Source organism: Phenylobacterium sp. (genome assembly GCF_036501465.1).
GTDB lineage: Bacteria > Pseudomonadota > Alphaproteobacteria > Caulobacterales > Caulobacteraceae > Phenylobacterium.
The window spans coordinates 1-55,743 of sequence record NZ_DASYAF010000105.1; the positions used below are offsets into that span (position 1 = coordinate 1).

Below are 55,743 nucleotides of genomic sequence, written 5' to 3' on the forward strand. Positions count from 1 at the left end.
GACCTCGGCCGCGCGGACTTCGTCCTGGGCACTTCGGCGGGCTCGTTTGTCGGCGCCAGGCTTGCGATGGGCCAGCTGGCTGAAGACCTGGCCGAGCCGATCCTGGCGGAGGCCGAGCGCGCCCAGGCCCCGCGCGGCGGAGGGTCGGAGCGCCCGCCCGCCGACCTCGGCTTCCTGATGCAGAAGATGGCCGAAGCCCACGACGGGCTGCGCAATCCGGCCGAGGTGCGCGCCGAGATCGGGCAGTGGGCGCTCGAGGCCAAGACCATCGACGAGGCGACCTTCATCGCCAGCTTCGGCCGCAGCTTCGCGGGCCTGCCGGAGGGCTACTGGCCGGAGCGCGGCTACGCCTGCACGGCGGTGGACGCCGAGACCGGCGCCTTCCAGCTCTGGACCGCGAAGTCCGGCGTGGGCGTGGTGCGCGCGGTGGCCTCGAGCTGCAGCGTGCCGGGCGTCTATCCGCCGGTGACGCTGAACGGCCGCCGCTACATCGACGGCGGCATGCGCTCGTCCACCAACGCCGACATGGCGGCCGGCCATGATCTGGTGCTGGTGATCGCGGTGCGGCTCGGCGCGGCCGGCGGGGCGCTGGGCGAGCGGATCGCCGCCCGCTTCAACGAGGAGATCGAGACCCTGAAGGACGGCGGCGCCACGGTGGTCACCATCGCCCCGGACGAGGCCAGCATCGCCGCTTTCGGCCCCAACCTGATGGACTTCCGCCGCCGGCCGGACGCGGCCCGCGCCGGCGTGGCCCAGGGCCAGGCCTACGCCAAGGACCTCGCGCCCTACTGGGCCTGATCCGGCCCGCAACGAAGAAGGGCCGCCCCGTGGGACGGCCCTTACAGCGCTGTGAACCTCAGGGCGGTCAGGCGAGCGCGCGGCGGCGGCGCAGGGCCGCGCCCGCCAGGCCGAAGCCGCAGATCATCAGCGCCCAGGTCGCCGGCTCCGGCACGGTGACGCTGGTGACGCTCACATTGTCGAGCTCGTACCAGTCCTGCACTTCCCGACCGGCGAAGGACACCGTCGTCGCGTTGCTGGTCGCCGTCACGGCGAAGGAGAAGTGCGTGAAGTTGAAGTCGGCGTTGTCCACCTTGTTGAGCAGGGTGGCGCCGTCGAAGCTGGCCGAGAAATCGTTGGCGTCGAGGCCGATGTGCGCGAGGTCGAAGCTGAAGGTGTAGTCCTCCCCCGCCGTCGTCGCGATGACCTGGCTGAGCACATCGTCGCCATCGCCGAACGCCCCGAAGTTGGCGGTGTTGGGCGCGCTGAGAGCGCTGAAGAACGGAGGCGTGCCGACGAAGAAGTCCGAACCGCTAGCCGCCTGCGTGAGGGTCCAGCCGACCGGGGCGGCGGCCCCGGGGTTGTCGGCGTCGAAACCGCCGTTGACGATGAGTTCGCCCGCGTGGGCCGACGCGCCGGCGGCGAGCGCCACGGCGACCGTGGCCATGGCGATAAGCTTGCTGTTCATACTGCCCCCACTGAATGTACTGACACAACTGCGGGCTGCGACCTTACAAGGTTAATATTCGCCCGACAGGGGATTCAACCTGCGAGGGATTCCGTAGGGATTCCGGCCGCGGTCACGCCGGTCGGCAGCTCAGCCGTTGGCCTTCACGAAGGCGCGGATCGCCGCGGTGATCCGGTCCTGGTCGTCTTCCGTCAGGTACGGGTGCATCGGCAGGCTGATCACCCGGCCGGCCTTGGCCTCGGTCACCGGCAGGCCGCCCGGCGCGGTCGGATAGGCCGAATAGACGCCCTGCCTGTGGATCGGGATCGGATAGTAGACCGCGGTCGGAACGCCCTGCTCGCGCAGGTGGGGACCCAGCGCATCGCGGCCGCCCTTGGCGCCCTCCGGGACCTCGATGGTGTACTGCGCCCAGACGCTGACCCCGCCCTCGACGACCGTCGGCGTCTTCACCAGGTCCGAGAGGCCCGCGGCATAGCGGTCGGCGACGCGGTTGCGGGCCGCGATCTCGTCCTCGAAGATCTTCAGCTTCTCGATCAGGACGGCGGCCTGGATGGTGTCCATCCGCGAGTTCATCCCGATACGGACGTTCAGGTACTTCGGGTCGTGCTCGAAGCTCTTACCCTCGATGTCCGACTTCACCGCCTGGCCGTGGACGCGCAGGCTGACCAGCAGGTCGTGGAACCTGGCGTCCTTGGAAAGCACCGCGCCGCCGTCGCCGTAGCAGCCCAGCGGCTTGGCCGGGAAGAAGCTGGTGGTGGTGACGTCGGCCCAGTGGATCGGATGGTGGCCGCCGAGCGCGCAGCCGAAGCCCTGGGCGGAATCGCTGATCAGTTTCAGCCCGTGCTTGCGGGACACCCGCTGGATCGCCGGATAGTCGGCCGGCCCGCCGAACAGGTCGACGGCGATCACCGCGCGGGGATTGAGCTTGCCCTCGCGCTTCACCGCCTCGATCGCCGCCTGCAGGCTTTCCGGATCGAGGTTGTAGGTGTCCGGGTCGATGTCCACGAACACCGGCGAGGCGCCCACCAGCGGCATCACCTCGGCGGTCGCCGCGAAGGTGAAGGAGGGGCAGAACACCGCGTCGCCCGGTCCGATCCCCCAGGCCATCAACGGCAGCACCAGGGCCTCGGTGCCCGAACCGCAGGAAAGCGCATGCGGCGCCTGGCCGAACGCGGCGAGCTGGCGCTCGAACTCGGCGATCTCGGGCCCCATGATGTAGGCCCCCGAGCGCACGACCTTGAGGATCGCATCCTCCAGCGGCTGGCCCAGGCGCTTGCGCTGCGCCTGCAGGTCGATGAACGGGATCATGGGAGCACTCCGGCCGAACCTTGGCGAATTGGGCGCGGCCTATGCCATGCGTCGGGCGGCCAAGCCAAAACACGCTTGGTGTCGCGGTGTTTCGCAGCCCCGTCGCAGAGGGCATGCTAGGGTCGCGGCGGCCAAGGAGGAGACGGTATGGCGAAGTTCATCGCGCTCTACATGGGATCGGTGGAAGCCAACAGGCGCGGCGAGGCGAACCCGCCGACGCCGGAGCAGATCGGCCGCGGCATGGCGGCCTGGGGCCAGTGGATGGCCGACCACGCCGACATCGTCGTCGACGCCGGCGGGCCGCTCGGCAAGACCAAGCGGGTCTCCCCAAAGGGCATCGAAGACGCCAGCAACTTCGTGGCCGGCTACACCGTCATCGAGGCGGAGTCCGCCGAGGCGGCGGCCAGGCTGTTCGAGGGCCACCCGCATTTCTCGATCTTCCCGGGCGATAGCGTGGAGGTCATGCCGGTGATGCCGGTCCCGACCGGCCCTTAGCGCCCCTCGCGGCGTCCGTGGGGCCGTAGAGCCCCTTCATCTCCTCGACGATGTGGGCCATGTGCGCCCGCAGGTCCGGCGGGCCGAGCAGCTCGGCGTGCGGCCCCAGCTTCAGGATCTCGTCGGCGGCGTGGTCGAGGGAGTCGATCTCGATGGGGATGGTGACCGTGACCCAGCCCTGCGCGTCGGGCGGACCGGCGGTCTCCTCGGCCATGGCCTTGGCGGCGGCGCTGAGCCGCGGCAGGCGGCGCAGGCCCTCCGGCGACAGGCGCAGGACCGCCTGGCCGCGCTGGATGCGCGCCTCGAAATCGGCGGCCCAGGCGTTCCAGTAGGCCGGCAGGTCGAACCCAACGGGCCGTTCGAAGGCCTGCTCCGTCAGCGCCAGCGCCTCGATGGCGGAGACCCGATAGGTGCGCGGCTTGCCCCCGATCCCGTTCTCGCTGGCGGCGGCGACCAGGTACCAGACCCCAGCCTTGAGCGTCAGGCCGAGCGGCTGCAGCTCGCGGTCCACCGTGTCCGTCCAGCTCTCATAGCGGATGCGGATGATCCGGCTTCCCCAGACCGCCTCGGCGAGTTGCGGCAGGATGGCGATGGGCTCGGCGCCGCGGAACCAGCCGATGGGATCGAGGTGGAACCGCGCGCCCAGCCGCGGCTGCTCGCCCCTGGCCGGCAGCGCCGCCAGCAGCTTCAGCTGCGCCTGGGCCATGGCCTCGCCCAGCCCCAGGTCGGCCGCCGGGCCCGGCAGGCCGGAGAGAAACAGCGCCTCGGCCTCGGCCGCGGTCAGGCCGGTCAGCTTGGTGCGGTAGCCGTCCAGCAGCTGGAAGCCGCCGGTCCGGCCGCGGTCGGCGTAGACCGGCACCCCGGCCGCCGAAAGCTGGTCCACGTCGCGGTAGATGGTGCGGATCGAGACCTCGAACTCCTCGGCCAGCGCCTGGGCGGTCATCCGCCCACGGGTCTGCAGCAGCAAGAGGATCGACAGGAGGCGGCTGGCCTGCATGCGGTCAGCCTAGCGCGGAATAGTGACTCTGGGTGTCAGCTTTTCCCAGGCCTGCGCCAGCAGGCGATCGATCCGTCTTTTCCGCGTCCGGTCCTATCTTGCGTGGGGCGCGAACAGGGACAGCCCCAGCAGGGCGGCGCCGACCACGATCAGCAAAGCCCCGGCCTGAACGCTCTTTTCAGAGCCCTCCGTGCGGACCCATGTGCGGATGCCCACCAGGGCGAGCCCGGCGACAATCAGCACCGTTCCCATGATCGCGGACAGGTTTTGGACCGTCATCGCGTCCTCCTCGCTAGCGCCATCGATCGGCGGGCTTCGTCACATAGGTCGCGACCACGTATGGCCAGGGGATGAGAAGCGGAACGATCACCATCGCGGCCAGGCAGACGATGGTCTGCCGCTGCGTATAGGCGTCCACGTCGTGGGCGAGCCACCGCGGCAGTCCGATGGCGACGAGCCAGATCGCCTTCCAGACAAGTTCGAAGAAGAGCAACGGCGCCATCTGCAGCGGATGGCGAAGTCCCAGGACCGCCAGCACCGACATGGCCGCCAGCAGGCTGGAGGCCACGCCGTGCGATGAGGTCCAGCCCTCAGGGTGGATCAGGCCGGGCCATTCCGAGGAGGCCAGCCCTCCAAACAACACAAGGTAGCCGGCCCGCATCACGTTGAGCCGCAACGCCGAAACTTCGACCAGCTTTGGCATGCCCCCGCAGCTCCCCTCGATCGTCAGCTTTTCGGCGCGGCCAGCAGCTTGTCGATCCGCGCGGCCAGCGCCGGGACCAGGTGCTCCGAGGCGTCATAGCCGACGTGGGTGGCCGTCACCTGCCCGTCGGGGTCCAGGACGTAGAGGGTCGGCACCACCTTCAGGCCCAGGTTGACGCCGGCCTGCCCTTTCGAACGGCCGGGCGAGGGCACGTCGTCGATGGCGCTTTGCGGATCGAAGCCGTGGCGCTGGAGGAAGACGCGGGCCTTGTCGGCGTTGTCGCCGCTGTCGTTGGCGTTGATCGGGATGATCCGCACGCGCGGGTCGGTGGCGTACCGGCGCCGAAGGGCGGCGATCTGCGGCATCTCCGCCAGGCACGGCGTGCACCAGGTGGCCCAATAGGACAACACCACCACCTTGCCCTTCAGGTCGGCGGCGGTGACCGCCGTCCCGTCGTCGAGGTTGTGGAAGCTGAAGGGCGCGACGGTTCGCGTCTGGTCCACGAAGGCCCGCTGGTCGAGCACCCAGGGTGCGAGGAAGTTCGCGGCGACGCCGGCGATCGCCAGCCCACAGGCCGCCAGGCCAAGGGCCGGAACCCAGCGGTCCTGGCTGCGGACGGCCGCCGCCATGAGGAGTCCCATGGCCATCGCGCCCAGGATCAGGGCGAACTGCAGGTGATCGGTGAACGCGATCCGCTTCAGGCTCATCAGCGCCATCAGCGCGGCCGGCAGGACGAACAGCACCGCCATCCCCATCGGATCCGCCCGGCGTCCGCCGAAGGGCGCGACCAGGGACGCCAGGAAGAAGGCGACGTCGCCGACCAGCAGGATCGGCCGCAGGTCCTGCCGCCCCTGGGTGACGATGAAGCCCGCCAGGATCGCGGCCAGGCCGACCAGGCCCAGCAGGCCGCAGATCAGCCAGCGCAGGCCGGGCTTTCGCGCAAGGAACGCCGGGCGCGGCTCAGCCATGGTTATCCCCTTCCCCCGAAACGAGGCCAGGGAAGGGCGCATGACCTATTTGTGCAAATGAATAATAGGCAATCTGATGGCCGAGGCCGCGTAACGTCCCGGCCTAGACGTCCCCGACGGGCCTGGCGCGCGAGCGTCAAATCTGCCGCGCCCGGCCTTCCCAATAGGGGGCCCGGACCTTGTTGCGCTGGATCTTGCCGGCCTCGGAACGCGGCAGCTCGGTCACGAAGTCGACGCCGCGCGGGACCTTGAAACCCGGCAGGCTGGCGCGGGCGAAGTCGAGGATCTCCTGCGCCAGCGTGTCGGACGGCGCGTAGCCGTCCTTCAGCAGGATCACCGCGCGCACCTGCTCGCCCCATTCGTCGTGCGGGATGCCGACGGTGGATGAGTCCTCCACCGCCTCGTGCTTGATCAGTTCGTTGTCGATCTCCTGCGGGTAGATGTTCACCCCGCCGGAGATGATGGTCTCGGCGTCGCGGCCGGTGAGGAACAGGTAGTCGTCCTCGTCGTAGTAGCCGACGTCGCCCAGGGTGAAGTAGTCGCCCACCCGGCTCTTCTGGGTCTTGGCCTCGTCCTTGTAGTAGGTGAAGCCGCCGCCGGGCGGCAGCTGGTGATAGATCTTCCCCGGCATGCCGGGCGGCAGCTCATTGCCCTCGTCGTCGAGGATCTTGGAGCCGAGCAGCACCGGGCGCTTGCCGACGCTGCCGGGTTTCTTCAGCCACTCCTCGGCGGAGATCACGAAGCCCGCGCCGCCCTCGGAGCCGGCGTAGTACTCGTTCAGCACCGGGCCGAACCAGTCGATCATCGCCATCTTGACCTCGGGCGGGCAGGGCGCCGCGCCGTGGACGATGTACTTCACATGGCTGAGGTCGTGGGCCGCCTTGACCTCTTCCGGCAGCGCCAGCAGTCGCTGGAACATGATCGGGACGAGGTGCATGTGCGTCACGCGCTTGCCCTCGATGGTCTTCAGGATCCACTCCGAATCCCACTTGTCGGCGAACACCAGCTCGCAGCCCGCGCCCATCGATCCGCGCACGTCGAAGGCCAGCGGGGCGGCGTGGTAGGCGGGGCCCGCGCAGAGCTGCACCGAGGTCTCGTGGTCGTAGCCGCGCATGGCGTAGAGCGCCTGGATCGGCACGATCGGATTGGCGCGATAGACGCCCTTGGGCCGCCCCGTGGTGCCGGAGGTGTACATCATGGCGTTGCCGAGCGTCGGGTCTTCGATGTCCGAGCCGTCCAGCCCGGCCAGCGCCGCCTCGTAGCCCAGGAAGCCCGGCAGGCTGCCGCCGATCGCCACCTTGACCTTCAGCCCCGGGCACTGGGCCGCCGCGGCGGCCGATGCGCCGACCCGCGTGTCGAAGAAGCCGGCCTTGGCCTCGCAGTCACCCACGATGTAGGCGATCTCGTCGGCGGTCAGGTGCCAGTTGACCGGGGTGATCCGCCAGCCGGCGCGCTGGGTCGCGGCCAGCACCTCGACGAACTCGGCGCGGTTCGAGCAGACCAGGGCCACCGCGTCGCCGGGCTTCAGCCCCTGGGCGCGTAGCAGGCGCACGATGCGGTTGGCCTGGGCGTTGACCTTGCCCCAGCTGTGGGTCTTGCCGTCGGGATCGTGGATGAAGGTCGCGTCGGGCTTGAGGTCGGCCCAGACAGCGATGGTCATGCCCCGGGTCGCGGCCTCGTTCAGCCGGTCGTCCAGGCTCACGCGCTCCTTCACCTCGTCCATTCAATTCCTCCCGGCGCCGCAATGGGTGGCGCGCTGATGCTGTTGGAGGCGGCCGGAGGCGGGACGAAATAATCCGCGCCTGGCTCGGCGTTCCGGCGCCCTCGCGGCCACCATCACACGCCCCGAAGCAGGCGACAATTGGGAGGCGGTGCGGCCGTCCTAGCGGGGCTTGGCGCGCACCAGGTCGCAGATCCAGTTGACCTCCCAGGTCTTGCCGCCGTCGAGGGAAAAGGCCTGTTCCATGTGGGCGTCGTCCGGGCCCTTGTGGCCCCACTGGTAGCGCACCAGCACCATGCGGCCTTTCCAGTCCTGCTGGTTGTAGAACTCGCCGAGCCCGTCGTGGAACGCGCCCACGACCGCCGGCAGGTCCATGGTCCCGGCGGCGAGGTCGAAGCCATAGATGCTCCACTGGCGCGAGGTCGGGTTGTAGAGCCGCAGGGTCTGGGCGTGGATGTGCTTGATCGCGCCGGGCGGCGCGTTCGGGCTGTCGACCTCGAACTCCTCGAAATTCGCCGCCGAGCCCAGCACGGAGTGGTGGCTGTCCGTGCCGTCGTACTCGACCCAGGCGCTCGACCCCACCAGCCGGTCGGGCAGGCGCTTCACATGCGCCTTCCAGTCGCCCAGCAGGAAGTCGAAGTCGTGGGCGCCGTCGTGGGTCGCCGGCGCGGCGACCCGGGGCGGGAAGACGTGCGGCGGCAGGGGTTGGGCGGCGGCGGGCGCCGCGGCGATCAGCAGGGCGGCGGCGGTGATGGTCCGGATGAGCATGGGAAGCCTCGCATTGATGTCCGCGGGGCTTATGGCCGCCTAAAGCTGACAGCGAGCGTCAGGATTTATCCAGGGCCCGAAAAATCAGGGAAATCGCTTCTCCGCCCAACGCCAGACCAGCCCGCCGACGCTGGCGCCGACGCAGGTCAGGAAGGTCCCCCAGCAGAGGTCGATCGCGGTGATCTTCGTCGCCCACACCTTCAGCGTCGCCTGGTTGGTGAGGTCGTAGGTGGCGTAGGCGAAGGCGCCCAGGATCGCCCCGGTCAGGGCGGTCCTGCCAAGGCTCGCCGCCCGGTTCGGCAGGATGGCCAGCAGCAGGATCCCCAGGACGTAGGCCAGGTAGAAGACCGCCGCGGCCGACAGGTTCGGCTGGTCGGCCAGCGCATAGTCCAGCAGCGGCCGGTAGACCCTCTGCCCGGCCACGGTCAGGTAGATCGCATCCAGGATGGCGACGGCGACGCCGGTCCCCAGGTAGGTGATCGCGTACTTGAGCATCTCACTCTCAATCCACCGTCATGGCCGGGCTTGTCCCGGCCACCCATGAACACCGAATATCCGGAGAGAACCTCGAACGCTCGCGTTTATGGATCCCCGGGACAAGCCCGGGGATGACGGATCGAAGGGGCTAGGAGGGCCGCAATCTGTAGTGGCTCACGCCCCACTCGTCCCCGCCGCGATGGCCGAACAGGCCGGCGGTGGCCAGGAAGAACAGCCGCCAGCGCCGGCGCCACAGCACCGCCTTGTCGCCGTAGACCGCCCGCAGCACCGGATCGATCTCGGCGCGGTTCCGGTCGAAGTTCTCCAGCCAGTGCAGCGCGGTCTTCTCGTAGTGGGTCCCGCTCCAGCGCCAGTCCTCTTCCACCTCGAAGAGGTCGGGGAACTGCCGCATCAGCTTGTGGCTAGGCATCACGCCGCCGGCGAAGAAGTGCTGGGCGATCCAGTCCGCCTCGTTTTCGACGTCGAAGCGGTAGGGGCCGGTCTTGTGGGTGAAGATGTGGACGAACAGCCGCCCGTCCGGCTTCAGCCAGGTCTTCACGCGGCCCAGCAGGGCGCGCCAGTTGGCCATGTGCTCGAACATCTCGACGCTGACGACCCGGTCGTAGGCGCCGCGTTCCGATGGCGCGAAGTCGTTCATGTCGGCGGTGACCACCGTCAGGTTCGCCAGCCCCTCGGCGGCGGCCTTGGCCCGGATGAACGCGCCCTGGCTCGCCGAATTGGAGACCGACGTGATTTTCGAATTGGGGTAGTGGCGCGCCATCCACAGCGACAGCGAGCCCCAGCCGCAGCCCAGTTCCAGGATCGCGTGGCCGTCCGCAAGGCCGGCGTGGGCGCAGGTCTCGGCCAGCGCGCGGGCCTCCGCCTGGCCTAGGTCGTCGCCCGGCTCGTAGAGGCAGGAGGAGTATTTCAGGTTCGGGCCCAGGCAGTTCAGGAAGAACTCGGCCGGCACCTCATAGTGCTGCTCGTTGGCCGCGTCGGTGTGCTCGGCGATCGGACGGGTGGCCATCTCGCGGGCGAATTGGGCGTCGGTGTCGGGCCCGGCCGCGGCGGCCTGCCGGCGCGCGCCGGACACCAGGAATTCGATGGCCGCCTTGCGGACCGGGTCGGGAAGCGAGGCGCCCTCGAACGCGAGCAGGGCGGCGGAGACGAGACTCATGCGGGTCCTTCAGGGAGCTCTGGGCGGCAAGGGCACGAAGGCGCTGACCCGCGCCTGGTAGTCGCGATAGGCCTCGCCCTTGGAGGCGAGCTGCGCCTCTTCGAGCGGCGGGATTCCGCTGACCCTGGTGAGCAGCAGGAACATCACCACCGGCGCGCTCAGGCTGAGCCAGGTGACCGGCTGGGCGAGCTGCAGGCCGATGGCCGGATAGGCCAGCCAGCCCAGCCATTCGAAGAAATAGTTCGGATGCCGCGACCAGCCCCACAGGCCGACCTCGGCCACCTTGCCCTTGTTCGCGGGCGCGGCCTTGAAGCGGCGCATCTGCTCGTCGGCCACGCCTTCGCCGGCGATGGCGGCGGCGAAGATCGCCAGGCCGATGGCGTCCCGCAGGCCCAGCGGCCCGGGCGCGGCGGCGGCGATCAGCACCGACAGGGACAGCAAGGCCGTGGCCGGCGCCTGCGGCAGGGTCACGAACAGCATGTTGCGCGCGTAGTCCTTGCCCCAGTCGGCGCGGAACCTGGCGTAGCGGGGGTCCTCGTGATGGGCGACGCGCGGGGCCAGGTAGCCGCCCAGGCGGATCGCCCAGACCACCACCAGCATGGCGACGAGATATCGGCGCGCCGGCGGCGCATCGAAGCCGGATATCGACCCCATCGCGGCGCCGGCCATCACGATCCCGGAACCGAAGGTCCAGAAGACGTCCGTCCAGCCGCCGTTGCGCGTTGACAGGCCAAATGCCCACGCGCCCAGCATCACGACCGTTATCAAGCCGAGCACCGTTAGGCTCAGGACCCAGAGCATGCCGGAGGCACTTTCCACTTTGGCGATACGCGGTCATACCTTGGCCCGGATGCATCCGCTGGGGGAAGCCTCCCGTAGCTCAAAGAGGCGCGCTATCCCCGGGGGACGCGCCTGCGTTGGCCAAGGGGTTCAGGCGTGTTCGATACCGATGAACGTCGTCTACGGGTCGCAGTCGTAGGGGGCGGGATCGCCGGCCTGTCCGCAGCGTGGCTCCTGTCGCGCAAGCACGAGGTGGTGCTGTTCGAGGCCGACGGCCGGCTGGGCGGCCACGCCAATACCGCCGAGGCGCCGAACCATCAGGGCGGCGTGACGCCCGTCGACACCGGCTTCATCGTCTACAACGAACCGAACTATCCGAACTTCACCGCCCTGCTGGGCCACCTGGGCGTCGCCTCGATCCCCGCGGACATGTCGCTGTCGGTCAGCCTGGACGACGGCGGCTTCGAATATTCCAGCTTCGGCATGGCCGGGGTGTTCGCCCAGAAGCGCAACATCTTCTCCGCCCGGTTCTGGGGCATGCTGCGCGACGTCATCCGCTTCTATCGTCACGGGCCGAAGGACCTGGCCGCGCTCGAGGCGCCGCTGACGTCGCTGGACGACTACCTGGCCCAGAAGGGCTACTGCCAGGCGTTCCGCGACGACCACCTGCTGCCGCAGGCCGCGGCCATCTGGTCGACGCCGCTGGCCGCCATCGGCGCCTATCCGGCCGCCGCCCTGATCCGCTTCTTCCAGAACCACGGGATGATGAGCGTCTTCGGCCGCGGCCTTTGGCGCACGGTCGAAGGCGGCAGCCGCGCCTATGTCCGCCAACTGACGCAAGCCTTCCAGGGCGAGGCGCGCACCGGCGTGCGGGTCACCGGCGTCAAGCGCCTGGCGGGCGGCGCCGAGGTGCGCGACGTCACCGGCCATGTGGAGCGTTTCGACGAGGTGGTGATCGCCGCCCACGGCGACACCGCGCTCAGCCTGCTCGACGATCCGACGGCGGAGGAGAAGCGCGTGCTCGGCTGCTTCAAATACAGCCGCAACCTGACGGTGCTGCACACCGACAAGAGCCTGATGCCCAAGCGCAAGGCGGCCTGGTCGAGCTGGAACCACATCGGCCGGCGCAACGACGCCGAGGACGGCTGCGTCACCTACTGGATGAACCGGCTGCAGAGCCTGAAGTCCGACCACGACCTGTTCGTCACCCTGAAGCCCACCCGGCCGATCGCGCCCGAGGCGGTGATCAAGACCGAGGTCTATGAGCATCCGCTGTTCGACGCCGGCGCCATCGCCGCCCAGCGCGAGCTGTGGGGCCTGCAGGGCGCCAGGCACACCTGGTTCTGCGGCTCCTACTTCGGCCACGGCTTCCACGAGGACGCCCTGCAGGCCGGGCTGGCGGTGGCCGAACAGCTGGGCGGCGTGCGCCGTCCCTGGACGGTCGATGGCGAGAGCGGCCGCATCCACGTGACCGGCCGGCTCTCAGCCTCGGTGGAGGCCGCGGCGTGACCCTGGCGTCCGGGCTCTATGCGGGCCTGGTCAGCCACAACCGGCTGAAGCCGCGGCCGCACAAGCTCGCCTACAGGATCTTCATGCTGCTGGTCGACCTGGACGAACTGCCCGGCCTTCGGCTGAAGACCCTGGGCGTCGGCCGCTTCAACCTGTTCGGCTTCGACGAGCGCCGCTTCGGCGACGGCTCCGGGCGGCCGCTGAAGGCGCAGGTCGAGGCCATGCTCACCGACGCCGGCCTGCCCACCGGCGGGCCGATCCGCATGCTGGCCATGCCGCAGATTCTCGGCCGGGCGTTCAATCCGCTGACGGTCTATTTCTGCTACGCCGCCAACCGCACGCTCTCGGCCATCCTCTACGAGGTGAACAACACCTTCGGCGAGCGGCACGGCTACCTGATCCCGGCGCCCAACGCCGCCCTGATCCGGCAGGACTGCGCCAAGGGCTTCTACGTCTCGCCGTTCATGGACATGGGCCTGTCCTACAGCTTCAAGATCCTGCGGCCCGAGGCGCGCGTGCTGGTCTCCGTCGACACCGCCGACGCCGAGGGCCTGGTGCTGGCGGCGAGCTTCGCCGGCGAGCGGCGCGAGCTGACGGATCGCGAACTCGTCCGCGCCTGGCTAACCCATCCGTGGATGACCATCGGGACCATGGCCGCCATCCACTGGGAAGCGCTGTTCATCTGGCTGAAGGGCGAGAAGGTCCGCACGCGGCCGAAGCCGCCGGAACGCTTCGTCACCGTCGCGCCCCCGGCGAAGCTCGCGGCCTAGGTCACAGCGTCCGCAACGGGTGGAAGTCGGACATTGGCTCCGGCAATGTGAGACGACGACCGAACCCCCTCCACGTACGTCAGCATGGTCGCGCCTTAGAGGTCTCCCCGATGCGTATGCTTGCCTTCACCGTCGCCGCGAGCCTCTGCATCGCGGGCAGCTCGGTCGCTGCGGTCCTCATGAGCGTGACGGACGAGATGCAGGCTCTGGTGGACCCCGCGAGCAATACGGTCTTTGCGCTGGCCGGCGAAGTAGACCCCGTCAATGGCCCCGGCTTGAAGGTCTCCCAGGAACGATGGGAGCAGGCTCTCTTGGCCACCCAGATTCTGAAAAAGGCTGCAAGCAATCTCAATGGTCCGCAGAAGCAACCGGGGGACGTCTGGACAAAGTCCGCCGCCGACTTCGCCAGGCTGTCGGACGATGCCGAAAACGCTGCCGGCAAAGAAGACGCCGCAGCCTTCGCCAAGGCCGCCAACGATCTCGGCGACACCTGCACGTCCTGCCACAACAGGCACAAGAGACAGAAATAGGGCGAGCCCAGGCGCCTGCCGCGACGTCCGTATAGGGTCGCCAGCCGAGGTCATGGCTGATCGTCCCTTCGGTCAGACCGAGCCATAGATCTCATGGCGGCCAATTTGCCTTTCCGAGGCCGGAAGGCCCGCATCTATCGTGAGATTTAAGGCGGGAAGCGCCCATGAGAGCGTCCGCCTACATTCAGATGATTCCCGGCCCCCGGGGCTAGCTAGGCCGTCCCGCCCGGCTCAGCAGCAGGCGGCTGAAGGCCTTGCGGATCGGCGGCACGTGGCGGTGCTTGTAGGGGAACATCGCCGCCGGCTCGTCCAGGTGCAGCAGCACGCAGGCGTTGGCCTCGAACAGCACCACCTGGTCGTCGCCTCTCTCTTCATCGCCGGTGATCGCGCAATCGATCCCGCCGTAGTCGAGGCCGAGGCGGTCGCAGACCGCCTGCACCGCCCCCGTGCGCCGGGGCCCGAACACCGCGCGCCAGTCGGCCAGGAATTCCGCCTCCTCCGCCCGCTTCCAGGCATGCTGGGCCGGATGGGCGCGCCAGTAGTGGGCCAGCCAGTCCTCGGTGATCGCCAGGTGGAAGGCGAACACCTCGCCGCCCACGAAGATCAGCCGGTACTTGCGCCAGAAGCCGTCGGGCGAGCGGGTCTCCACGTAGGGCGTGACCAGCAGCCGCTCGGGCGGCTCGCTCGCGAGATAGGCGGCGCGGTCGGCCGGGTTGCGCAGCAGGACCAGGTTCTCGCCGCCGTGGTCGCCGGCCGGGCGGACCAGCATCGGCGCGGTGAGCGGCAGGGCCGCGAGCTCGGCCGGCGAGGCCCGTGTCACCGGCGGCGCCACCAGGCCGTCGACGCCGTCGAACAGCACCGCGGCGTTCTCCCGGCCGGTCTGGCGGATGCGGGCCGGCGGGTTCAGCACCGGCTTGCCGAGCTCGGCCAGCAGGGCCTCGGCGGTGGCCAGCTGGCCGAAGCGGTCGCGGTCGATGTCGCCCAGCGCGCAGAACACCACCTCGGCCGCCGCCAGCTGCGCGTGCGTCACCGCCCCCAGAGGGGCGTCGGCCTGGGCCGGCGAGAGCAGGGAGAGCGAGCCCACGGCGAAGGTCTCGGTGTCGAGCAGGTAGCGGGTGGGCACGTGGCCGCCGCCCACCGCGCCCAGCATCAGCACCACTGGCGCGCCGGGATCGGTCCGCCCGCTCATCTGCAGGCCGGCGCGGCGGGAGAGCGCGTCGCGCAGCGCGGTCGCCTCGTCCGGCCGCTTGAGGCCGTCGAGGATCGCCGCCAGCCGCTCCACGCCGTCGGCGTCGGCGCCGCCCAGCCGCAGCGCCTGGCGCGCCGGCGCCTCCGCCTCGGCCAGGCGCTTCAGGGCGACCAGGGTGCGGGCCCGGTTGGCGTGCGAGGGCGCGTGGTCGGGGTCGGCGGCCACCGCCCGGTCGAAGGCGGCGAGCGCGTCCTCGTGGCGGGCGAGCTCGAACAGGGCGACGCCCAGGTCGTTGTGGATCGGCGAGAGGTCGGGGCGCTGCGCGGCGGCGCGGCCCAGCAGGTCGGCGGCCTCCAGGTCGTCGCCGGCCGCCGCGCGCAGCCGCCCCAGCGCCAGCAGGCTGGACGCGCTTCTGGGCTCCAGCGTCAGGTGGCGGCGCAACGCCGCCTCGGCGGTCGCCGGGTCCGGCCCGTCGGCCAGGATCAGCGCCAGCATGCCCAGCGCGCGCGGATGGTCCGGCTCGTGCGCCAGGACCTCGCGGTAGATGGCTTCCGCCTCGGCGGGCCGGCCTTCGGCATGCAGCCGCAGGCCCCGGTTCAGGGCCGTGGCGGTGTCCCAGCCTTGGGCGCTCAGGTCCATGATCGGCGGCTCACGCGGCACCTGCCCATCCCGCCACGAGTCCCATGCGGGGGGATTTCGGCACTTCGCCAAGGCTGTCATGATTCCGTAACAGCGGTCAGTGGCGGATCGCTGTTATTCAGAATGCGCGGTTCGGGCGGGACGTCGTCCGCCGCCGCCTGTACGCTCCGGCTCGCGTCAGGAGGATCAAGCATGGGCGATCCATGGTTCCGGCCCAAGGCCATCGGCGTCGGCTACACACCGGCGAACGCCAAGGGCTGGCTCTCGCTGCTGGTCTTCGTCGTCCTGCTGGCCGCCACCGTGGTCCTGACCAGCGATCCGTCGCAGGCGCATCCGCCGAGCGCCGCCGAGGGCCTGGCCCATCTGAAGGCCGAGCTGGGCCTGGGCGGCGTCCAGCTGACGCTGCCGGGCCGCGTGCTGGCCGTCGGCGCGGAGATCGTGGTCTTCGCGCTCTTCGCCTGGTGGAAGAGCGGGCCGCGGCCGGAGCCGCCCGCTACGCTTGACTGATCGTTCAAGCGGAGTCTTGATGGAGCGATCAACCAAGGACTCTCCATGCCGATCGACACGCGCCTGCGCATCCTCATCGCGGCGATGGAGCTGTTCTCGGAGAAGGGCTACGGCTCGACCTCGATCGCCGACATCCTGAGCCGCAGCCAGGCGAACTCCGGCAGCCTCTATCACTTCTTCCCCGGCAAGCAGGACGTGCTGCTGGGCGTGCTGGAGCTCTATCGCGACGGCATCCACCGGATGCTGCTGGAACCCGCCTGGCAGGGGGTGGATGATCCTATCGCGCGGATCTTCGCCCTGATGGACCGCTATCGCGGCGCGCTGCTGGAAAGCGAGTGCGTCTACGGTTGCCCGATCGGCAGCCTGGCGCTGGAGCTGCATGAGCCGGACCCGCCGGTGCGCGCCCTGCTGGCCCAGAACTTCAACGCCTGGACCCGCGCCATCGGCGGCTGCCTGGAGGCGGCGGGAACCAGGTTGCCCCGCGGGACCGACGTCGCGGCCCTGGCCGAGTTTATCCTGACCGCCATGGAGGGCGGCGTCATGCAGGCGCGGACCCATCGCGACATCGCCTATTTCGACCGCAACATCGCCGAGCTTCGCCGCCACCTCGACCTGCTCGCCGAGCGCGCCCAGATGGCCGCTTGAATGGCGGCGGCCTGATCCGGATCATCAAAGGGGGGACTTCAGACATGCCACATGTGAACTGGTTGGCCGTCCTGGCCGCGGCGGCGGCGAGCTTCGTGCTCGGCGGCGCCTGGTACTCGGGCCTGTTCGCCAAGCCCTGGCAGGCCGCCGCCGGGGTCAGCGACGAGCAGATGAAAAGCGGATCGCGGCCGGTGATGTTCGCCATCGCCTTCATCCTGGCCCTGGTCCAGTCGGCGGTCTTCGCCATGTTCCTGGGCCCGGACGTGACCCTCATGTTCGGCGTGGGCGCGGGCTTCGCGGCCGGCCTCGGCTGGGTCGCGACGGGTCTGGCGCTGACCTACGTCTTCGAGCGGCGCCCGCTATCCCTGGCCCTGATCAACGGCGGCTACGCGACCCTGCAGTTCACGATCATCGGGGCGATTCTGGGGGCCTGGCGTTGAGGCGCCTTCTGGCCCTCGCCGCGACAGCCCTGACGATCGCGACGACCGCCGCCCACGCCCAGGCGACCAAGGCCGACCTGGCCGCGGTGCGCGACACCTCCAGCGTCGAGCCGACCGGGGCGCGCCTGCTGCAGGACACGGTGCGGATCAAGGCGCCCGCCGCCGTTGTCTGGAAGGCGCTCACCGACCAGGGCGCCTATCGCGCCTGGGCCGCGCCGGTCAGCTTCATCGACTTCCGGGTGGGCGGGCTGATCGAGGTATCGTTCGACCCCAAGGGCAGGCCGGGCGATCCGTCGAACCTGAAGCAGAAGATCACGTCCTATGTGCCGCAGCGGCTGATCACCTTCCAGAACCAGCCGGCGCCGGTCGGCCCGCCGGGGCATGAGGTCTATCCGCAGCTGGCCATCGTCATGGAGCTGAAGCCGGTGGGCGGCGGCGAGACCGAGGTGGCGCTGTCGCAGGTGGGGTATCGTGACGGGGCGGCCTTCGACGCCCTCTACGGCTTCTTCAAGGCCCACAATCCGGAGTACCTGGCCGACCTCAAGGCCTACTGCGAGCGCCGGCCGAAGTAGGCTCCTAGGCCTTCAGGAACACGTGGATTTCGCCCACCCCGCCCAGCGGCACGGGCTCGCGATCGACGGCCAGGCCGGCGGGCGCGGCCAGGGGCTCCGGGTCGGTCAGATAGTAGGTCAGCCGCTCGGCGGAGCGGCGCAGCACGCCGCCGCGCGCGTCCAGCTCGACATATTCCAGCACCTGGTCGAGGCGGCCCACCTCCTCGCGGAACTCCCGCTGCAGGACGAAGAGTTGCAGCCGCCCGCCGCTGGGCGTCGGCTCGTCCAGAACGGGAGCCTCCGGATTGTCGGGGCCCGGCAGGCGCATGATCTCGGCGAGCGGCAGGTGGAAGGCCGCCAGCCCGCCCGGCTTCAGGTGCTTGGCGGCGGTCAGGAAGGTGTTCTTCCAGGCCATGCCGCGCGGCACGTGGGCCAGGGTGAAATAGGGGCAGATCACCAGGTCGAAGGTCCGGCCGAGGTCGATCGCGGTCATGTCGCCGCGCTTCAGTTCGATCCGGCCGGCGACATGCGACGGCAGCTCCGCCAGCTTGGCCTGCGCCTGGGCCAGCATGGCGGGCGCGATATCCACGCCGGTCACCCGGAAGCCCTTTTCGGCGAGGGCGATGGCGAGCCGGCCGGTGCCCACCCCCAGCTCCAGGATGGTCCCGCCGGGCGGGGCCAGGCGCGCATAGACGTCCAGGTCGCCCTCGAGCCGGCGGTCGGCGGCGGTCACCGTGTCGTAGAAGGCCGCGCTCAGGCCCTTTTCGGCATAGTAGGGGCGCGTCTGCGCCATGCGATCTCCCGGGAAAATCTATCGCCTTACGGAACTGTCATGCCCGATCACGTTGCGCCGGATCAACGGCGGGGCCAAATATCGGTGTATGACCGAGCTCGCACATGAGCTTCCGGGGGAGCCTAGACCGAACGTGACCCGCCTTACGACCCGCCTTGCGCGCGCCGTCCTGATCGTCGCCGCGTCATTCACCCTCGCCGCCTGCGGCTACAACGCCATCCCCACCAAGCAGGTGGCCGCCCAGACCGCCTGGGCCGAGGTGCAGAACCAGTATCAGCGCCGCAGCGACCTGATCCCCAACCTGGTGGCCACCGTGAAGGGCTACGCCACCCAGGAACAGCGGACCCTGGTGGAAGTCACCGAGGCCCGCGCCTCGGCGACCCAGGTGAAGGTCGACGCCTCGACCATCTCCAACCCCGCCCAGTTCCAGGCCTATCAGCAGGCGCAGGACAAGCTGTCGGGCGTGCTTGGCCGGCTGATGCTGATCCAGGAGAAGTATCCGGAGCTGAAGTCGAACGAGAACTTCATGGCGCTGCAGAGCCAGCTCGAGGGCACCGAGAACCGCATCGCGATCGCGCGGCGCGACTACAACCAGGCCGTCCAGGACTACAACACGACCCTGGTGACCTTCCCGCAGATCCTGTGGGCGAAGAGCCTGCACTCGGACGCCAAGCCGATGCAGCTGTTCACCGCCAGCGCCGCGGCCCAGGGCGCGCCCAGCGTCAGCTTCGACACCAGCGCGCCGCCGCCGCCCGCCGGCACGGCGCCCGCCGCACCGCCGCCCGGCGCCGCTCCCGGCAGCGCGCCGCCCTCGCCGCCGAGCAAATAGGTGATCCTCAGCCTCAGCTCCTCCCCTGTCGCGAAGACGACGGGGGAGGTGTCAGCGGAGCTGACGGAGGGGGTCTTGCGATCCGCTCGCCCCCTCCGGCCCTTCGGGCCACCTCCCCCGCATGCGGGGGAGGAGCGCGTGGGGAGCCGGCTCCGCGCCGTCTTCGCCGCGCTCTTCGCCTTCGTCTTCCTGGCGACGGCGGCCACGGCGGCGACGCCGAAATTCCCGCCGCTCACGGGCCGGGTGGTGGACGACGCCCACATCCTGTCGCCGGCGGCGGTAGAAAAACTCACAGGCGAACTGGCGGGCCTCGAGCAGCAGACCGGCCACCAGGTGGTGGTCGCCACCGTGCCCGACCTGCAGGGCAATGAGATCGAGGACTACGGCTACCAGCTCGGCCGCGCCTGGCAGCTCGGCCGCAAGGGCGTCAACGACGGGGCGATCCTGCTGGTCGCCCCCAACGAGCACAAGGTGCGCATCGAGGTCGGCTACGGCCTGGAGCCGGTGCTGACCGACGCGCTCACCAGCGTCATCCTGCAACGCAAGGTCCTGCCGCAGTTCAAGGCCGGCCATATGGAGCAGGGCGTGGTCGACGGGACCGAGGCCCTGATCGCCCAGCTCTCCCTGCCGGAGGACCAGGCCAAGGCCCAGGTCGCCCAGGCCGAGGCCGCGCCGCCGGCGCCGGCCTATGGCGCGCGAGACGTGCGCCCGCATGTGCCGGTCTTCGTCATCATCCTGATCGTCTTCTGGGTGATCTCGGCCCTGCTGCGCCGCGGCGGCGGCGGGCTGTGGTGGCTGCCGTTCCTGTTCCTGGGCGGCGGCCGCGGCGGCGGTTGGGGCGGAGGCGGTGGCGGCTGGGGCGGCGGCGGCGGCGGAGGCTTCTCCGGCGGCGGCGGCTCGTTCGGCGGCGGCGGCAGTTCGGGGAGCTGGTGATGAAGACGCTGACCCCCGAAGAGCTTGCGGCCATCGAGGCGGCCGTCCGCGAGGCCGAGGCGAAGACCTCCGGCGAGATCTACTGCGTGGTGACCGAGGAAAGCTCGCACTACGGCGAGACGGCGATCGCCTGGGCGGCGGGCGTGGCCCTGCTGGGCCCGGCGCTGCTGCTAGTGGCCGGCGTGCACGTGACCCTTCCCGACCTCTTCGCCACCTGGAGCGCCTCGGATGTCTCCTCGGCCATCGAGATCGCCGTGCGCCGCGCGCTGGTCGGCGCGATCGTCCTCCAGGGCGTGCTGTTCGCCGTGGTCGGCCTGTTCGCCTCGATCCCCTCGGTGCGCATGGCGCTGACGCCCAAGCACCTGAAGCGCCTGCGCGTGCGCCGCCGCGCTCATGAGCAGTTCTTCGCCAAGAACCTGCACCTCACCCGTGAGCGGACCGGGGTGATGATCTACGTCTCGCTGGCGGAGCGGATGGCCGAGCTGATCGCCGACGACGGCATCCACGACCATGTGGGCCCGCACGTCTGGGACAAGGCCATGGCGGCGCTCACCGAGGGCCTGAAGCATGGGCGCGTGGAGGCCGGTTTCGAGGCCGCCGTGCGGCTCTGCGGCGAGGTGCTGGCGGAGAAGTTCCCCGCCGATCCGAACGACAATCCGAACCAGATTCCGGACGCCGTCGCGGTGCTTCCGCGCCCGTAAACCTGCGAGGCCAAACGTCGCACCCCCCACGTCCGGCGCTTCGGAAACCATAGTTCTTCTGGCCTTGTGACGCCCGCGACACCGCGAGAAGTTACCGCGCGCGTTGGGATGGCGAAGCTGGCGGACGTGAACGCCTCGATCGAAGACTTGGGCGGCGGCGATCCGATCGTGCGATCGGCCGTGGACGCGACGGCGCTCGGGATGGCCTTCGTGCTGCAGGCCGACGCCCAGGGCGCGCTGCGTTTCGTCTTCGCCGGGCCGCGCTGCCTGGGCCTGAACGGGGTCGAGGGCGAGGCGGCCATGCGCGACGCGGCCCTGATCTTCGACCGCATCCTGCCCGAGCACCGCGCCGCCTTCGACGCGGCGGAAGCCCAGGCCCGGGCCGCACTGAAGCCGTTCGACGTCGAGGTCGCCATGCTGGGCGCCGACGAGCAGGTTCGCTGGCGCCGCTTCGCCGCCCTGCCCAGGCCGCAGCCGGACGGCGTCCTGCTGTGGGACGGGCTGGAGATCGACGTCACCGAGCGGCGCGAGATGGCCGCCGAGCTGATCGAGCAGCGCCGTCGCCTGCAGGTGGCCGTGGAGGCCACCGGCCTCGGCTTCTGGGAGTGGGACATCGACGCCGGCAAGGTCGTCTGGTCGGAGCGCAACCGCGCCCTCTACGGCCTCACCGCCGATGAGCCGATCAGCGTGCCGCGCTATCTGGAACTGGTGCATCCCGAGGACCGCGAGCGGGTCCGGGCCGGCTTCCTCGAAGCCCGCGACGCGCCGCAGGGCGGCGGCGAATACGCCTTCGAGCACCGGGTGGTGACGCCGGGCGGCGTGACGCGCTGGATCTCCGCCCACGGCCACATCGGCCGCGACGCCGAGGGCAAGGCCCGGCTGGTGGTCGGCACCTCGCTCGACGTCACCGAACGCAAGGTCGCCGAGGAGCGCCGCAGCCTCTTGATGGGCGAACTGGCGCACCGGGCGAAGAACGGCATCGCCATCCTGATGGCCATCGTCAGCCAGACCGCCCGCGGCCAGGAGACGGTGGAGGGTTTCCTGGAGCTGATCATGGCCCGCCTGCAGGCCATGGCCGATTCCCAGGACCTGGTGACCGCCTCGGGCGGCAAGCCGGTGCCGCTGGGCGATGTGATCGGCAAGGCGCTCACTCCCTTCGGCCGGGCGCGGGTCGACATGGACCCCGGGCTGGAGACGGTGACCCTGCGCGGCGACATGGCGATCGGCATGGGCCTGCTGCTGCATGAGCTGGCGACCAATGCGGTGAAGTACGGCGCCTTCTCCGCCCAGGGCGGCCGGGTGGCGGTGACCCTGGAGGACGCGCCGGAGGGCCGCGTCGCCTATGCCTGGCGCGAGAGCGGCGGGCCGGCTGTGTCTGCGCCCAACAAGCCCGGCTTCGGCGCGCGCCTGCTGCAACAGGTCCTGAGGCCCCAGGGCGGCGAGGTGACCCCGGCCTTCGACCCCGACGGTTTCCACGCCCGGATCGAGTTCCCGGCCGTTCGGCAGTCCTGATTCATAACGGAGTTTTCTTGCCGCCGTGGCCTGCACAGCGGTACTTTCCGGCGCGGCGCAACGGAGAGACGTCATGGCCTACAAGCTCAACGTCAACGGCAAGGTCCTGGAAGCCGACGTCGATCCGGACACCCCGCTTCTCTGGACGCTGCGCGACACCCTGGGGATCACCGGGCCGAAGTTCGGCTGTGGGGTGGCCCAGTGCGGCGCCTGCACCGTACACATCAACGGCAAACCCACCCGCAGCTGCGTCTTCCCCGTCTCGGCCGTGGGCGCCGCCCAGGTGACCACCATCGAGGCGATGGAGAACCATCCGATCGGCAAGAAGGTCCAGGCCGCCTGGATGGAGCTGGACGTGGCCCAGTGCGGCTATTGCCAGCCCGGCCAGATCATGGCGGCCACGGCGCTGCTCGCGAAGACGCCGAAGCCCACCGACGCCGACATCGACCAGGCGATGACCAACATCTGCCGCTGCGCCACCTACACCCGCATCCGGGCCGCGATCAAAAAGGCCTCTGGCCAAGCCGTGAAGGCGTAACGCCATGACCATGCAACTAACCGGCGCCTCGCGGCGCGATTTCCTCAGGGCCTCGGTGGTTTCCGGGAGCCTCGTGCTGGCCTTCAGGATCGCCCCCAAGGCCGAGGCGGCGGAAGCCGCGGGCAGCCAGGCGCTGAACGCCTATGTCCGCATCGCGCCCAGCGGCGTGGTGACGATCATGGCCAAGAACCCGGAGATCGGGCAGGGCGTGAAGACCAGCCTGCCGATGATGATCGCCGAGGAGCTGGACGTGGCCTGGGAGAACGTCCGCATCGAACAGGCGGACAACGACCCCAAGCTCTACAGCCGCCAGTTCGCGGGCGGCAGCACCGCCACGCCCCTGAACTGGACCGACCTGCGCCGGGTCGGCGCGGTGGCCCGGGCCATGCTGGTCAACGCCGCGGCCACGGCCTGGAACTGCCCGTCTGGCGAGTGCAAGACCGACTCCGGCCACGTGATCCACGTCTCCACCGGGCGCAAGGCGACCTATGGCTCCCTGGCCGGCCAGTGCGCCGGGATCGCGGCGCCAGACCCCAAGACGGTGCCGCTGAAGAATCCCAAGGACTACAAGATCATCGGCAAGCCGAAGCCGCAGTACGACACCAAGAAGATCGTCACCGGACAGCCGCTGTTCGGCATCGATGTCCGCCTGCCGGGCATGCTCTACGCCACCTACGAGAAGGCGCCGGTCTATGGCGCCAAGGTGGCCTCGGCCGACGTCGACGCCGCCCGCGCCGTGAAGGGCGTGAAGAAGGTGTTCGTGGTCGATGGCGGGGCCGACCTCGCCGGCCTGCTGCCCGGCGTCGCCGTGGTCGCCGACAGCTGGTGGCAGGCGCGCAAGGGCCGCAACGTCCTGAAGACCAAGTGGGCCGACCATCCGACCGCCAAGCAGAGCTCGGCCCTGTTCGACGAGACGGCCAAGACGCTGGCCGCCGCCCCGGCGCAGAAGACCCTGCGCAAGGACGGCGATCCGGACGCCACCATGGCCGGCGCGGCCAAGAAGGTCGAGGCCGCCTACTTCTATCCGTTCCTGGCGCACGCGCCGCTGGAGCCGCAGAACACCACCGCCTGGTTCAAGGACGGCAAGCTGGAGATCTGGGCGCCCAGCCAGAACCCGGAGCCCGGCCGCCAGCTGGTGGCCAAGACGCTGGGCATGAAGCCGGACGACATCGTCGTCCACATGACCCGCTGCGGCGGCGGCTTCGGCCGCCGGCTTTCGAACGACTACATGGTCGAAGCCGCCTGGATCGCCCGCGAGGCGGGCGCGCCGGTCAAGCTGCTCTGGACGCGCGAAGACGACATCCATCACGACTTCTACCGCCCCGCCGGCTACCACTTCTTCTCCGGCGGCGTGGACGCCAAGGGCAATGTCGTCGCCTGGAAGGACCACTTCGTGACCTTCGGCGAGGGCGAGCGCACGGCCTCCAGCGCCAATATCGCGCCGACCGAATTCCCCTCGCGGTTCCTCGCCAACTTCCAGCTCGACCAGTCGATGATGCCGCTGGGCGTGCCGACCGGGCCGATGCGTGCGCCGGGCTCCAACGGCATCGCCTTCGCCATTCAGTCCTATATCGACGAGCTGGCGCATGCGGCGGGCGCCGACCCGCTGGCCTTCCGCAAGCAACTGCTGGGCGACAAGCCGATGGTGGGCGAAGGGCAGGGCGCCTACAACGCCGGACGCATGCAGGGCGTGCTGGCCGCCGTCGAGAAGATGTCCAACTGGAAGGACCGCGCCAGGCTGCCGGCCGGAACCGGCATGGGCGTCGCCTTCCACTTCAGCCACGCCGGCTATTTCGCCGAGGTGGTGCAGGCCACGGTCGCCAAGAGCGGGGCGGTGAAGGTCGACAAGGTCTGGGTGGCCGCCGACGTGGGCCGCCAGATCGTCAATCCCATGGGCGCCTACAACCAGGTGCAGGGGGGCGCGATCGAAGGCCTGAGCCACGCCCTCTATCAGAAGGTGACCATCGTCGACGGCGCGGCCAAGCAGAGCAACTTCGGCGACTATCCGCTCTTGCGCATGGCCGCGGCCCCGCCGGTGGAGGTGCAGTTCGTGATCACCGACCATGATCCCACCGGCCTCGGCGAACCGGCCCTGCCGCCGGTGCTGCCGGCGCTGACCAACGCCATCTTCGCCGCCACCGGCAAGCGCATCCGCTCGCTCCCGATCGATACCAGCCAGCTGAAGACCTGATCCCCGGAAATCATCGGCGCCTGTGAGGGGTTGAACCCGCTTGCGCGGGGATGAGCGGTTGATGGGGCGGCCCAGGTTTGCACAATGCTGCCCAGGCGGCGACGGACCGTCCAATCGACGACGGGGGACGGCCCACGGTGCGCAAGCTGCTGATCGCCAATCGGGGAGAGATCGCCGTGCGCATCGCGCGCACCGCCGCCGAGATGGGGATCGCTACCGTCGCGGTGTTCTCGCAGGACGACGCCGCTTCCCTGCATACCAAGAAGGCCGATGAAGCCGTCGGCCTGAAGGGCTCGGGCCCGGGCGCCTATCTCGACATCGCCCAGGTGGTCGAAGCCGCCAAGGCCGCCGGCTGCGACGCGGTCCATCCGGGCTACGGCTTCCTGTCGGAGAACGCCGCCTTCGCGCGGGCCTGCGCCGCGGCCGGCCTCACCTTCGTCGGGCCGGATCCGCAGGCGCTGGAGCTGTTCGGCGACAAGGGCCGGGCCCGGACCCTGGCCCAGGCGCTCTCCGTGCCGGTGCTGGCCGGGACGAACGGCCCGACCACGCTCAAGGACGCCCAGGCCTTCCTGGAGGGCGAGGGCCACGGCGCGGTGATGGTCAAGGCGGTGGCCGGCGGCGGTGGGCGCGGCATGCGCCCGGTGACGTCTGCAGACGATCTGCCCGCCGCCTTCGAGCGCTGCGCCTCGGAGGCCCGCGCGGCGTTCGGCAACGGCGACCTCTACGTCGAACGCTTCCTGCCGCACGCGCGGCACATCGAGGTGCAGGTGCTGGGCGACGGGCGCGCGGCGGTCCATCTCTGGGACCGCGAATGCTCCCTGCAGCGCCAGCGCCAGAAGCTGGTGGAGATCGCGCCGGCCGATGTCCTGCCGATGTCGCTGCGCGAGCGCCTGTTCGCCGCCGCCGTGGCCCTGGCCGAGGGCGCCGGCTACCGCAGCCTGGGGACCATGGAGTTCCTGGTCTCTCCTGACGGTGACGGGGGCGACGACTTCGTCTTCATCGAGGGCAACGCGCGGCTGCAGGTGGAGCACACCGTCACCGAGGAGGTCACCGGCCTCGACCTCGTCCGCCTGCAGATCGCGGTGGCCGCCGGCCGGTCGCTGGGCGACCTCGGCCTCACCCAGCCGCAGGTCCCCCCGCCGCGCGGCCATGCCGTGCAGGTGCGGGTGAACCTGGAGACCATGGCCCCCGACGGCTCGGCCAAGCCGGCAGGCGGGACGCTCAGCGCCTTCGAGCCGCCGTCCGGGCCTGGCGTGCGCGTCGACAGCTTCGGCTATGCCGGATACCGCACCTCGGCGCGGTTCGACAGCCTGCTCGCCAAGCTGATCGTCCATGCCGGCGCCGGCGGGCTGGAGCGGGCCGTCGCCAAGGCCTACCGCGCGCTCGGCGAATTCCGCATCGAAGGCGCGGCCACCAACATCGGCTTCCTGCAGCACCTGCTGGCGCGGCCGGAGGTGGCGGCGGGCCAGGTCCACACCCGCTTCATCGAGGCGCACATGGCCGAGCTGCTGGCGGCCGGCGGGGCGCATCCCAAGCTCTACTTCGAGGCGGCCGGCAAACCCGCCGGCGGCCGCGGCCAGGTGGGCTACCAGATCGACGCGGTCGACCCCCTGGCTGTCCTGGTCCTGGGCAAGGAAGTCAAAGATCAGCCTACGGAGGAAGACGCCGAGCCGGAGGGGCCGGAAGGGACCCGGGCGCTGCGCGCGCCGCTGCAGGGCACGGTGATTTCGATTTCGGTGGCGGAGGGCGACCAGGTCCGCGCCGGCCAGCCGCTGATGATCATGGAATCCATGAAGATGGAGCATGTGATCGCCGCCGACGTCTCCGGCGTCGTACGCCAGGTGACGGCGCAGGCCGGCGAGACGGTGTTCGAAGGCCATCCCCTGGCCTTCATCGAGGAGGCCGAGGTGGCGGGCGGAGCCCACGCCGGCGAGGAAGCGGTCGACCTGGACTTCATCCGCCCGGACCTGGCCGAGCTCATGGCCCGCCACGAACTGGCCCTCGACGCCGCCCGGCCCGAGGCGGTGGCGCGACGGCGCAAGACCGGCCAGCGCACGGCGCGCGAGAACGTCGAGGACCTGGTCGACCCCGGCAGCTTCGTGGAGTACGGGCCGCTGGTGGTGGCCGCGCGCCGCCGCCGCCATGCCCTGGACGAGCTGGTCAGGACCACGCCGGCCGACGGCATGATCATGGGCTGGGCATCCGTGAACGGCGACCGGTTCGCCGAGGACCGGGCGCGCACGGCGGTGCTCAGCTACGACTACACGGTGCTCGCCGGCACCCAGGGGTCGAACAACCATTGGAAGCTCGACCGGATGAGCGAGCTGATCCACCGCTGGAAGACGCCCACCGTGTTCTTCACCGAGGGCGGCGGCGGGCGGCCCGGCGACACCGAGGGCGGCGGCTTCACCCGCGGCTTCGAGTTCTGGGGCAAGCTGTCGGGAACGGTGCCGCTGGTGGGGGTCAACTCCGGCCGCTGCTTCGCCGGCAACGCCGCCATCCTCGGCTGCTGCGACGTGATCATCGCCACCAAGGACTCGGCGCTCGGCATGGGCGGCCCGGCCATGGTGGAGGGCGGCGGCCTTGGCGTCTTCCGGCCGGAGGAGATCGGCCCGATCAAGGTCATGCAGGCCAACGGCACCATCGACATCCTGGTGGAGGATGAGGCTGAGGCCGTGCAGGTGGCCAAGCAGTACCTCGCCTATTTCCAGGGCCCGCTGGCCGACTGGTCGTGCGCCGACCAGCGCCTGCTGCGCCGCGCGATCCCGGAGAACCGGCTGCGGGTCTATGACATCCGCAAGGTGATCGAACTGATCGCCGACGAAGGCTCGGTGCTGGAGCTGCGGCCGAAGTTCGGCTTGGCCATGGTCACCGCCCTGATCCGCGTCGAGGGCCGCCCCATGGGCGTCTTCGCCAACAATCCGATGCACCTGGGCGGCGCGATCGATTCCGACGCCTCGGACAAGGCCGCCCGCTTCCTGCAGCTCTGCGAGGCCTTCGACATCCCCGTGCTGTCGCTCTCCGACACGCCCGGCAACATGGTCGGGCCGGAGGCGGAGAAGACCGGCCTGATCCGCCATTGCTCGCGGCTGTTCGTGATCGGGGCCAACCTGACGGTGCCGATCTTCTCGGTGATCCTGCGCAAGAGCTACGGCCTGGGCGCGATCGCCATGACCGGCGGCAGCTACCAGGCGGCGATGTTCTGCGTTTCCTGGCCCACCGGCGAGTTCGGCGGCATGGGCCTGGAGGGCTCGGTCAAGCTCGGCTACCGCAACGAACTCGCCGCCATCGAAGACCCCGCGGCGCGCAAGGCCAAGTTCGACGAGATGGTCGCCGCCGCCTATGCCAACGGCAAGGCCATGGCCCGCGGCGCCTATCCCGCCCTGGATGACGTCATCGACCCCGCCGACACCCGCCGCTGGATCATGGGCGGCCTGAAGGCCCTGCCGCCCACGCCGTCGCGCACGGAGAAGAAGCTGAAGTGGGTGGACAGCTGGTAGTCAGTGCGCCGAGTAGGTCCGCAGAACATCTTCCACGATCCGCTCGAGCTGGCCCAGGGTGTTGCAGGTCTTCGCCACGTGGGTGAACCGCTGGTAGCGGTACATGACGCTGTCGCCCTGGCCCCAGTAGCTCTCCGGCTCCGGGTTCAGCCAGATCACGGCGCGGGCCCGCTGCTGGATCAGGTGCATCAGGTCCAGGCGCGGGTCGGCGAAATTGGAGCGGCCGTCCCCTAGGAAAATCACGGTGGTGTGGCGGTCGACCCGGTCGATGTGGTTGTCGACGAAGTCCTCCAGCGCCTGGCCGTAGTCGGTCTGCTGGAAGCCGATGGTCGAGAGCACCTTCAGGATCGCGCCCTCGACGCCGTTCTCGTCGAGGATGGCGTTCACCGGGATCAGCCGGCCGGAAAAGGCGAAGGCGTCGAGCCGGTCCACCACCTCGTTCAGCGCATAGAGGAAGGTGAGCAGGAACTGGGCGGCGGCGGCCACCGACTTGGAGACGTCGCAGATCGCCACGATCGACGGCTTGTCGACCTTCTTGATCTTCCACTCGATGTCGAACGGAATGCCGTCGTGGGCCATGGATTTGCGCAGCGTCTTGCGCACGTCGAGGTGGCCGCGGTTGGCGGTGTGGCGGCGGCGCGAATAGCGGTCGGCCAGCCGCTTGGCCATCCGCTTGACCAGCGCCTGCATCATGGCCAGGTCCACGGGGTCGATGCCGCCGTCGGCGTTCAGCGCCTTCTTGGCCAGCATCTCCTCGCGCAGCTTGGCGCCGGAGCCGGCGGCATAGAGGTCGTGGGCGCGCTCCACATAGGCCTGGGCCTCGGCCATCAGCGCCTTGCGCGCCACGTCGAGCCGCAGCGCCAACCGATTGCCCGCGTGGGTCTGCAGCCGCTTGGCGCCCGCGATGATCTGCTCGATTTCCGCCAGGCCCATCTGGTCCAGCAGCTTGCGGGTCAGCCGGCTCCTCTGGGTGGACAGCCGGATCTCCGAGACGCCCGCCTGCGCCGCGGCCTGTTCCATGGCCTGGGCCACGCCGGTCGCGTCGCCGGCCAGCAGCATCTGGGCGAGCGGCGAGTCCGCCACGCCCGTCGCGTCGTCGCCGCCTTGCGGCTCGCGGTCGGTCTCGCCGTCTTCGGGCGGCGGCAGGCTGAAGCTGTCGCGGGCGAAGAAGGTCTCGAAGGTCTCGTCGAAGCGGACAACCTCGTCCTTGGACTTGGCCAGGGTGGCGCAGAGCGCGTCCTTGAACAGCTCCCGGTCGGCGTAGCCCACCACCGCGGCGGTCCGCGCCGCATCGATCGCCTCCACCGGCGAGACCTTCACGTCCGCCGCCCGCAGCGCCCGCAGGAACTCTTCCAGGGTGTGCTGCATCCCGCGGCCTATTTCCGGGCCAGCAGCTCGACGATCTGGGGTTCGACCGCGGCGATGTCCTGCTCGAACTTCAGGATGACGTTGAGCGTGTCGCGCACCAGGGCCGCGTCCAGGTCCTTGGCGTGCAGCAGGACCAGCGCGCGGGCCCAGTCAACGGTCTCGGAGATCGACGGCGCCTTCCTGAGGTCGATGGTGCGCAGGCCCTGGACGAAGGCCACCAGCTTTTCGGTCAGCGCCGCCTCGATGCCCGGCACGCGGGTGGCGACGATCTTCTCCTCCAGCGCCGGCTCCGGCAGCGGGATGTGCAGGTGCAGGCAGCGGCGCTTCAGCGCGTCGCCCAGGTCGCGGACGTTGTTGGAGGTCAGGAACACCAGCGGCGGCGTCTTGGCGACGATCACGCCCAGCTCCGGCACCGAGACCTGATAGGCCGACAGCACCTCCAGCAGGAAGGCCTCGAAGGCCTCGTCCGACTTGTCGATCTCGTCGATCAGCAGCACGCAGCCGTCGTCCTGGCGCAGCGCCTGCATCAGCGGCCGGGGTTCAAGGAAGGGCTCGGAGAAGAACAGGTCGCCCATGCCGTGCAGCCGGTCCATGGCCGCGTCCATGCTGGGCGCATCGCCCAGCGTCGCGCCCATCCGGTCCTTCAGGATCTGGGTGTAGAGCAGCTGCTTGCCGTACTTCCACTCATAGAGCGCCTTGGACTCGTCCAGGCCCTCGTAGCACTGCATGCGGATCAGCGGCTTGGCGATCAGGCGGGCGGTCGACAGCGCCAGTTCCGTCTTGCCGACGCCGGCCGAGCCTTCCACCAGGATCGGCTTCTGCAGGTGAACGGCCATGTAGAGCGCCGTGGCGATCCGGCGCGAGGCGATGTAGCCGACGCTGCCCAGGCCCTCGACCAGCGCCTCCACCGAGGCGAACGGGTCTGCGCCTGTACGCTCAATAGGGGCGCCGGCCGGCAGCGAGTTGGAAATTGTCAAAGTCACGGGCTTTCAAAACGGGTGCGCGGAAGCGCCGCGCGGTCGGAATTTCAATGTCAGCAATTGTGCCAAGCCCCCGTTCCCAGGGCAAATGGGAATGCTTTTCGCCCCCGAGCCGCCCCCGAGTCGCCCCAGATTCGCCCCCGAATTCGCCTGAGGGTTGAAAACCGGAAACCAAAATCTCTCCGTGGTTTACGGGGCTTTCACCAAGCCCGCGCTAGACCGGCTGGATTGCGCCTTGGCGCCCCCGGACAGAAAGCCCGCCAACCGCCCGTGTTTACGCGTCTCCGCACCCGCCTGACCGTGCTCTATGTCGCCCTGTTCGGCGCGGTGCTGCTGCTCGTCTCCATGAGCGTCTATGGCGCGATCAACCAGGCCGCCCAGCGCCAGGTGCGCGCGGAACTTACCGCCTCGGGCACGGTGTTCGACCGGGTGTGGTCGCTGCGCTCGGAGCGATTGCGCGAGGGCGCGAACCTGCTCTCCAAGGATTTCGGTTTCCGCGAGGCGGTGGCCACCCACGACGCGCCCACGATCGATTCCGAACTGGAGAACCTGAAGGCCCGCTTCGGCATCGATTCCGCCTTCATCGTCGGTGAGGACGGCCGCTTCACCGGCCACGACGCCCAGGCCCTGGGCGCCGACGGCCCGGGCCTGCAGAAGGCGCTGGACAACGCCGAAGACCCGTCCGGCGTGGTGATCCTGGGCGGCCGGCCCTACCAGATCATGGCCTCGCCGGTGCTCTCGCCCGACATGATCGGCTGGCTGGTGTTCGCGGTGAAGCTCGATCGCGACGAGATGAGCGCGCTCGAGAAGCTCTCGGCCATCCCGCTCTCGGCCGCCGTGGCGCATCGCGGGCCGAAGGGCTGGCAGATCGAGGACAGGACCGGCGCCGCCGACAAGTCCAAGCTGTCCGGCTTCATCGACCGGGCCTCGGCCAAGAAACTCGGCGCCCCGCAGGAGATCGACGACGGCGCCGGCGCGGCGCTGGCTCTGGTCAAGCCCCTGCCGACCCTCACCAAGACCCAGCCCGCGGCCCTGGTGCTGCGCTATCCGCTGGCGTTGGCGCTGGCGCCCTACCAGCTGATGCTGGCCATGGTCGCCCTGGCCGGCGTCGTGGGCCTGGGCGTGGTGGCCTGGGGCTCCTGGGCGCTGGCGCGCGGCATCACGCGGCCGATCAGCGCGCTCGACGAAGCGGCTCATCGCCTGGAGCGCGGCGAGGAGGCCCATGTCGACATCGAAACCAATGACGAGATCGGCCGCCTGGCCGGCAGCTTCAACACCATGGCCACGGAGATCCGCGACCGCGAACGGCGGATCACCCACCTGGCCCTGCACGACGGCGAGACCGGCCTGCCCAACCGCCTGGCGCTGGAACGAGTGGTGGAGGCCCAGTCCGACCTGCCGCGGGGCCAGGTCTATGTGGCGGCCCTCGGCATCCACCGCTTCGACCACCTGCGCGGCGCGATCGGCTACCAGCTCGCCGCCGAGGCCATGCGGATGATCGGCGCCCGCCTGGCGGAACTGGCCCCGATGTCCGGCGTGGCGCGGGTGTGCAGCGACGTGCTGGGCTTCGTGTTCATCGCGCCCGACCCGGCGGCCGCTGCCGATGACGCCGCCCGGCTGATGGCGGCGCTGGAGCAGCCGCTGAACGTCGGCGGCGACGCCATCGACGTGACCCTGCACCTGGGCTTGGCCCCGATCGAGAAGGGCGCCGGCACCGGCCCGGCCATCGAACAGGCCAATATCGCGCTGGACCAGGCGCGCGGCGCCAAGCGCAAGGTCGCCTTCTTCGACGCCGAGGCCTACGGCGACCCGGCCGCCAACCTGGCCCTGATGAGCGGCATGCTGAGGGGGCTGGAGGACGGGGCCATCGACCTCTTCTACCAGCCGAAGTTCGACATGCGGCTGCGCAAGGTGACCGGTGTCGAGGCCCTGTCGCGCTGGAAGCATCCGGCGCGCGGCATGCTGCCGCCCGACCTGTTCATCCCCATGGCCGAGGAGACCGGCCACATCCGCACCCTGACCGAATGGGTGTTCAAGCGCGCCATCGCCGTCCAGGCGCAGCTGGCCGAAGCCGGCCACGCGGTCGACATGTCGGTGAACGTCTCGGGCCGAACCCTGGGCGAGCCCGATTTCGCCGACTTCGCCCTGGCCGAAGCCCGGCGCGCTGCGGGCGGGCTCACCATCGAGATCACCGAGACCGCGGTCATCGAGAACCCGGACCTGGCGCTGAAGATGATCAACCGCTTCGTGGAGGCGGGGATCAAGATCTCGATCGACGACTTCGGCACCGGCCTGTCGTCGCTGGCCTACCTCAAGCAGATCCGCGGCCAGGAGCTGAAGATCGACAAGTCGCTGGTCGAAGGCGTCACCGACAGCCAGCGCGATGCGCTGATCGTCCGCTCGACCATCGACCTGGCCCACAGCCTGGGCCTGAAGGTCACCGCCGAAGGCGTCGAGACCAACGAATGCTTCGCCCTGCTGTCGGGCATGGGCTGCGACGTGGCGCAGGGCTATCTGATCGCCAGGCCGATGCCGCTGAAGGACCTGCTGTCCTTCCTGGCGGACGAGGACCGCAACCGGGCCTACGGCTGAGCCGCTGCGGCCCGCGGCGTCCTACATGGTCATGCTGGCCCCGGCCTTCTTGTGGCGCATGGAGACCGGCTTCAGCTCCAGGGTGAAGGCGGCCTCGCCGGCCCCGGCCGCCAGTGGCTGGTTGATCGGCGCCTTGGCCTTCATGTCCGGATGCCAGACGGTCAGGGTTCCCGCATTGCCCGGCAGGCCGTGCAGTTCGGCGATGCCCGCCGCATTGGTCTTGGCGGCGAACGGGGTGTCGGCCACGAAGATGTAGCCGATCATGCTGTCGTGGATGTTGCACCCCAGGGGCACGATCCCGGCCTTGTCGAAGGTGACCGTTCGCTCCTCCTGCTGGCCGTAGAGCTTGAGCTCGAACTTCTTGGCCGAAGAGAAGGAATAGACGTGGTGGCGCACCTTGTCCTTGTTGGGGAAGGCGACCGTGGAGCCCACCGGCACGATCAGCACATAGGGATTGAAGCTGATGTTCTGCTGGGTCATCACCGCGGGCCACGCATAGTGGATCGGCCCGCCCATTCCGGCCCCGCCGGCCGGATGGACCAGCACCACGGCGTCGGGCAGGGGCGCGCCATCCTCACCCTTCACGGTGACGCTCAGGTCCGCGGCGATCGCCGGCGCCGCGATCGCGCCTGCGACAGCAATGACCGCGGCGAGCAGGTTTTTCGATGCCATGTCTTCCGGTTAATCCCGTTCGATTGAACCAATGTAAAGATTTTCCGCGTACCGTGTTCTCGGAAAGACCGCAAAAGGCGGCCGCTGGGGATCTTCAAAGGATGCAACGACTTCGCACGGTGCTGGTGGGCGCCGGGATGTTGCTTTGCGCAACTGCCGCGCGGGCCGAATCTGATCTACGCCCGAGCGGCAAACTTCTTCTCACCGAAGGCGTTAGTGACATCGAGGGCGCCGCAGGCGGCGGCATCTCCACCTGGGCGGTGATCACCGGCTACGAGACCCGCGACGGGATCGGCGCCAACGTCCACGCCACGGGCATCCAGCTCAAGGACTACCAGTTCCGCTCCTGGGGCGCGGCCGTCGGTTTCTACGACCGCCTCGAGCTCAGCTACGCCCACCAGGCGTTCGACACCCAGGGGACCGGCCTGAAGCTGGGCCTGGGGCGCAACTTCACCTTCGGCCAGGACGTGTACGGCGCAAAGGTCAAACTATTGGGCGACGCCGTCTACACTCAGGACAGTTGGGTCCCGCAGGTCGCGGTGGGCGCGCAGGTGAAGCGCGCCGACCAAGGCGCGGTGATCGGCCTGCTGGGCGGCAAGGACGACACCGGCGTCGACTGGTACGTGGCCGCCACCAAGGTCTACCTCGACGAGAGCCTGGTGCTTAGTGGCGCGGTGCGCGCCACCAAGGCCAACCAGACGGGCCTGCTGGGTTTCGGCGGGCCGAACAACGACGACTACCACGCCGAGTTCGAAGGCTCCGCGGCGCTGCTGCTCACCAAGCGGTTCGCGGTCGGCGCCGAATATCGGACCAAGCCCAACAACCTGGGCCTGAAGGAAGACGACTGGGCGACGGTCTTCGCCGCCTTCGCCATCAACAAGACGCTCTCGATCACGGCCGCCTACGTCGACCTGGGCGAGATCGCCACCTTCAAGCATCAGAACGGCGCCTATCTGTCACTGCAAGCGGGGTTCTAGGATGATCAAGGTTCTCATATTCGCCGGTGCCCTATCGGTTGCGATCGCCCCCATGGCTGCGCTCGCCGCGCCGGCCTCCGACCACCCGCCCGCCTTCAAGATCGAACATCCGTCCACGCAATATCCGGGCGAGGAGGAGGTCGCCGACTACAAGCACGACCAGGCCAACGCCGGAACCGCGCCCTTCGAAGGCGACCGCATGTGGAAGGCCTTCCACGAACAGGCCGGCGTCGACCACGTGGTGGACGAGACGGTGGACCGCAGCCTGGCGGATCCGCGCATCTCCGACATCTTCAAGAGCCACGACATGGTGCGCCTGCGCCGCACGCTGAAGGAGCAGTTCTGCTACATCCTGGGCGGTGGCTGCACCTATTCAGGCCGCGACATGAAGGCCGTGCATAAGGACATGGGCCTGCAGAACACCGACTTCAACGCGCTCGTCGAACACCTGCAGGTGGCCATGGACCACGAGAAGATCGGCTTCCGCGACCAGAATCGCTTCCTGGCCAAGCTCGCGCCCATGCAAGGGACTGGCGTGGTCGAGCGCTAGACGACTCGGGGGTCGGACGATCCTGGCCTCCCCGTACGCGGGGAGGCCTTTTTCTTGCGCCTCAGACGTCGAACGTCACGCCCTGGGCCAGCGGCAGGGTCGCGCCGTAGTTCACGGTGTTGGTGGCGCGGCGCATATAGGCCTTCCAGGCGTCCGAGCCGGCCTCGCGGCCGCCGCCGGTCTCCTTCTCGCCGCCGAACGCCCCGCCGATCTCTGCGCCCGACGGGCCGATGTTGACATTGGCGATGCCGCAATCGGAGCCGCCGACCGAGGTGAACAGCTCGGCCTCCCGCACATCGTTGGTGAAGATCGACGACGACAGCCCCTGCGGCGCGTCGTTCTGCAGGGTGATCGCCTGGGCGATGTCCGTGTACTTCATGACGTAGAGGATCGGCGCGAAGGTCTCGCGGCGGACCACCTCGGCCTGGCCGCCTTTTTCCAGGCGCGGCATCTCGACCAGGGCGGGGCGCACATAGACGCCTTCGCCGCAGCCGGCGACGGCCACCCGCTCACCGCCGCTGACCCGCCCGCCGGCGGCCTTGGCGTCGGCCAGGGCGCGCTGGTGGCCCGCCAGCGCCGCCGGGTCGATCAGCGGGCCGACCAGGGTCCCGTCCTGGCGCGGGTCGCCGATGGGGACGGAGGCGTAGGCCGCCTTCAGCCGGGGCAGGAAGGCGTCGTAGACGGCCTCGTGGACGAACAGCCGGCGCAGCGTCGTGCAGCGCTGGCCCGCCGTGCCCATGGCCGCGAAGGCCACGCCGCGCAGGGTGAGGTCCAGGTCGGCGTTGGGCGCGACGATGGCGGCGTTGTTGCCGCCCAGCTCCAGGAGCGATCGCGCGAAACGGGCAGCCAGCCGCGGGCCGACCGCGCGGCCCATGGCCGTCGAGCCGGTGGCCGAGACCAGCGGGACCTTCGGATGGTCGACCAGCGCCTCGCCCACCTCGCGGCCGCCGATCACCACGGCCGACAGGTTCGCGGGCGCCCCCTCTGGCGACGATTTGGCGAACTTCGCACACGCCCGCTCGAACAGCGCCTGCACGGCCAGCGCCGTCAGCGGGGTCTTCTCCGATGGCTTCCAGACCACCGGGTCGCCGCAGATGAAGGCCAGGGCCGCGTTCCACGACCAGACCGCGACCGGGAAGTTGAAGGCTGAGATCACGCCCACCACGCCCAGCGGATGCCAGGTCTCCATCATCCGGTGCTGCGGCCGCTCGGTGGCCAGCGTCAGGCCGAACAGCTGGCGCGACAGGCCCACGGCATAGTCGCAGATGTCGATCATCTCCTGCACTTCGCCCAGGGCCTCGGAGACCACCTTGCCGGCCTCCAGCGTCACCAGGGCGGCCAGGTCGGCCTTGGCGGCGCGCAGTTCCTCGCCCAGCAGGCGCACCAGCTCGCCCCGCCGCGGCGCCGGGACCAGCCGCCATGTCAGGAAGGCGGCGTGCGCGGCCTCGATCGCCGCTCCCACCTCGGCCGGCGTCGCGTCATGCACCTCGGCGACCACCTCGCCGGTGATCGGCGAGCGCGCGGGGCGATCCCCTCCGGTCCACAGGGCGTCGGGGACGCCAAGGCGGGAAAGCACTTCGGCGGCTTCAGCGCGCGCTGAGCCGATCGGGGTCTGTACGGTCATCTGTTTGCTACTCGGCGGCGAGGGCGGGAAGCTGTTGGGTGTCGCCAGCGTAGAAGCGTCCGAAGCGGTTGCCCAGGACGAGGCTGAGCGCGATGTCCTCCTGGCGGATGAAGCCCGTCTGCGGCAGGGCGCCGGTCGCCAGCAGGTCCAGCACCGCGCACGCGGCGCCGGCGGTGGTGATCTGGATCGCGCTCTTCATCTCCCCGCCGACCGCTTGGGCGTAGATCTTGTTGACATAGGTCTCCTGCATCAGCCGGCCATCCTTCAGTCCACTGACGGTCACGAAGACGATCACCACGTCCTGCAGGGTGGCGGGCACCGCGTTCTCCAGGATGTCCTTCAAGAGCGGCCGGCGATTGCGCAGGCCCAGGTCGTTCAAGAGCGCCTTCATGATCGCCGCGTGGCCCGGATAGCGGATGGTGCGGTAGTTCAGGTTGCGCACCTTGCCGGCCAGGGTCTGGCAGAGCGTGCCCAGCCCGCCGGAGGTGTTGAAGGCCTCGTAGGTCACGCCGTCGAGGGCGAACTCCTCGCACTCCTCCAGGGCCGGAACCTCGCGCAGCTTGCCTTCGACGATCGCCTCGCAGGGCTCGCAGTATTCGTTGATCACCCCGTCGGTCGACCAGGTGAGGTTGTAGTTCAGCGCGTTGGACGGATAGCGCGGCAGGGCGCCCACCCGCAGGCGCACGTCGTGCAACTCCTCGAAGTGCTTGCACAGGTCCCAGGCGGCGATGGTGATGAAGCCGGGCGCCAGGCCGCATTGCGGGATGAAGGCGGTCTTGGCGTCCTTGGCCAGGTCGCGGACCACGCGGCTGGCGGCCACGTCCTCGGTCAGGTCCAGGTAGTGCGCGCCGGCGGTCTTGGCGGCCCGGGCCACCACCGTGGTCAGCTGGTAGGGCGCGGCGTTGACCACGGCGAAGGCGCCCTTCAGCGCAGGGGTCAGCGCCGTCGGGTCGTCGATGGCCAGCTCGGCCGTCAGCACGCGCGGGTCCAGGCCCTTCAGCGCCTCGGCGCTCCTGTCGACGACCTTCACTTCGTAGTCGCCGCCGCCGGCCAGCAGGCCCGCGACGGTCGAGCCGATCTTGCCGGCCCCGATGACGACGATCTTGCGCATGCCGCAGCTCCTCTCAGGCGTGTCCCCTTCAGGATGATTCGCAGCGGCGCCGCTTTCAATGTGCATCTCGGCGATATATCCAGTATAGATCGCCATATTGACTGCAGCATTCGGCGTTTCGACGAAATGGACGATCTCGACGAGCATCTGCTGGCGCGGCTGCGCCACAACGCCCGCGCGCCGGTGGCGGAGCTGGCCCGCGCGCTCGGCCTGTCGCGCACCACGGTGCAGAGCCGGCTCGCGCGGCTGGAGCGCTCAGGCGTGATCGCCGGCTATGCGGTGCGGCTCTCCGAGGCGCGGGAAGCGGCGATGATCCACGCCTTCGTCCTGCTGACGGTCGAGCCCAAGCAGGCCGCCGCGGTGACCGCGGCGCTGAAGCGGATGCCCGGCGTGCGCCGGCTGCAGTCGGTGAGCGGCCCGGCCGACATGATCGCCTCGGTGGAGGCTGTCGGCGTGGCCGAGATGGACGGCCTGATCGATGAGATCGGCGCCCTGGCCGGCGTGGAGCGGACCAACTCCTCGATCGTGCTCGCCACCAAGTTCGACCGGTGATCCCGCCGGCGCGGGCCGGGAAGGCCTTAAGGCGACACGCCGCGTGCCACAAACTTGACGCCGTAAACCTGCGCTCAACCTCCACCCTTTAGTCTCCGTGGGTTAGCGGAGAACCTCCAGGTCCATGAAGTCCCTCTCGCGTCGGTTCCTGATCAGCGTCGGCATGATGTCGCTGATCATGACGGTGCTCGGCACTGTCGGCGCATTCGTTGTGTTCGAGCGTGAGCTGTCGAACCGCCAGATCGGCTACCTCACGGACTACGTCCGGGAGCGCAGCTCCAATGTGGACCGCGAGTTCACCAACCTCTCCACCCTGCACAAGGCCGCGGGCGAAGAGCTGCAGCAGCGCATGGCCAAGCTCAGCGACGCCGATGTGAAGCGCCTGGCGGACGACTATTTCCCGGCCAAGGGCGACGGCACGCGCCGCAGCCGCGACCGCTACTTCGACGGCGTCGTGCGCGACGGCGACTACATCTACGGCATGGGCGCCTTCCTCAGCCGCGAGCGGGAAGCCACGCCGGACCAGATGCGCGCCCTGGTCGCCTCCTTCGACCTGGTCGCCGCCTTCGGCCCGGCCGCCCGGCGCGAATACGACAACTTCTACTTCTTCACCGCCGACCCGACCCGGCTGGTGATGTACGGCCCCGACCGGCCCGACCACCTGACCTTCTACCGGCACGACGCGCCGGCCGACATGTCGGTGGCCCAGGAGGAGATGGCCCGGCTCACCGCCCCGCAGTTCGACCCCGAGCGGGCGACCCGCTGCACCAACCTGCAGCGGCTGGTGCAGGACGCGGTGGGCAAGCGGCTCTCCACCGCCTGTCTGACGCCGGTCTATGTGAAGGGCCGCTACGTCGGCGCCTTCGGCTCGTCCATGGAGCTGACCCACTTCTTCCTGAGCGCGCTGAAGGACACGCCGTCGGGCGCCTCGCCGCTGATCGCCACCCAGAAGGGCGAGCTGATCGCCTACCCCGGCTTCACCGACCAGGGCCACGCGCCGGAGAAGACCCTGGCGACCTACGAGAAGAAGTTCGCCCTCACCGACCTCGTCGCCCGCGCCGCGGCGACCGGCCGCGACCACGGGGTGATCGAAAGCAAGGACGGCAGCCAGATCGTCGCCTTCGGCCGGCTTTCCGGCCCCAACTGGTATCTGCTGCTGACCTATCCCAAGGCCAATGTGATGGCCTCGGCCCTGGGCTCGGCGTCCTGGGTGCTGCTGATCGGCGGGGTCGCCTCGCTGATCCAGGCCCTGGCGGTGGTGCTGCTCGCCCGCTCCAGCATCGTGCGCCCGGTGGAGCGCCTGGCCGCCTCCTGCGCGGCCGGCGCCGGCGAGCGCCAGGACGTCGCCGACGTGGAAGCCCGCAAGGACGAGATCGGCGTGCTGGCCACCTCGCTGCGCACCGAGCGCGAGAAGGTGGAGGCCGTGCTGGCCTCGCTCGAGGACCGCGTGCGCGAGCGCACCGCCCAGCTCGAGCGCGCCAATACCGAGAAATCCCGCTTCCTGGCCAACATGAGCCACGAGCTGCGCACCCCGCTGAACGGGGTGATCGCCGTCTCCGAGACCCTGGCGGGCCTGCAGACCACCGACAAGGGCCGCGAGCTCTCAGAGCTCATCGCCTCGTCCGGCCGCCTGCTCGAACGCGTGCTGACCGATATCCTCGACTTCTCGAAGATCGAGGCCGGCGAGGTGACCTTCGCCCGCGACGAGTTCGCCATGGACAAGCTGGTCAGCCACATCGCCGAGCTGCACCGCGCCTCGGCCGAAGCCAAGCACCTCGCCTTCCGCTGGTCGGTGGCGCCGGAGGCCCAGGGCCATTACGCGGGCGATACGGTGCGCATCACCCAGGTGCTGTCGAACCTGCTGTCCAACGCCGTGAAGTTCACGGAAAAGGGCGAGGTGGCCCTGGAGGTGATCGCCTTCGGCGACGAGGTCCGCTTCCAGGTCTCCGACACCGGCATCGGCTTCGACGAGGAGACTGGCCGCCGGCTGTTCCGCCGCTTCGAACAGGCCGACGCCTCGATCCGCCGCCGCTTCGGCGGCACGGGCCTCGGCCTGGCGATCAGCCGCTCGCTGATCGAGCTGATGGGCGGCCGCATCGTGGTGAAATCCACCCCCGGCCACGGCTCGACCTTCTCGGTCTATGCGCCCCTGGAGCGCATCGACAGCGAAGCCTTCGCCGCCGAGGCCGAGACCACCCAGGACCTGGATATCGCCGGCGCCCGCGTGCTGGTCGCCGAGGACCACCCCACCAACCAGAAGGTGGTCGAGCTGATCCTGGAATCGGTCGGCGTCAGCCCGGTGATCGTCGAGAACGGCCGCCTGGCGCTAGACCTCTTGAAGACCGAGCGCTTCGACGTGGTGCTGATGGACATGCAGATGCCGGAGCTCGACGGCCTGTCGGCCACCGCCCAGCTGCGCGAATGGGAGCGTGAGACCAAGACGCCGCGCACGCCGGTGATCATGCTGACCGCCAACGCGCTCGACGAGCATGTCCGCTCCAGCCAGGACGCCGGCGCCGACCTGCACCTGTCCAAGCCGATCCACGCCCAGGCGCTGATCGAAAGCATCCTGAACGCCATGAGCGCCGGCGGCGCGGCCCAGCCGGACGCGATCAGCGACGTCGCCTAGGAGCGCTCCGCCTGAGTGAACGGCCGAAAGGTCGGAGATTGGGGTGGAAGCGGACGCTTGCATCGAACCGCAACAAACGACGGCTCTGCGAGAGATGCGGACTTTGAGGTCCGGGCGACTTCCGGACATCCGTCGGCCGCCGAGCATCGCTATCGGCCCTGCTAACTGGCCGCAGGGGCAGCCGGGGTCATATCCACCATGATATGCGTCAGGCGTATCGTCGTATCGTCGGGTCGCGTCAGCGACCCCTCATGAATTGACAGGGCGTCGTCGTGTGCCGGCGCGGCGACCAGTGCGGAGCCTTTCCCATAGTCCTGTTGGATTCGTGCATCGATGGCCGTCATGATCGCCTCGGAGGGCAGAGCAAGGGTGTAGCCGAGCATGAAACCCCATCCGTGACCAACCGCATACTGACCGTTCGTGAAGCGGATTACGCCTTCGGTGACGTAGCGGGTGTTCAGTTGGCTATACGCACTGCCAGCGCCGACCCTCTTGCACTCCACCCCAACATAGTCGTCCTCATCGCCGAACTGCCGCGCGAACTTCAGCGTGATATCGATCCTTCCCAAGAGTTCGGGGCCGGTGGTCGCCATGTCGTCGATCTCGACCTCACCGGCGACTTCGAGATTGGTTAGACCAAGTTCGCGCTTCACGCGCTTCATGGCCTTGCGGACAATGATCGTCATGGGCACCTCGAAAAGGCCCGGTGTCATCTCGGGGCGCGCGGCGCTCGCACCCCGGCAGATCAGATCGATCACTGTGTCGATCTCGTCCGCTCCTAGGTCGAAGGACGGGTGGCCCGCCGGCAGATCAGGCGTGAGCTGCATGAGACGACTTGAGCCAGTGATCTGCGAGGATCACATCGGCATCGTTCAGCCCGGCTGACCGCGTCCAGTAGCGCACCTCCGACGGTTTCACCATGAAGAGGCTGTCGCCAAGATAGAGCCTAAGGTTACGTCGCTCATTGAGATAGGGGGGTATGTCCGACTTCATCCACCCCTTGAGTTGCTCTGCCAACGCAACCAGTTCAGCATCTTCACCGAGCACAATCGCCGGCTCGCGCGGCGGCGCACCGGCGTCCATTCGGAACCGCACCGCGGTCAGCCCGCCCCCGCCTTCTGCCCAGTTAGCGCCAACGAGCGGTGCCGAATAGACGGCTGCCTGGAGGTGACGGGCCCCCTTGGTCCGTAGGTATCCATCGACCACGCTCGCGACCGTCATCGCGTAGGCTTGTAGCGGCTCGCGGCTCGGCGGACGCACGAACAACCGACGGCGCTTGCGGCCCTCGAAGATCAGCATGCGCGCTCGCTCTATGCTTTCTCGCGCGAGTACGAGTTCGTGCCGATCGAACTCGTAAAGGTCCGCAACAGCTGAATCGAGTAGCTCCAACCTGTCGGCCACCGGATCGCGCGCCGCGTACGCCTCCGCCTCGACAATTTTAGCCAGAAGGGCTGGATCGGCATTTCGGAGGTCTGGGACGCGCAACGACAGAAGGTCTTTAGGCTCGACGGTCGATCGTTCGAGGCCCCAGGCCCCGCCGCCATAGGCCAATTGGAATGTCGTCACACAGGAATTGAGGATTCCCGAAAGGATCGGCGCGAACTCGGGTCCGTACTCCGCGAAGGAGATTCCGTAGAAACTCTCCGTATACAGCACGTCGTGATCCACCCGTGCTGCACTGTAACGGCCTTCCTCCGCACCTGATTGGAAGCTCGCCTTTGGGCAGAGCAACAAGGGTCCACAGTAGATCGACTCATTGCGGACCCGGTGCAGCGTCGGCTCGGAGAAGAAGGGAAGCGTCTCCGAGTCGACGTGAAACGGCGTGTAGTCGCTCGGGCTAAGCACCTTCAGCCTATAGAAGTGATCAGGCGGCATGTTGGGACTGCCTTCGACCTGATAGCCTTGACCCCGCCTTTCCGGCGCGACGTCTAGGGCGTTCAATACGTCCTGGAGCCTCGGAAATTCGCGCTCGAGCCTCTCAACCAGCCAGCTGTCTCGCGCGGTTCCGAAGGTGGCCGCCTTCAGCATCGCCGGAGTGCGCAATATACGTCTTAGAGGAATGGTGCGCAGTTCGCTCGGCCCAACCTGAAACAGGCCATTGCGGACGAAATCCGGCGTCCATGGCATCGATCCCACGAGCAACTGGTCCGCGGAGGGCATTAGGGCGCAACGCGCGAAAATCAGCAGCGCAGGCCCGGTCGCGTCGGGGAACAAATGCTCCTTCCGTAGGGCGGAAAGATTGACCAAGGCTGCGGGCTTCACGCGAGTGAGGAGGGCGGAGCGCGCTTCGATGGCATGCTCATCTCTTGAGAAGAATGGCGACGCCTTCATCACCATTCCAAGCCGGCCATTGTCCCCTGCTAACGTGGCAGCCACGTCCAGGAACGCCCAGTCCGGACTCCGCCGGGGACGAGGCACTACAGCGCCTTTTGTCTTGCGGGGTTTTGCCCTCTGCCTCTTGTCAAACGTCCAAGGCGGATTTCCGACGACCGCGTCGAACGGTCGGTCGGTCACTTCGGCGGGAAGTTCGCCGCCGACGGTGTCGGCTTCAAACAAGGTCGTGCCGACGAGACGATGGAACTTGAGGTCTGCGACGTCGAGCACGGGTTCGTCGTCGAACTCCAGCGCCGCAAGATAGAGGCTGAACGCCGCGATCCCGAGGGCCGACGCGTTGATGTCGATGCCGAACAGCTGACGATAAAGGATGTTGCGCACGACCGCGCGCGACGCGGTGCCGTCGCCGCATTGCTTCCACACGAGCCGGCGAAACGCCTCGACGAGGAAAGCGCCTGACCCGCAGGTGGGATCGATAACGCGCGCGTCGCCGGCCAGATCTTCGAACACGGGATCGAGTGTGAGATGAACGAGCTCTACCGGCGTGTAGTGCAGTCCCTGGAGACGCGCTGTGGCTTCGGCGCTCGACCGCGCGAATTGCTGATAGATTGAGCTGATTAGGTCGACGGGGATGGCGTCGAAGCGAAAGCGAAACAGCCGTCCTTGGCCATGATTCTCGGGAACTAGGCTGCGGCCCTCGATGAAGTCGCCAATGAGGGCAAGATGCTGGGGTCCGAGGCGTGTGCGCTCGGCCCCGGGATCATCCATGGGGAATAGATCGCCGTTGAACGTCCTACGCAGCCAATCGAACAAGGCGAAAGCGCTGTCCGGCGTCGCAAACAGCGCGCTCAGATCAGGCTGCAACTCGGCAGAGAGGAATTGCTGCGCGAGCCCCCGATCGAGCAGATACCAGGTAAAGATGCATCGGCCGATCAGCCGCTGGGAAAAGTCACGCGCGGCCGCGCTCTCACCTGGTCCGTCCAGCATGGCCTCGCGTTTCAACGGTGGCAGCGCCGTTAGGCGCTGCTCAAGCGCATTGATTTCTTCGAGAAGCTCGCGGTCGACGCGATACTGGCGATCGATCCGTTGCCCGATCGCGCTGGTCCAGAAGGCGCCCGTCTCGGTGGCCAACCGTCCGCACATGGCGTCCAGTGCTTGGAGCCTATCGTCGGCGTTGAGATCGAAACGGTCGAGCGGTCGCACCGCGCTGCCCGCATCGCCCCCCTGGGACGGAGAAGCATAGCAATTGTAGAGCTGCACCTCGGTTGGGGTGATGATCCAAAGCACTGGCGCCACACCGATATTCCAGGCCATTTGGTGCCAGTGGCGGATGTCCGACTCGCTCGGAACCGTATCGCCAGCATCCTTAAAGATGGCGGTCGGCGTGCTCTGCGCAGTGAACACGGCGTCGGCCTGGAGCCCGACGCGCATGTTGCGTATCACTGACCGGAGCCGCCCCGCTCCCAACCCATCTGTCGTTAGCAAGCCGGGGGCAGGCTGCCCCTCAGGCCCGATATAGCCCGTCGCCTTGAGCGCGCGAAGAAATGCGGCCGAACTCATGCGCGCCTTCGTTTCTCGATGCGATCCGCACCGCGATCTGATCGACCGTCGATGCCGACGCGATCATCGACGATTAGTCGCGCTGGGAACAGTTCAAGCTGTGCGGACGACAGCGGCCTGGGCATCGCGAACTGCCCGGCCAACACTTCAAGATGTGGGTTCAGTTGAATGACTATCGCATCGACATCTACCGGCTGAGCATCCCCGATCCCCAGAATTTCCCAATGCTCGGTATCGTAAATGGCCAGGCTAGCGCCCCACAGCTTCAGAAACGAGATACCGACAAGAGCCTCATGCATATGTTGGAAAAGGCCACGATGGGCGTGCAGTTCTAGGTGAAAGCGAGCCTTGAGCAGCGATGCGATCCGAAGCATCAGGATCGTCTGCCAGCTATATTGTGCGGGCGAACCGCGACCTCGCTTCTGAATATCAGCGGGAATCAGGGCGCGCCGGCTCGACCATTCACGAAGCTGTTCGGTGGACAGTCCAGTCAAGCTCGCGGCGATTCTGGTCGTGACAAGCAGCACGGCGAGCCTCCGGAGTCGGGCATGCTGTCCGACCAAAGAACGGGTATCATACCCGACTCTGGGCGAGAAGCGCTGATCCCAATCACCTCAAGCCCGCGAAGCCCCAGGCGTGTTCGATGAGCGGACGTTGCCAGCTTCCGCCTCGAGTCAGGAGCGGACCTTCGGCGGTCAGCCGCTTGAATGGCCGCAACGGGTCGTTAGCGGGCATTCTTGTGAAGCGTCCCACCACGACGCGTTCTGATCCCTTCTCCCCTTGCGGGAGAGGGTGTCGTCCGAAGGGCGACGGATGAGGGGTCGTGCAATCCTCATCCGTCTCCTGCGCAGGATGGTCTTCTCCCACAGGGGGAGAAGGACACCCGGCTACGGCGCCTCGTTCGAGAACACGATCGTCCCGGACGCGGCGAACATGCCGCCGACGCCGTGGGCGATGCTGACCTTGGCGCCGGGCACCTGGGCGGGCGCGATGCCGCGCAGCTGCCGCACGCTCTCCTGCAGGGCGTACATGCCGTACATGCCGGAGTGCATGTAGGAGAGGCCGCCGCCGTTGGTGTTCAGCGGCAGCTTGCCTCCGATCGCGGTATTGCGGTCGCGGACGAAGCCCGCCGCCTCGCCTTCCTTGCAGAAGCCCAGGTCCTCCAGGCCGTAGAGCGGCAGGTGGGCGAAGGCGTCGTAGATCATCAGGTGGTCGACGTCGGCGTGGGTGATGCCGGCCTCATCAAACGCCTTCTTGCCGCTGATGCGGAACGCCGTCGACTGGGTGAAGTCGTACATCTGGCTGACCATCGGGGTCTCGACGCTCTCGCCCGTGCCCAGGATGTAGACCGGTTTGCGCGGGAAATCCTTGGCCCGGTCCGCCGAGGTCAGGATCAGCGCGCCGCCGCCGTCGGTCACCAGGCAGCACATCAGCTTGGTGAAGGGCCAGGCGATCATGTCGGCCTTCATCACGTCGTCGACGGTGATCGGGTCCTTGAAGCTGGCGCGCGGGTTCTTCGCCGCCCACTCGCGCTGCACCACCGCCACCTGCGCCAGGTCCTCGACGCTGTAGCCGCGGGCCTTCAGGTAGCGGAGCACCGGAATCGTGAACATGGTCGGCGGGCCGGCCGGGCCGTAGGGCATCTCGAACTGGCCCATCAGGCTGGAGGCCGAACGGCCGAAGCCGCCGGCGCCGACGCGGCTCCTCCCGCTCTCGCCGTGGGTGATCAGCACCGTGGAGCAGAGGCCCTCGTTGATCGCGGCCGCCGCATGGCGCACGTGCAGCATGAAGGAGCAGCCGCCGACCTGGGTGCCGTCGGCGTAGGTCGGCCTGATACCCATGTAGTGGGCGAGCTCGACGGGGCTGATGCCCGCCGTCGCCACGCCGTCGATATCGCTGGGCTTCAGGCCCGCGTCGGCGAGCGCGTTCAGCGCCGCGTCCGCGTGCAGGCCGATCACCGAGACGTCGGGGATCCTGCCCATCTGGGTGGTCTCGGCCGCGCCGACGACCGCGATGGATTTGCGCTTCATGGCCTCAAGCTCCCGCCGGTTGGAAGAACGGGAGCGAGATGTCGTCGCTCTGTTTCGAGAACGTGACCTTGACCGGCATGTCGAGCTGCAAGGCTTCAGGTGTCTGCGGGCAGTCGACGATGTTGGTCATCATGGTCGGCCCCTCGGAGAGCTTCACCACCGCGATGGCATAGGGCTCGGTCCCCATGTCCGGGCGCGGGCGCATGTTGATCACATAGGACCACAGCACCGCCTCGCCCGAGGCCTTGAACACCTCGACCTTGCGGCTGCCGCAGCGCGGGCAAAGCGGCCTGGGCGGGAAATAGGCGCCGCCGTCGCAGTCGGTGCAGCGCTGCAGGCGAAGCTCGCCCGCCTTGCAGCCCTCCCAGAAATTCCGGGTCTCCGGCGTGGGCTCAGGCAACATCCGTGGTGGCATGTGAAATCCGTCCCTATCGAGAAAATGGCTTGGGCCAAGGTGGTGTCTTGGGCGCGCCAAATCGGCGGCGGGGCCAGCAAAGCCGAGCAGGACGGACTTGTCACGCCGCGCTTGACCGAACCGCCGCCTGAACAATCGGTAATTTGAGATATCCAAACAGTTGTGCAAATAATTGCGTAACTGATGGAGATGCCGATTGGGCCCTTTGTCCCCAACCCTGAGCTACCTGGGCGACCTGCGCCCCGCCTTTGTCTCGAACTTCGCGCTGAGGCTGGTCGACGCCATCTGCGAGGAGACCCAGGCCCACGCCGATCGGCTGGGAATCCTGGCGCCCTCGCGCACGCACTCCGCGATCCTGTTCCTCCATCGGCAAGGGCCGGCGACCCTGAGCGAGATCGCCCGGATCGACGACCAGTCCCACCAGCTGGTGTCCGCGCGGTTCGCGCCGCTGGAGCAATTGGGCCTGATCGAGCGGTTCGACGATCCGGTGGACGGACGGCGCAAGCCCTATCGGTTGACCCCGACGGGGCGGGCCGACGCCAAGCTTATCGAGGCCGCCACCGTGCGCGAAGCCGAGGTGATGCGGCGCCTTTTCGAGGAGATGGGCCAGGACTTGGTCGCCGCCCTGGAGGAGGCGATCGAGCGCCTGCGCGTCAAGCCGTTCAGCAGACGCCTGCTGGAGGTGGGCCCAGTGGAGATCGAAGACCCTGGCCAGGCCCTGGAGACCACGCATGACTAGACGACTGTTGCGGCTTCTGGCTGGCTTGGTCGTCAGCCTCGCGGCGCTGCCTGCGGCAGCGGAGCCCGCGTCCAACGCCGCCTGCCCAGGCCCGTCAGCCCTGCAAGGCGCCTTGCCGCCGGCCCGGTTCGACGACGGCCCGGTCATTTCCCAGCCCGATCTGGTCGCCGACTTCGACGCCTGGATGGCGGGCATGCGGGCGCTGAACCCGGACCTGTCCATCCGCTCCGACATGCCCAGGCTGACCGATGCGGCCGCGCGGATCCGCAGCGAGCTTGACCGGCCGATGAGCCGCAGGGAGGCTTGGCTGCATTTCGCGAAGCTGAACCCCTACCTGCACGATGCGCATGCCGGCGTGCAGATGCCGGACTACCGTGGGGCGCTGGAGGCCTACCTCAAGGCCGGCGGCCGGGTCGTGCCGATCGAGGTGCGCTTCGCCCCGGACCGATCGCTTCGGGTGTTCACGGCCGCCTCGGGGGTCGGGGTCGAGAGGGGCGATCAGGTCGTTTCGATCAACGGCCACAGCGCCGGACAGATGGTCGCCGCCATGATGTCCCGCTCGATCGGCGACACGCGGGGCTTCCAGCGCGCCTTCCTGGAACGCCGTTTCGCCATGCTCTTCCACTATCTCTACGGCGACACCGGCCGCTACGACCTCGTCGTGCGCGCGGCCCGCAACAACTGCCTGGTGCGGATCAGGGCGCCGGGCGGAACGACCCTACCCGAAGCGCTCCAGTCGCGGCCTGACGCCCAGGAGCTTTTCGGGTGGCGCGTGCTGCCCGGCGACATCGGCTACCTGCGCGTGGACGCCTTCGATCCGGGTCAGAAAGCGGCCCTCGACCAGGTCACGCAAACCGCCTTCGCCGCCTTCAAGGCGCGAGGCGTCCGGGCCCTGATCATCGACGTCCGCGAGAACGGCGGCGGCGATGACCCGCTCTGGCAGCAGGACCTGGTGAACCACTTCACCACCAAGCCCTATGTCCAGCTCTCGCACTATGTGACCCGTGTCACCAAGGACAACGCCGGCCCGAACGATGTGGTCGGCTCGATCCAGAGTTCGGACTACGACAAGCGCTTCACGCCGCCGCCCGTCGATCCCATCCGCTTCGACGGGCCGGTCTATATCCTGGGCGGGCCCTACAGCTATTCGGCGACGATCCAGTTCCTGGTCGCGGCGCAGGACTTCGGCCTGGCCAAGATCGCCGGGGAAGAGACGGCGGCCTTTTCCTGCCAGACCGGACAGGTCAAGCGTATCGACCTCCCCAGGACAGGCCTCTCGGCAAGCTCCCCGGTCATCGCCTACACCCGCCCGTCGGGAAGGGGCTGCAGGCGCGGCGTGATTCCCGACGTTCCGATCCCCCTGAACGAGATGAGGCCGGAGGCGGCCGTCAGCGCCCTGGCGGCCAGGATCGGTCGTGGCGGCTAGGCCGTCGCCTCTGCCGGCTCGGCGACCCCGAAGATCTCGCGGAACGCCTCCAGGCCGCGGGGGCTGAAGGCGACGATGCGCGTGCCGGGCTCGCGCTGCGCCCAGCCCAGGGCGAAGAAGCGCTTCAGCAGGGCCGCGCCGAGGGCGCCCGCCAGGTGGCTGCGGCGCACGCTCCAGTCCAGGCAGCCCTTGCACAGCGGCCGGCGCAGGGCGGCGAGGGCCGCGAGGTCCAGGCCGAGCGCGGTCATGAAGGCCTCGCCGTCCTTGGTCAGCACCAGGCTCTCGCCGGAGCCCACGATCATCCCGCGATGCACCAGGTTGTCCAGCATGGCCACGCCCAGGTCGCCGGCCAGGTGGTCGTAGCAGACCCGCGCGCGGCGCAGCGCCGGCTCCTTGGGTCCGGTGCGCACCCGGGTGTGGCCGGTCCGCGCGGCGAGCCCGGACAGCGCCTCGATCACCCCGGCCACGTCCGGACCGCTCAGCGAATAGTAGACGTGGCGGCCCTGCTTGCGGCCCTCGATCAGCCCGGCGGCGGCCAGCTTGGCCAGGTGCGAGCTGGCGGTCTGGGCGGTGACGCCCGCCTCGCGCGCCAGCTCGCCGGCGGTCAGCGCCTGGCCGGCCGACATGGCGACCACCATGTTGGCCCGCGCCGGGTCGCCCAGCAGCGAGGCGACGACGGAAATGTCGGGACCTACTTTCATGAGCGCTTGGCCTTCATGCTTCGATCCTAGGCCGCGTCGGCCGATCCGCCCAGGGGGCAAGCTTCGACCGCGGTCGAAGCCTTTGCGCGGCGGTTGGGTCTAGGGAAGGGCTCTTAGGTCCGCCAAAGCCGTCAGGGAGCCCCAATGAGCCAGAACGTCGTCTGCTGCATCCGCTACGTGATCGATCCCTACAAGCGCGACGATTTCGAGACCTACGCGCGGCGCTGGCTGACCATCATCCCGCAGATGGGCGGCGAGCTGCTGGGCTATTTCATGCCGCACGAGGGGACCAACAACATCGCCCTGGCGATGATCGGCTTCGACTGCCTGGCCTCCTACGAGACCTACAAGGGCCGCCTGCGCCAGGACGCCGCCTCGCTGGCCAATTTCAAGTTCGTCCAGGATACCAAATGCATCCTGGAGGAGACGCGGACCTTCCTCACCGCCGTGCGCAAGTGAGGGTGCGCCGATGATCGCCGTGATCTTCGAGGGCGAGCCCTCGCCCGACGGACGCCAGGAATATCTGGACCTGGCCGCCGAGCTGAAACCCTGGCTGGCCGAGATCGACGGCTTCATCTCCATCGAGCGGTTCGAAAGCCTGTCCACGCCGGGCAAGCTGCTGTCGCTGTCGTTCTGGCGCGACGAGGCCGCGGTCGCCGCCTGGCGCGGGATGCGGCCGCACCGGCGCGCCCAGGCCAAGGGCCGCGCCGGCGTCTTCGCCAACTACCGGATCCGGGTGGCCAGCGTGGTGCGCGACTACGGCATGACCGCGCGCAGGCAGGCGCCCGCCGACAGCCGCGCCGCCCACGGCTAGAGCCTTCCCTCCCATAGGATCGTCATCCCCGGCCTTGTGCCGGGGATCCACGAACTCAGGTGTTGCGGCGCCAGCTCCGACATCGGTGTTCATGGGTGGCCGGGACAAGCCCGGCCATGACGGTCCGAAGGAATGATCTTAGTCGATCGCCACCTCGTGGCGGACCGGCGGCTCTTCCTCATCGGCGCCGGTCTTGGCCGCTGCGGGCTGGGCCGGCGGCGGCTTCAGGATCAGCAGCGCCGGGGCCATCAGCAGCGCCAGCACCCCCAGGGCGCCGAACACCGCGTCATAGCTGATCATGGTCCCCTGGCGGGTCACCTCGCCGTTCAGGATGCTGAGGCCCGGGCCGGACAGGCTGAACATCTGCGGCAGGCTCCAGCGCAGCACCGGGTCGGTCACCGTCACATGCTCGGCCAGCCGTGCGTGGGCCAGGGTGGCGTCGCGGATCAGGATCGCCTGCACCACCGATATGCCGGCGCTGGAGCCGATGGACCGCGCCATGGTCGAGACGATGGTGCCCTCGGTACGATGGATCGGCGCGAGCTTGGCGTAGGCGAGCGTGTTGAGCGGGGCGAACAGCAGGCCGGTTCCCAGGCCCTGGATGAAGCCCGCCCATTCGATGGGGCCGGCGGTCATCGAAAGGTCGAACTGGCCCATCTGCCACATGGCGAAGGCCGACAGCATGATGCCGACGAACAGCACCCGGCGCGGGCCCAACCGCCCGACCAGGAACGGCACCGACAGGAAGGCGATCAGCGAGCCGACGCCACGGGTCATCGACGCCACGCCCGCCTGCAGGGCCGAATAGCCCAGGAGGTTCTGCATCATCGAGGGCAACAGCGCGCTGGAGGAGAACAGCAGCACCATGGTGGTCAGCGAGAAGATCGTCGTGGCGACGTAGTTGGTGTCCTTCGCCAGGTCCCGGTGGAAGAACGGGTGCTCGGCGGTCATGGTCTGGACGATGAACACGAAGGCGCCGGCCGCGCCGATGGCGCACTCGATCCAGACCTCCTTGGAATCGAACCAGTCCTCGGTGGGGCCGCGGTCGACCATCAGCTGGAAGCCGGCGATGAACAGCACCAGCGCGCTGAAGCCCAGGAAGTCGAACGGCCGCTGCCGCCCGCCGGCGTCGGCGTCCATGAAGGTCCACAGGCCCACGAAGGCCAGGATGCCGATCGGCACGTTGATGTAGAACACCCAGCGCCAGGAGAAGTCCTCGGTCAGCCAGCCGCCCAGGGTCGGGCCGACGATCGGCCCCAGGATCACCGCCGCGCTCCAGATGCTCATCACCCGCGGGATCATCTTCTGCGGATAGAGGTCCAGCATCACCGTCTGGCTGAGCGGGATCAGCGAGGCGCCGGCGATGCCCTGCAACAGGCGGAAGATGACGATCTCCGGCAGGCTGGTGGCGATGCCGCACAGCACCGAGGCGCCCGTGAACCCCGCGATGGAGGCCAGCAGCATGGTCTTGCGGCCGATCTTCATCGACAGCCAGCCTGAGAGCGGCGTCATGATCGCCGCGGCGATGATGTAGCTGGTCAGCACCCAGACGATCTGGTCCTGGGACGCCGAGACGCTGCCCTGGATGTGCGGCAGGGCGACGTTGGCGATGGTCTGGTCCAGGGTGTTCATCAGCGTCGCCAGCATCAGGGCGCCGGTGATCGGGATGCGGTTGTCGATGTCCTTCTGGGAAGCCATGGCGCGCGCTCAGACCGGCGCCATCGACAGCTTGCGCCGCTCGGTGGAGGCCACCAGCAGCGCCCAGATCGTCCGATAGACCGTGTCGGCCTCGTCGCGCACATCATCCTCCAGGGCCGCGTGCAGCCGAATGATCAGGCCGCGCGCCCGGCTATTGTAGGCGCCGAGCGCGGAGAGCCGGTAGTCGTCCTCCGCAAAGGCCGGGAAGGCCGCCAGGTCCGCGGCCAGGGCCGGGTCGGCGACGAGCCTGGCGCCCGTCTGGATGAGCGACCAGAAGCTGCGGTTCTCCTTGACCAGGATGTCGGCCGCGTCGTCCCAGACCTCGGCGGCCACCGCCAGGATCATCGCGCAAAGCGTGAGCGCGTTCGCCCGCTCGCCGGCCGGCGTGTCCGGATCGGCGTTGCGGAGCAAAAGGCCCGCGAGTTCGGACAGGACCGACGGAACCTCCGGCGTCATAGCTTGCCCATCACTTTCAGGATCGCCCGGTCCTGGGCGTTCAGCAGCCACCAGGCCGCATAGACCAGGATCGGCTCCCTGTTGCCGCCGTCGATGAAGGCGCGGGCCGACCCCACCCAGATGCCCTGGCCTTTCACGCAGTTGAACAGCATCCACCAGTGCAGGGCGATCGGATCGACCGCAAGGCCGCTGGCCCGCTCCCAGATGGCGATGGCGTCGGCCTGGCTCGCGAGCCCGCCGGCCAGGCCCCGGCCGAACTCCCAGATCGGGTTGAAGCCCCAGGCCAGGTCCTCCAGCGGGTCGCCCAGGTGGGCCATCTCCCAGTCCAGCACGCCGCGGATCTCGCCGGCCTCGTCGTAGAGGAAGTTGCCGGTGCGATAGTCGCCATGGACGACGCTGAGCTTTTGCGCCGGCGGCGGCGGGTGGGCGCGCAGCCAGCGGATGGCGGCCCGGGCGATCGGCTGCGGCTCGGCCCCCTCTTTGCCCAAGGTTTCCTTGTCGAAGACGGCTTCCCAGTGGTCGAGCTCGCGCCGCCAGCAGGCGTCCAGCGCCGGGGCGTCCATCACGCCTGTCAGGCCCAGCGCCGCCGGGTCGGCCTTGGCGATCTCGCCCAGGATCGTCCACTTCCGCTCCGCCACCTTCGGCAGCAACGCGTCGTAGCCGCCGGCGAACAGGGTCTGCGGCGCGGCCTGGAAGCCCACCAGTTCCTCGGCGATGAAGAATGGGTGGTCGAGCGCTTCGGAACCCTCCTCCAGCCACAGCATCTGCGGCGCCGGGACCGCCGAGCCATGGAAGGCGCCGTAGGCCGCGAACTCCACCCGCCGCTCGGTGTCGATCAGGCTGGCCGGCGGGTCGCGCCGCAGGATCAGCCGCCGCTCGCGGGCCTCACCGTCCTCAGTCCAGGTCAGCCGGAATCGATAGGTCTCCCGCGACGCCCCGCCGGAAATGCGCTCGACGTCCGCCACCGCCACGCCCGTGGCGTCCGGCATCTTGCCCGCGACATAGGCCGCGATCCTGGGGGCCAGGGGGTGGTCGGTCATCTGAAACACGCTCCTCCCCCGCATGCGGGGGAGGTGTCGCCGAAGGTGACGGAGGGGGCGTGCGCCGCGCCTGGGCCAGCGCCCCTTCCACCGCTTCGCGGTTCCCCTCCCCCGAAGTGTCCCCTTCGGGGGAGGAGCTGAGTCGACGGCCCAGCCAAACCGCTCAGCTCATCTTGAAGCGGATCGGCAGGCGCTTGGGGCCGTTGACGAACACCGCCTCGCTCATCGCCGGGGTCCCGTCGAGCGCCAGCTCCGACAGCCTGGGGATCAGCTCCTCCCACAGGATGCGCATCTCCATCTTCGCCAGGTGCTGGCCCAGGCACAGGTGCGCGCCATAGCCGAAGGCCAGGTGCTTGTTCGGCTTGCGGTCGACGCGGAATTCGTCGGGCGCCTCGAACACCGCCTCGTCGCGGTTGCCGGAGGCGTAGCAGAGCATCAGCCAGTCGCCCTTCTTCAGGTCGCGGCCGGCGATGGTGGTGTCGGCCGTCGCCGTGCGCATGAAGGTCTTCACCGGGGTCATCCAGCGGATGCTCTCGTCCACCAGGCCGGGGATCAGCGAGGGGTCGGCCTTCAGCTTGGCGAGCTCGCCCGGCCGCTCGGCCAGGGCCCAGAGCGCGCCGGCGGTGGACGACGAGGTGGTGTCGTGCCCGGCGGTGGCGACGATGATGTAGTAGCTCATCGCCTCCAGGTCGCTGATCGGTTGGCCGTCGATCTGGCTGGTGGCGATCAGGGTGGCGAGGTCGTCCTTGGGGTCCGCCCGCTTGGTCTCCGACAGCGCGCGGAAATAGTTCGAGAAGTCGATGATCACCCCGAAGTCGAACTCGCGCTCTTCCGGCGGCG

53 protein-coding genes (1 of these 53 only partly in view) are annotated in these 55,743 nt (G+C 68.9%); 25 read left to right on the plus strand and 28 right to left on the minus strand.

What is annotated here, in order from left to right; genetic code table 11:
• Nucleotides 1–798: patatin-like phospholipase family protein (locus VGL85_RS11340; protein WP_331589047.1), on the plus strand; the 798-nt coding region annotated here is incomplete at its 5' end.
• A 67-nt stretch (nucleotides 799–865) separates the two neighbouring features.
• On the opposite strand, the gene VGL85_RS11345 is transcribed toward VGL85_RS11340, so the two are convergent.
• Nucleotides 866–1,465, minus strand: coding sequence for a PEPxxWA-CTERM sorting domain-containing protein (locus tag VGL85_RS11345; protein WP_331589048.1), 600 nt, complete (start codon nucleotides 1,463–1,465; stop codon nucleotides 866–868).
• A 129-nt stretch (nucleotides 1,466–1,594) separates the two neighbouring features.
• Entirely contained in the window at nucleotides 1,595–2,773 is a 1,179-nt protein-coding gene (locus tag VGL85_RS11350) for a DegT/DnrJ/EryC1/StrS aminotransferase family protein (RefSeq protein WP_331589049.1), read from the minus strand.
• 147 nt (nucleotides 2,774–2,920) lie between these two features.
• Here VGL85_RS11350 and VGL85_RS11355 point away from each other — a divergent pair, with 147 nt between their 5' ends.
• The gene (locus tag VGL85_RS11355) at nucleotides 2,921–3,268 is read left to right on the plus strand and encodes a hypothetical protein (RefSeq protein WP_331589050.1); all 348 of its coding nucleotides are present in this window, start codon (nucleotides 2,921–2,923) and stop codon (nucleotides 3,266–3,268) included.
• Here the strand turns inward: VGL85_RS11355 and VGL85_RS11360 are convergent.
• The 9 genes from VGL85_RS11360 to VGL85_RS11400 form a co-directional block, all read right to left on the minus strand.
• Nucleotides 3,234–4,265 (minus strand): helix-turn-helix transcriptional regulator, encoded by a 1,032-nt coding sequence (locus VGL85_RS11360; RefSeq protein WP_331589051.1) that lies wholly within the window; start codon nucleotides 4,263–4,265, stop codon nucleotides 3,234–3,236. The genes VGL85_RS11355 and VGL85_RS11360 overlap by 35 nt on opposite strands.
• A 93-nt stretch (nucleotides 4,266–4,358) precedes the next feature.
• A complete protein-coding gene (locus VGL85_RS11365; protein WP_331589052.1) occupies nucleotides 4,359–4,544 on the minus strand; it encodes a hypothetical protein in 186 nt (61 codons plus the stop codon).
• Nucleotides 4,545–4,557: 13 nt separating this feature from the next.
• Nucleotides 4,558–4,968, minus strand: coding sequence for a hypothetical protein (locus VGL85_RS11370; protein ID WP_331589053.1), 411 nt, complete (start codon nucleotides 4,966–4,968; stop codon nucleotides 4,558–4,560).
• A gap of 23 nt (nucleotides 4,969–4,991) precedes the next feature.
• Nucleotides 4,992–5,936 carry a TlpA disulfide reductase family protein gene (locus VGL85_RS11375; RefSeq protein ID WP_331589054.1) on the minus strand — a complete coding sequence of 315 codons (945 nt, stop codon included), beginning with the start codon at nucleotides 5,934–5,936 and terminating at the stop codon, nucleotides 4,992–4,994.
• Nucleotides 5,937–6,072: 136 nt separating this feature from the next.
• Nucleotides 6,073–7,659 carry an AMP-binding protein gene (locus VGL85_RS11380; protein WP_331589055.1) on the minus strand — a complete coding sequence of 529 codons (1,587 nt, stop codon included), beginning with the start codon at nucleotides 7,657–7,659 and terminating at the stop codon, nucleotides 6,073–6,075.
• Between the two features lie 159 nt (nucleotides 7,660–7,818).
• Nucleotides 7,819–8,424, minus strand: coding sequence for a hypothetical protein (locus tag VGL85_RS11385; RefSeq protein WP_331589056.1), 606 nt, complete (start codon nucleotides 8,422–8,424; stop codon nucleotides 7,819–7,821).
• Nucleotides 8,425–8,508: 84 nt separating this feature from the next.
• Nucleotides 8,509–8,919 carry a DUF2177 family protein gene (locus tag VGL85_RS11390; RefSeq protein WP_331589057.1) on the minus strand — a complete coding sequence of 137 codons (411 nt, stop codon included), beginning with the start codon at nucleotides 8,917–8,919 and terminating at the stop codon, nucleotides 8,509–8,511.
• 130 nt (nucleotides 8,920–9,049) lie between these two features.
• Nucleotides 9,050–10,078: a cyclopropane-fatty-acyl-phospholipid synthase family protein gene (locus VGL85_RS11395; protein ID WP_331589058.1), complete on the minus strand. Its 1,029-nt coding sequence runs from the start codon at nucleotides 10,076–10,078 to the stop codon at nucleotides 9,050–9,052.
• Between the two features lie 9 nt (nucleotides 10,079–10,087).
• Nucleotides 10,088–10,879, minus strand: a complete 792-nt coding sequence (locus VGL85_RS11400) for a DUF1295 domain-containing protein (RefSeq protein ID WP_331589059.1) — start codon at nucleotides 10,877–10,879, stop codon at nucleotides 10,088–10,090.
• Nucleotides 10,880–11,014: 135 nt separating this feature from the next.
• Here VGL85_RS11400 and VGL85_RS11405 point away from each other — a divergent pair, with 135 nt between their 5' ends.
• The 3 genes from VGL85_RS11405 (at nucleotide 11,015) to VGL85_RS11415 (ending at nucleotide 13,667) form a co-directional block, all read left to right on the plus strand.
• Nucleotides 11,015–12,367: an NAD(P)/FAD-dependent oxidoreductase gene (locus tag VGL85_RS11405; RefSeq protein WP_331589060.1), complete on the plus strand. Its 1,353-nt coding sequence runs from the start codon at nucleotides 11,015–11,017 to the stop codon at nucleotides 12,365–12,367.
• Entirely contained in the window at nucleotides 12,364–13,137 is a 774-nt protein-coding gene (locus tag VGL85_RS11410) for a DUF1365 domain-containing protein (RefSeq protein ID WP_331589061.1), read from the plus strand. The genes VGL85_RS11405 and VGL85_RS11410 overlap by 4 nt, the downstream gene beginning before the upstream one ends.
• 110 nt (nucleotides 13,138–13,247) lie before the next feature.
• The gene (locus VGL85_RS11415; RefSeq protein ID WP_331589062.1) at nucleotides 13,248–13,667 is read left to right on the plus strand and encodes a hypothetical protein; all 420 of its coding nucleotides are present in this window, start codon (nucleotides 13,248–13,250) and stop codon (nucleotides 13,665–13,667) included.
• Between the two features lie 208 nt (nucleotides 13,668–13,875).
• Here VGL85_RS11415 and VGL85_RS11420 read toward each other — a convergent pair whose 3' ends face one another.
• Nucleotides 13,876–15,516, minus strand: coding sequence for a tetratricopeptide repeat protein (locus VGL85_RS11420; RefSeq protein WP_331589063.1), 1,641 nt, complete (start codon nucleotides 15,514–15,516; stop codon nucleotides 13,876–13,878).
• Between the two features lie 171 nt (nucleotides 15,517–15,687).
• Here VGL85_RS11420 and VGL85_RS11425 point away from each other — a divergent pair, with 171 nt between their 5' ends.
• From VGL85_RS11425 to VGL85_RS11440, 4 genes are read left to right on the plus strand one after another with little or no spacing between them, the layout of a single operon-like run.
• Nucleotides 15,688–16,002: a hypothetical protein gene (locus VGL85_RS11425; RefSeq protein WP_331589064.1), complete on the plus strand. Its 315-nt coding sequence runs from the start codon at nucleotides 15,688–15,690 to the stop codon at nucleotides 16,000–16,002.
• Nucleotides 16,003–16,047: 45 nt separating this feature from the next.
• Entirely contained in the window at nucleotides 16,048–16,647 is a 600-nt protein-coding gene (locus VGL85_RS11430; protein ID WP_331589065.1) for a TetR/AcrR family transcriptional regulator, read from the plus strand.
• Nucleotides 16,648–16,691: 44 nt separating this feature from the next.
• Nucleotides 16,692–17,087 (plus strand): DUF1761 domain-containing protein, encoded by a 396-nt coding sequence (locus VGL85_RS11435; protein ID WP_331589066.1) that lies wholly within the window; start codon nucleotides 16,692–16,694, stop codon nucleotides 17,085–17,087.
• Nucleotides 17,084–17,659, plus strand: coding sequence for an SRPBCC domain-containing protein (locus tag VGL85_RS11440; RefSeq protein ID WP_331589067.1), 576 nt, complete (start codon nucleotides 17,084–17,086; stop codon nucleotides 17,657–17,659). Before VGL85_RS11435 ends, VGL85_RS11440 begins: the two co-directional genes overlap by 4 nt.
• A 4-nt stretch (nucleotides 17,660–17,663) precedes the next feature.
• On the opposite strand, the gene VGL85_RS11445 is transcribed toward VGL85_RS11440, so the two are convergent.
• On the minus strand, nucleotides 17,664–18,431 hold the full coding sequence (locus tag VGL85_RS11445; RefSeq protein WP_331589068.1) for a class I SAM-dependent methyltransferase: 768 nt from the start codon (nucleotides 18,429–18,431) through the stop codon (nucleotides 17,664–17,666).
• Between the two features lie 133 nt (nucleotides 18,432–18,564).
• Between VGL85_RS11445 and VGL85_RS11450 the strand changes: the two genes are divergently transcribed.
• From VGL85_RS11450 to VGL85_RS11480, 7 genes are all read left to right on the plus strand, one after another.
• Nucleotides 18,565–19,260 (plus strand): LemA family protein, encoded by a 696-nt coding sequence (locus VGL85_RS11450; protein ID WP_331589069.1) that lies wholly within the window; start codon nucleotides 18,565–18,567, stop codon nucleotides 19,258–19,260.
• Between the two features lie 138 nt (nucleotides 19,261–19,398).
• On the plus strand, nucleotides 19,399–20,193 hold the full coding sequence (locus tag VGL85_RS11455; RefSeq protein WP_331589070.1) for a TPM domain-containing protein: 795 nt from the start codon (nucleotides 19,399–19,401) through the stop codon (nucleotides 20,191–20,193).
• Complete coding sequence (locus VGL85_RS11460) at nucleotides 20,193–20,894, plus strand: TPM domain-containing protein (protein WP_331589071.1); 702 nt, start codon at nucleotides 20,193–20,195, stop codon at nucleotides 20,892–20,894. Before VGL85_RS11455 ends, VGL85_RS11460 begins: the two co-directional genes overlap by 1 nt.
• A 108-nt stretch (nucleotides 20,895–21,002) precedes the next feature.
• Nucleotides 21,003–22,406, plus strand: a complete 1,404-nt coding sequence (locus tag VGL85_RS11465) for a sensor histidine kinase (RefSeq protein ID WP_331589072.1) — start codon at nucleotides 21,003–21,005, stop codon at nucleotides 22,404–22,406.
• A 73-nt stretch (nucleotides 22,407–22,479) separates the two neighbouring features.
• Entirely contained in the window at nucleotides 22,480–22,944 is a 465-nt protein-coding gene (locus VGL85_RS11470) for a (2Fe-2S)-binding protein (RefSeq protein ID WP_331589073.1), read from the plus strand.
• A 4-nt stretch (nucleotides 22,945–22,948) separates the two neighbouring features.
• Nucleotides 22,949–25,135: a xanthine dehydrogenase family protein molybdopterin-binding subunit gene (locus tag VGL85_RS11475; RefSeq protein WP_331589074.1), complete on the plus strand. Its 2,187-nt coding sequence runs from the start codon at nucleotides 22,949–22,951 to the stop codon at nucleotides 25,133–25,135.
• A gap of 137 nt (nucleotides 25,136–25,272) precedes the next feature.
• On the plus strand, nucleotides 25,273–28,635 hold the full coding sequence (locus VGL85_RS11480; RefSeq protein ID WP_331589075.1) for a carboxyl transferase domain-containing protein: 3,363 nt from the start codon (nucleotides 25,273–25,275) through the stop codon (nucleotides 28,633–28,635).
• On the opposite strand, the gene VGL85_RS11485 is transcribed toward VGL85_RS11480, so the two are convergent.
• Nucleotides 28,636–30,003 (minus strand): VWA domain-containing protein, encoded by a 1,368-nt coding sequence (locus tag VGL85_RS11485; protein ID WP_331589076.1) that lies wholly within the window; start codon nucleotides 30,001–30,003, stop codon nucleotides 28,636–28,638.
• Nucleotides 30,004–30,011: 8 nt separating this feature from the next.
• Nucleotides 30,012–30,986 carry a MoxR family ATPase gene (locus VGL85_RS11490; RefSeq protein ID WP_331589077.1) on the minus strand — a complete coding sequence of 325 codons (975 nt, stop codon included), beginning with the start codon at nucleotides 30,984–30,986 and terminating at the stop codon, nucleotides 30,012–30,014.
• A 267-nt stretch (nucleotides 30,987–31,253) separates the two neighbouring features.
• Here VGL85_RS11490 and VGL85_RS11495 point away from each other — a divergent pair, with 267 nt between their 5' ends.
• Nucleotides 31,254–33,575: a putative bifunctional diguanylate cyclase/phosphodiesterase gene (locus VGL85_RS11495; protein ID WP_331589078.1), complete on the plus strand. Its 2,322-nt coding sequence runs from the start codon at nucleotides 31,254–31,256 to the stop codon at nucleotides 33,573–33,575.
• Nucleotides 33,576–33,596: 21 nt separating this feature from the next.
• On the opposite strand, the gene VGL85_RS11500 is transcribed toward VGL85_RS11495, so the two are convergent.
• Nucleotides 33,597–34,247, minus strand: a complete 651-nt coding sequence (locus VGL85_RS11500; RefSeq protein ID WP_331589079.1) for a methylamine utilization protein — start codon at nucleotides 34,245–34,247, stop codon at nucleotides 33,597–33,599.
• 101 nt (nucleotides 34,248–34,348) lie between these two features.
• On the opposite strand from VGL85_RS11500, the gene VGL85_RS11505 reads away from it, so the two are divergent.
• The gene (locus tag VGL85_RS11505) at nucleotides 34,349–35,224 is read left to right on the plus strand and encodes a DUF3034 family protein (RefSeq protein ID WP_331589080.1); all 876 of its coding nucleotides are present in this window, start codon (nucleotides 34,349–34,351) and stop codon (nucleotides 35,222–35,224) included.
• A gap of 52 nt (nucleotides 35,225–35,276) precedes the next feature.
• Nucleotides 35,277–35,774, plus strand: coding sequence for a group 1 truncated hemoglobin (locus VGL85_RS11510; RefSeq protein WP_331589081.1), 498 nt, complete (start codon nucleotides 35,277–35,279; stop codon nucleotides 35,772–35,774).
• Nucleotides 35,775–35,835: 61 nt separating this feature from the next.
• Here the strand turns inward: VGL85_RS11510 and VGL85_RS11515 are convergent, their stop codons facing one another.
• Together VGL85_RS11515 and VGL85_RS11520 are read right to left on the minus strand one after the other, a co-directional pair.
• The gene (locus tag VGL85_RS11515; RefSeq protein WP_331589082.1) at nucleotides 35,836–37,398 is read right to left on the minus strand and encodes an aldehyde dehydrogenase family protein; all 1,563 of its coding nucleotides are present in this window, start codon (nucleotides 37,396–37,398) and stop codon (nucleotides 35,836–35,838) included.
• Between the two features lie 7 nt (nucleotides 37,399–37,405).
• Entirely contained in the window at nucleotides 37,406–38,509 is a 1,104-nt protein-coding gene (locus tag VGL85_RS11520; protein ID WP_331589083.1) for a saccharopine dehydrogenase family protein, read from the minus strand.
• A gap of 126 nt (nucleotides 38,510–38,635) precedes the next feature.
• Between VGL85_RS11520 and VGL85_RS11525 the strand changes: the two genes are divergently transcribed.
• Together VGL85_RS11525 and VGL85_RS11530 are read left to right on the plus strand one after the other, a co-directional pair.
• Nucleotides 38,636–39,061: an Lrp/AsnC family transcriptional regulator gene (locus VGL85_RS11525; protein ID WP_331589084.1), complete on the plus strand. Its 426-nt coding sequence runs from the start codon at nucleotides 38,636–38,638 to the stop codon at nucleotides 39,059–39,061.
• 124 nt (nucleotides 39,062–39,185) lie between these two features.
• Nucleotides 39,186–41,690 carry an ATP-binding protein gene (locus VGL85_RS11530; protein WP_331589085.1) on the plus strand — a complete coding sequence of 835 codons (2,505 nt, stop codon included), beginning with the start codon at nucleotides 39,186–39,188 and terminating at the stop codon, nucleotides 41,688–41,690.
• 161 nt (nucleotides 41,691–41,851) lie between these two features.
• On the opposite strand, the gene VGL85_RS11535 is transcribed toward VGL85_RS11530, so the two are convergent.
• The 5 genes from VGL85_RS11535 to VGL85_RS11555 form a co-directional block, all read right to left on the minus strand.
• Nucleotides 41,852–42,517, minus strand: coding sequence for a hypothetical protein (locus tag VGL85_RS11535; protein ID WP_331589086.1), 666 nt, complete (start codon nucleotides 42,515–42,517; stop codon nucleotides 41,852–41,854).
• Nucleotides 42,501–45,584: an HsdM family class I SAM-dependent methyltransferase gene (locus tag VGL85_RS11540; protein ID WP_331589087.1), complete on the minus strand. Its 3,084-nt coding sequence runs from the start codon at nucleotides 45,582–45,584 to the stop codon at nucleotides 42,501–42,503. Before VGL85_RS11540 ends, VGL85_RS11535 begins: the two co-directional genes overlap by 17 nt.
• Nucleotides 45,581–46,111, minus strand: a complete 531-nt coding sequence (locus VGL85_RS11545) for a hypothetical protein (RefSeq protein WP_331589088.1) — start codon at nucleotides 46,109–46,111, stop codon at nucleotides 45,581–45,583. The genes VGL85_RS11540 and VGL85_RS11545 overlap by 4 nt, the downstream gene beginning before the upstream one ends.
• A gap of 360 nt (nucleotides 46,112–46,471) precedes the next feature.
• Nucleotides 46,472–47,614: a thiolase C-terminal domain-containing protein gene (locus VGL85_RS11550; RefSeq protein ID WP_331589089.1), complete on the minus strand. Its 1,143-nt coding sequence runs from the start codon at nucleotides 47,612–47,614 to the stop codon at nucleotides 46,472–46,474.
• Between the two features lie 4 nt (nucleotides 47,615–47,618).
• Nucleotides 47,619–48,017 (minus strand): Zn-ribbon domain-containing OB-fold protein, encoded by a 399-nt coding sequence (locus tag VGL85_RS11555; protein ID WP_331589090.1) that lies wholly within the window; start codon nucleotides 48,015–48,017, stop codon nucleotides 47,619–47,621.
• 208 nt (nucleotides 48,018–48,225) lie between these two features.
• Here VGL85_RS11555 and VGL85_RS11560 point away from each other — a divergent pair, with 208 nt between their 5' ends.
• Nucleotides 48,226–48,768 carry a MarR family winged helix-turn-helix transcriptional regulator gene (locus VGL85_RS11560; protein WP_331589091.1) on the plus strand — a complete coding sequence of 181 codons (543 nt, stop codon included), beginning with the start codon at nucleotides 48,226–48,228 and terminating at the stop codon, nucleotides 48,766–48,768.
• Nucleotides 48,761–50,194 carry a S41 family peptidase gene (locus VGL85_RS11565; RefSeq protein WP_331589092.1) on the plus strand — a complete coding sequence of 478 codons (1,434 nt, stop codon included), beginning with the start codon at nucleotides 48,761–48,763 and terminating at the stop codon, nucleotides 50,192–50,194. The genes VGL85_RS11560 and VGL85_RS11565 overlap by 8 nt, the downstream gene beginning before the upstream one ends.
• Here the strand turns inward: VGL85_RS11565 and VGL85_RS11570 are convergent.
• A complete protein-coding gene (locus VGL85_RS11570; protein WP_331589093.1) occupies nucleotides 50,191–50,895 on the minus strand; it encodes a helix-turn-helix domain-containing protein in 705 nt (234 codons plus the stop codon). The two genes, VGL85_RS11565 and VGL85_RS11570, sit on opposite strands and share 4 nt — an antisense overlap.
• A gap of 144 nt (nucleotides 50,896–51,039) precedes the next feature.
• On the opposite strand from VGL85_RS11570, the gene VGL85_RS11575 reads away from it, so the two are divergent.
• On the plus strand, nucleotides 51,040–51,354 hold the full coding sequence (locus VGL85_RS11575; RefSeq protein ID WP_331589094.1) for an NIPSNAP family protein: 315 nt from the start codon (nucleotides 51,040–51,042) through the stop codon (nucleotides 51,352–51,354).
• Nucleotides 51,355–51,364: 10 nt separating this feature from the next.
• The gene (locus VGL85_RS11580) at nucleotides 51,365–51,709 is read left to right on the plus strand and encodes an antibiotic biosynthesis monooxygenase (RefSeq protein ID WP_331589095.1); all 345 of its coding nucleotides are present in this window, start codon (nucleotides 51,365–51,367) and stop codon (nucleotides 51,707–51,709) included.
• Nucleotides 51,710–51,847: 138 nt separating this feature from the next.
• Here the strand turns inward: VGL85_RS11580 and VGL85_RS11585 are convergent, their stop codons facing one another.
• From VGL85_RS11585 to VGL85_RS11600, 4 genes are all read right to left on the minus strand, one after another.
• Nucleotides 51,848–53,407 carry a DHA2 family efflux MFS transporter permease subunit gene (locus VGL85_RS11585; RefSeq protein ID WP_331589096.1) on the minus strand — a complete coding sequence of 520 codons (1,560 nt, stop codon included), beginning with the start codon at nucleotides 53,405–53,407 and terminating at the stop codon, nucleotides 51,848–51,850.
• 9 nt (nucleotides 53,408–53,416) lie between these two features.
• Nucleotides 53,417–53,863: a hypothetical protein gene (locus VGL85_RS11590; RefSeq protein WP_331589097.1), complete on the minus strand. Its 447-nt coding sequence runs from the start codon at nucleotides 53,861–53,863 to the stop codon at nucleotides 53,417–53,419.
• Nucleotides 53,860–54,903 (minus strand): phosphotransferase family protein, encoded by a 1,044-nt coding sequence (locus VGL85_RS11595; RefSeq protein ID WP_331589098.1) that lies wholly within the window; start codon nucleotides 54,901–54,903, stop codon nucleotides 53,860–53,862. Before VGL85_RS11595 ends, VGL85_RS11590 begins: the two co-directional genes overlap by 4 nt.
• Before the next feature lie 163 nt (nucleotides 54,904–55,066).
• Nucleotides 55,067–55,743: the 3' portion of a cytochrome P450 gene (locus tag VGL85_RS11600; protein ID WP_331589099.1), read on the minus strand. The gene runs 625 nt beyond the window's last position; the window shows 677 of its 1,302 coding nt (coding positions 626–1,302); its start codon lies off the right edge, out of view — the gene reads right to left on this strand; the stop codon is at nucleotides 55,067–55,069.

Bases quoted from the DNA above. Each gene is read 5' to 3' on its own strand.
- VGL85_RS11530 (WP_331589085.1), top strand. From the start codon at position 39,186: ATGAAGTCCCTCTCGCGTCGGTTCCTGATCAGCGTCGGCATGATGTCG.
- VGL85_RS11345 (WP_331589048.1), bottom strand. From the start codon at position 1,465: ATGAACAGCAAGCTTATCGCCATGGCCACGGTCGCCGTGGCGCTCGCC.
- VGL85_RS11565 (WP_331589092.1), top strand. From the start codon at position 48,761: ATGACTAGACGACTGTTGCGGCTTCTGGCTGGCTTGGTCGTCAGCCTC.
- VGL85_RS11520 (WP_331589083.1), bottom strand. From the start codon at position 38,509: ATGCGCAAGATCGTCGTCATCGGGGCCGGCAAGATCGGCTCGACCGTC.
- VGL85_RS11590 (WP_331589097.1), bottom strand. From the start codon at position 53,863: ATGACGCCGGAGGTTCCGTCGGTCCTGTCCGAACTCGCGGGCCTTTTG.
- VGL85_RS11370 (WP_331589053.1), bottom strand. From the start codon at position 4,968: ATGCCAAAGCTGGTCGAAGTTTCGGCGTTGCGGCTCAACGTGATGCGG.
- VGL85_RS11355 (WP_331589050.1), top strand. From the start codon at position 2,921: ATGGCGAAGTTCATCGCGCTCTACATGGGATCGGTGGAAGCCAACAGG.
- VGL85_RS11400 (WP_331589059.1), bottom strand. From the start codon at position 10,879: ATGCTCTGGGTCCTGAGCCTAACGGTGCTCGGCTTGATAACGGTCGTG.
- VGL85_RS11535 (WP_331589086.1), bottom strand. From the start codon at position 42,517: ATGCAGCTCACGCCTGATCTGCCGGCGGGCCACCCGTCCTTCGACCTA.
- VGL85_RS11445 (WP_331589068.1), bottom strand. From the start codon at position 18,431: ATGGCGCAGACGCGCCCCTACTATGCCGAAAAGGGCCTGAGCGCGGCC.
- VGL85_RS11485 (WP_331589076.1), bottom strand. From the start codon at position 30,003: ATGCAGCACACCCTGGAAGAGTTCCTGCGGGCGCTGCGGGCGGCGGAC.
- VGL85_RS11390 (WP_331589057.1), bottom strand. From the start codon at position 8,919: ATGCTCAAGTACGCGATCACCTACCTGGGGACCGGCGTCGCCGTCGCC.
- VGL85_RS11435 (WP_331589066.1), top strand. From the start codon at position 16,692: ATGCCACATGTGAACTGGTTGGCCGTCCTGGCCGCGGCGGCGGCGAGC.
- VGL85_RS11425 (WP_331589064.1), top strand. From the start codon at position 15,688: ATGGGCGATCCATGGTTCCGGCCCAAGGCCATCGGCGTCGGCTACACA.
- VGL85_RS11570 (WP_331589093.1), bottom strand. From the start codon at position 50,895: ATGAAAGTAGGTCCCGACATTTCCGTCGTCGCCTCGCTGCTGGGCGAC.
- VGL85_RS11475 (WP_331589074.1), top strand. From the start codon at position 22,949: ATGACCATGCAACTAACCGGCGCCTCGCGGCGCGATTTCCTCAGGGCC.
- VGL85_RS11525 (WP_331589084.1), top strand. From the start codon at position 38,636: ATGGACGATCTCGACGAGCATCTGCTGGCGCGGCTGCGCCACAACGCC.
- VGL85_RS11595 (WP_331589098.1), bottom strand. From the start codon at position 54,903: ATGACCGACCACCCCCTGGCCCCCAGGATCGCGGCCTATGTCGCGGGC.
- VGL85_RS11465 (WP_331589072.1), top strand. From the start codon at position 21,003: ATGGCGAAGCTGGCGGACGTGAACGCCTCGATCGAAGACTTGGGCGGC.
- VGL85_RS11460 (WP_331589071.1), top strand. From the start codon at position 20,193: ATGAAGACGCTGACCCCCGAAGAGCTTGCGGCCATCGAGGCGGCCGTC.
- VGL85_RS11580 (WP_331589095.1), top strand. From the start codon at position 51,365: ATGATCGCCGTGATCTTCGAGGGCGAGCCCTCGCCCGACGGACGCCAG.
- VGL85_RS11375 (WP_331589054.1), bottom strand. From the start codon at position 5,936: ATGGCTGAGCCGCGCCCGGCGTTCCTTGCGCGAAAGCCCGGCCTGCGC.
- VGL85_RS11515 (WP_331589082.1), bottom strand. From the start codon at position 37,398: ATGACCGTACAGACCCCGATCGGCTCAGCGCGCGCTGAAGCCGCCGAA.
- VGL85_RS11415 (WP_331589062.1), top strand. From the start codon at position 13,248: ATGCGTATGCTTGCCTTCACCGTCGCCGCGAGCCTCTGCATCGCGGGC.
- VGL85_RS11510 (WP_331589081.1), top strand. From the start codon at position 35,277: ATGGCTGCGCTCGCCGCGCCGGCCTCCGACCACCCGCCCGCCTTCAAG.
- VGL85_RS11350 (WP_331589049.1), bottom strand. From the start codon at position 2,773: ATGATCCCGTTCATCGACCTGCAGGCGCAGCGCAAGCGCCTGGGCCAG.
- VGL85_RS11395 (WP_331589058.1), bottom strand. From the start codon at position 10,078: ATGAGTCTCGTCTCCGCCGCCCTGCTCGCGTTCGAGGGCGCCTCGCTT.
- VGL85_RS11380 (WP_331589055.1), bottom strand. From the start codon at position 7,659: ATGGACGAGGTGAAGGAGCGCGTGAGCCTGGACGACCGGCTGAACGAG.
- VGL85_RS11385 (WP_331589056.1), bottom strand. From the start codon at position 8,424: ATGCTCATCCGGACCATCACCGCCGCCGCCCTGCTGATCGCCGCGGCG.
- VGL85_RS11365 (WP_331589052.1), bottom strand. From the start codon at position 4,544: ATGACGGTCCAAAACCTGTCCGCGATCATGGGAACGGTGCTGATTGTC.
- VGL85_RS11585 (WP_331589096.1), bottom strand. From the start codon at position 53,407: ATGGCTTCCCAGAAGGACATCGACAACCGCATCCCGATCACCGGCGCC.
- VGL85_RS11505 (WP_331589080.1), top strand. From the start codon at position 34,349: ATGCAACGACTTCGCACGGTGCTGGTGGGCGCCGGGATGTTGCTTTGC.
- VGL85_RS11430 (WP_331589065.1), top strand. From the start codon at position 16,048: ATGCCGATCGACACGCGCCTGCGCATCCTCATCGCGGCGATGGAGCTG.
- VGL85_RS11470 (WP_331589073.1), top strand. From the start codon at position 22,480: ATGGCCTACAAGCTCAACGTCAACGGCAAGGTCCTGGAAGCCGACGTC.
- VGL85_RS11360 (WP_331589051.1), bottom strand. From the start codon at position 4,265: ATGCAGGCCAGCCGCCTCCTGTCGATCCTCTTGCTGCTGCAGACCCGT.
- VGL85_RS11555 (WP_331589090.1), bottom strand. From the start codon at position 48,017: ATGTTGCCTGAGCCCACGCCGGAGACCCGGAATTTCTGGGAGGGCTGC.
- VGL85_RS11540 (WP_331589087.1), bottom strand. From the start codon at position 45,584: ATGAGTTCGGCCGCATTTCTTCGCGCGCTCAAGGCGACGGGCTATATC.
- VGL85_RS11575 (WP_331589094.1), top strand. From the start codon at position 51,040: ATGAGCCAGAACGTCGTCTGCTGCATCCGCTACGTGATCGATCCCTAC.
- VGL85_RS11500 (WP_331589079.1), bottom strand. From the start codon at position 34,247: ATGGCATCGAAAAACCTGCTCGCCGCGGTCATTGCTGTCGCAGGCGCG.
- VGL85_RS11550 (WP_331589089.1), bottom strand. From the start codon at position 47,614: ATGAAGCGCAAATCCATCGCGGTCGTCGGCGCGGCCGAGACCACCCAG.